Annotated in this window: 50 protein-coding genes, 1 other RNA gene, 2 pseudogenes and 1 riboswitch (1 of these 54 running past the window's edge); of the genes and pseudogenes, 23 read left to right on the forward strand and 30 right to left on the reverse strand. The window is 61.6% G+C overall.

From position 1 onward, the window contains the following. Together YWU_RS17945 and ssrA are read right to left on the reverse strand one after the other, a co-directional pair. Positions 1 to 170: pseudogene (locus tag YWU_RS17945) on the reverse strand (IS6 family transposase); the annotation flags it as partial. 227 nt (positions 171 to 397) lie between these two features. Next, positions 398 to 775: a transfer-messenger RNA gene (gene ssrA, locus YWU_RS17950) on the reverse strand. A gap of 441 nt (positions 776 to 1,216) precedes the next feature. Between ssrA and YWU_RS16310 the strand changes: the two genes are divergently transcribed. Further along, positions 1,217 to 1,900: a GDSL-type esterase/lipase family protein gene (locus tag YWU_RS16310; RefSeq protein ID WP_084142100.1), complete on the forward strand. Its 684-nt coding sequence runs from the start codon at positions 1,217 to 1,219 to the stop codon at positions 1,898 to 1,900. A 37-nt stretch (positions 1,901 to 1,937) separates the two neighbouring features. On the opposite strand, the gene smpB is transcribed toward YWU_RS16310, so the two are convergent. Continuing rightward, entirely contained in the window at positions 1,938 to 2,441 is a 504-nt protein-coding gene (gene smpB, locus YWU_RS0110225) for an SsrA-binding protein SmpB (RefSeq protein WP_027020398.1), read from the reverse strand. 21 nt (positions 2,442 to 2,462) lie between these two features. Continuing rightward, positions 2,463 to 2,909 (reverse strand): YbaN family protein, encoded by a 447-nt coding sequence (locus YWU_RS16315; protein ID WP_240484119.1) that lies wholly within the window; start codon positions 2,907 to 2,909, stop codon positions 2,463 to 2,465. 31 nt (positions 2,910 to 2,940) lie between these two features. On the opposite strand from YWU_RS16315, the gene YWU_RS16320 reads away from it, so the two are divergent. Together YWU_RS16320 and YWU_RS16325 are read left to right on the forward strand one after the other, a co-directional pair. After that, entirely contained in the window at positions 2,941 to 3,744 is an 804-nt protein-coding gene (locus YWU_RS16320) for an alpha/beta hydrolase family protein (protein WP_156892798.1), read from the forward strand. Between the two features lie 125 nt (positions 3,745 to 3,869). After that, positions 3,870 to 5,339 carry a carboxylesterase family protein gene (locus YWU_RS16325; RefSeq protein ID WP_051260262.1) on the forward strand — a complete coding sequence of 490 codons (1,470 nt, stop codon included), beginning with the start codon at positions 3,870 to 3,872 and terminating at the stop codon, positions 5,337 to 5,339. On the opposite strand, the gene YWU_RS16330 is transcribed toward YWU_RS16325, so the two are convergent. Together YWU_RS16330 and YWU_RS0110250 are read right to left on the reverse strand one after the other, a co-directional pair. Next, complete coding sequence (locus YWU_RS16330) at positions 5,311 to 6,297, reverse strand: DMT family transporter (RefSeq protein WP_051260263.1); 987 nt, start codon at positions 6,295 to 6,297, stop codon at positions 5,311 to 5,313. The two genes, YWU_RS16325 and YWU_RS16330, sit on opposite strands and share 29 nt — an antisense overlap. Next, complete coding sequence (locus YWU_RS0110250) at positions 6,294 to 6,887, reverse strand: TetR/AcrR family transcriptional regulator (protein WP_027020399.1); 594 nt, start codon at positions 6,885 to 6,887, stop codon at positions 6,294 to 6,296. Before YWU_RS0110250 ends, YWU_RS16330 begins: the two co-directional genes overlap by 4 nt. Positions 6,888 to 7,050: 163 nt before the next feature. Here YWU_RS0110250 and YWU_RS0110255 point away from each other — a divergent pair, with 163 nt between their 5' ends. From YWU_RS0110255 to YWU_RS0110285, 7 genes are all read left to right on the forward strand, one after another. After that, complete coding sequence (locus YWU_RS0110255) at positions 7,051 to 9,489, forward strand: glycogen/starch/alpha-glucan phosphorylase (RefSeq protein WP_034647693.1); 2,439 nt, start codon at positions 7,051 to 7,053, stop codon at positions 9,487 to 9,489. A 161-nt stretch (positions 9,490 to 9,650) separates the two neighbouring features. Next, the gene (gene glgB / locus YWU_RS0110260) at positions 9,651 to 11,903 is read left to right on the forward strand and encodes a 1,4-alpha-glucan branching protein GlgB (RefSeq protein WP_051260264.1); all 2,253 of its coding nucleotides are present in this window, start codon (positions 9,651 to 9,653) and stop codon (positions 11,901 to 11,903) included. Continuing rightward, entirely contained in the window at positions 11,903 to 13,204 is a 1,302-nt protein-coding gene (glgC, locus tag YWU_RS0110265; RefSeq protein WP_027020402.1) for a glucose-1-phosphate adenylyltransferase, read from the forward strand. The genes glgB and glgC overlap by 1 nt, the downstream gene beginning before the upstream one ends. 21 nt (positions 13,205 to 13,225) lie before the next feature. Further along, the gene (gene glgA, locus YWU_RS0110270) at positions 13,226 to 14,689 is read left to right on the forward strand and encodes a glycogen synthase GlgA (protein ID WP_027020403.1); all 1,464 of its coding nucleotides are present in this window, start codon (positions 13,226 to 13,228) and stop codon (positions 14,687 to 14,689) included. A gap of 43 nt (positions 14,690 to 14,732) precedes the next feature. After that, positions 14,733 to 16,868 (forward strand): glycogen debranching protein GlgX, encoded by a 2,136-nt coding sequence (glgX, locus tag YWU_RS0110275; RefSeq protein WP_084142108.1) that lies wholly within the window; start codon positions 14,733 to 14,735, stop codon positions 16,866 to 16,868. A 41-nt stretch (positions 16,869 to 16,909) separates the two neighbouring features. Then, entirely contained in the window at positions 16,910 to 18,649 is a 1,740-nt protein-coding gene (locus tag YWU_RS0110280) for a glycoside hydrolase family 13 protein (protein WP_027020405.1), read from the forward strand. Between the two features lie 172 nt (positions 18,650 to 18,821). Continuing rightward, the gene (locus YWU_RS0110285; protein WP_027020406.1) at positions 18,822 to 19,235 is read left to right on the forward strand and encodes a hypothetical protein; all 414 of its coding nucleotides are present in this window, start codon (positions 18,822 to 18,824) and stop codon (positions 19,233 to 19,235) included. A 9-nt stretch (positions 19,236 to 19,244) separates the two neighbouring features. On the opposite strand, the gene YWU_RS16335 is transcribed toward YWU_RS0110285, so the two are convergent. Genes YWU_RS16335 through YWU_RS0110300 form a run of 3 tightly spaced genes read right to left on the reverse strand, consistent with a single transcriptional unit; the run spans position 19,245 to position 22,694 of the window. Further along, on the reverse strand, positions 19,245 to 20,396 hold the full coding sequence (locus tag YWU_RS16335; protein ID WP_027020407.1) for an ATP-binding protein: 1,152 nt from the start codon (positions 20,394 to 20,396) through the stop codon (positions 19,245 to 19,247). After that, a complete protein-coding gene (locus YWU_RS16340) occupies positions 20,393 to 21,937 on the reverse strand; it encodes a 5-oxoprolinase subunit B/C family protein (RefSeq protein ID WP_051260265.1) in 1,545 nt (514 codons plus the stop codon). Before YWU_RS16340 ends, YWU_RS16335 begins: the two co-directional genes overlap by 4 nt. Beyond that, complete coding sequence (locus tag YWU_RS0110300) at positions 21,930 to 22,694, reverse strand: LamB/YcsF family protein (protein ID WP_027020408.1); 765 nt, start codon at positions 22,692 to 22,694, stop codon at positions 21,930 to 21,932. The genes YWU_RS16340 and YWU_RS0110300 overlap by 8 nt, the downstream gene beginning before the upstream one ends. 81 nt (positions 22,695 to 22,775) lie before the next feature. Between YWU_RS0110300 and YWU_RS0110305 the strand changes: the two genes are divergently transcribed. Beyond that, positions 22,776 to 22,955: a hypothetical protein gene (locus YWU_RS0110305; protein ID WP_027020409.1), complete on the forward strand. Its 180-nt coding sequence runs from the start codon at positions 22,776 to 22,778 to the stop codon at positions 22,953 to 22,955. Positions 22,956 to 23,103: 148 nt separating this feature from the next. Beyond that, the gene (locus YWU_RS0110310; RefSeq protein ID WP_156892800.1) at positions 23,104 to 24,417 is read left to right on the forward strand and encodes a hypothetical protein; all 1,314 of its coding nucleotides are present in this window, start codon (positions 23,104 to 23,106) and stop codon (positions 24,415 to 24,417) included. 7 nt (positions 24,418 to 24,424) lie between these two features. On the opposite strand, the gene YWU_RS0110315 is transcribed toward YWU_RS0110310, so the two are convergent. Next, entirely contained in the window at positions 24,425 to 24,883 is a 459-nt protein-coding gene (locus YWU_RS0110315; protein WP_027020411.1) for a DoxX family protein, read from the reverse strand. A gap of 156 nt (positions 24,884 to 25,039) precedes the next feature. Here YWU_RS0110315 and YWU_RS16345 point away from each other — a divergent pair, with 156 nt between their 5' ends. Continuing rightward, positions 25,040 to 25,597 (forward strand): MarR family winged helix-turn-helix transcriptional regulator, encoded by a 558-nt coding sequence (locus YWU_RS16345; protein WP_051260266.1) that lies wholly within the window; start codon positions 25,040 to 25,042, stop codon positions 25,595 to 25,597. Here the strand turns inward: YWU_RS16345 and YWU_RS0110325 are convergent. Genes YWU_RS0110325 through YWU_RS17640 form a run of 5 tightly spaced genes read right to left on the reverse strand, consistent with a single transcriptional unit; the run spans position 25,575 to position 30,305 of the window. After that, positions 25,575 to 26,099, reverse strand: coding sequence for a DinB family protein (locus YWU_RS0110325; protein ID WP_051260267.1), 525 nt, complete (start codon positions 26,097 to 26,099; stop codon positions 25,575 to 25,577). The two genes, YWU_RS16345 and YWU_RS0110325, sit on opposite strands and share 23 nt — an antisense overlap. 35 nt (positions 26,100 to 26,134) lie before the next feature. Further along, positions 26,135 to 27,031, reverse strand: coding sequence for an aldo/keto reductase (locus YWU_RS0110330; protein WP_027020413.1), 897 nt, complete (start codon positions 27,029 to 27,031; stop codon positions 26,135 to 26,137). 20 nt (positions 27,032 to 27,051) lie between these two features. Continuing rightward, a complete protein-coding gene (locus YWU_RS0110335) occupies positions 27,052 to 28,920 on the reverse strand; it encodes an ABC-F family ATP-binding cassette domain-containing protein (RefSeq protein ID WP_027020414.1) in 1,869 nt (622 codons plus the stop codon). A 38-nt stretch (positions 28,921 to 28,958) separates the two neighbouring features. Further along, positions 28,959 to 29,930 carry a hypothetical protein gene (locus YWU_RS17635; protein WP_051260268.1) on the reverse strand — a complete coding sequence of 324 codons (972 nt, stop codon included), beginning with the start codon at positions 29,928 to 29,930 and terminating at the stop codon, positions 28,959 to 28,961. A 54-nt stretch (positions 29,931 to 29,984) separates the two neighbouring features. Then, positions 29,985 to 30,305, reverse strand: a complete 321-nt coding sequence (locus YWU_RS17640) for a GNAT family N-acetyltransferase (protein ID WP_051260269.1) — start codon at positions 30,303 to 30,305, stop codon at positions 29,985 to 29,987. 369 nt (positions 30,306 to 30,674) lie between these two features. Between YWU_RS17640 and YWU_RS0110350 the strand changes: the two genes are divergently transcribed. The 3 genes from YWU_RS0110350 to YWU_RS16360 all read left to right on the forward strand — a co-directional run bounded on the left by YWU_RS0110350 (position 30,675) and on the right by YWU_RS16360 (position 33,441). After that, positions 30,675 to 31,607: a cation diffusion facilitator family transporter gene (locus YWU_RS0110350; RefSeq protein ID WP_027020415.1), complete on the forward strand. Its 933-nt coding sequence runs from the start codon at positions 30,675 to 30,677 to the stop codon at positions 31,605 to 31,607. Positions 31,608 to 31,673: 66 nt separating this feature from the next. Next, positions 31,674 to 32,180, forward strand: a complete 507-nt coding sequence (locus YWU_RS0110355; protein WP_051260270.1) for an NUDIX hydrolase — start codon at positions 31,674 to 31,676, stop codon at positions 32,178 to 32,180. A 151-nt stretch (positions 32,181 to 32,331) separates the two neighbouring features. Then, on the forward strand, positions 32,332 to 33,441 hold the full coding sequence (locus tag YWU_RS16360; RefSeq protein WP_084142104.1) for an ABC transporter substrate-binding protein: 1,110 nt from the start codon (positions 32,332 to 32,334) through the stop codon (positions 33,439 to 33,441). Positions 33,442 to 33,536: 95 nt separating this feature from the next. Here the strand turns inward: YWU_RS16360 and YWU_RS18635 are convergent. Next, positions 33,537 to 33,740 (reverse strand): annotated as a pseudogene (locus tag YWU_RS18635) (helix-turn-helix domain-containing protein); the annotation flags it as partial. Between the two features lie 408 nt (positions 33,741 to 34,148). On the opposite strand from YWU_RS18635, the gene YWU_RS0110375 reads away from it, so the two are divergent. Beyond that, the gene (locus YWU_RS0110375; protein WP_027020418.1) at positions 34,149 to 34,997 is read left to right on the forward strand and encodes a PDDEXK family nuclease; all 849 of its coding nucleotides are present in this window, start codon (positions 34,149 to 34,151) and stop codon (positions 34,995 to 34,997) included. A gap of 199 nt (positions 34,998 to 35,196) precedes the next feature. Here YWU_RS0110375 and rsmA read toward each other — a convergent pair whose 3' ends face one another. The 5 genes from rsmA to metG form a co-directional block, all read right to left on the reverse strand. Then, complete coding sequence (gene rsmA, locus YWU_RS0110380; RefSeq protein WP_051260271.1) at positions 35,197 to 36,156, reverse strand: 16S rRNA (adenine(1518)-N(6)/adenine(1519)-N(6))-dimethyltransferase RsmA; 960 nt, start codon at positions 36,154 to 36,156, stop codon at positions 35,197 to 35,199. Further along, complete coding sequence (locus YWU_RS0110385) at positions 36,120 to 37,250, reverse strand: resuscitation-promoting factor (protein ID WP_027020420.1); 1,131 nt, start codon at positions 37,248 to 37,250, stop codon at positions 36,120 to 36,122. The genes rsmA and YWU_RS0110385 overlap by 37 nt, the downstream gene beginning before the upstream one ends. Before the next feature lie 205 nt (positions 37,251 to 37,455). Continuing rightward, on the reverse strand, positions 37,456 to 38,226 hold the full coding sequence (locus YWU_RS0110390; RefSeq protein WP_027020421.1) for an SDR family oxidoreductase: 771 nt from the start codon (positions 38,224 to 38,226) through the stop codon (positions 37,456 to 37,458). Positions 38,227 to 38,384: 158 nt separating this feature from the next. Further along, a complete protein-coding gene (locus YWU_RS0110395; RefSeq protein WP_027020422.1) occupies positions 38,385 to 39,221 on the reverse strand; it encodes a TatD family hydrolase in 837 nt (278 codons plus the stop codon). A 21-nt stretch (positions 39,222 to 39,242) separates the two neighbouring features. Beyond that, positions 39,243 to 41,084 (reverse strand): methionine--tRNA ligase, encoded by a 1,842-nt coding sequence (metG, locus tag YWU_RS0110400; RefSeq protein ID WP_027020423.1) that lies wholly within the window; start codon positions 41,082 to 41,084, stop codon positions 39,243 to 39,245. A 37-nt stretch (positions 41,085 to 41,121) separates the two neighbouring features. Here metG and YWU_RS0110405 point away from each other — a divergent pair, with 37 nt between their 5' ends. Then, positions 41,122 to 42,261 carry a chorismate-binding protein gene (locus YWU_RS0110405; protein WP_027020424.1) on the forward strand — a complete coding sequence of 380 codons (1,140 nt, stop codon included), beginning with the start codon at positions 41,122 to 41,124 and terminating at the stop codon, positions 42,259 to 42,261. 74 nt (positions 42,262 to 42,335) lie between these two features. Here the strand turns inward: YWU_RS0110405 and YWU_RS16370 are convergent, their stop codons facing one another. After that, the gene (locus tag YWU_RS16370) at positions 42,336 to 44,135 is read right to left on the reverse strand and encodes a BCCT family transporter (RefSeq protein WP_051260272.1); all 1,800 of its coding nucleotides are present in this window, start codon (positions 44,133 to 44,135) and stop codon (positions 42,336 to 42,338) included. 217 nt (positions 44,136 to 44,352) lie between these two features. Beyond that, a complete protein-coding gene (gene rsmI, locus YWU_RS0110415; protein WP_027020425.1) occupies positions 44,353 to 45,213 on the reverse strand; it encodes a 16S rRNA (cytidine(1402)-2'-O)-methyltransferase in 861 nt (286 codons plus the stop codon). A gap of 59 nt (positions 45,214 to 45,272) precedes the next feature. On the opposite strand from rsmI, the gene YWU_RS16375 reads away from it, so the two are divergent. Beyond that, positions 45,273 to 46,868 (forward strand): dolichyl-phosphate-mannose--protein mannosyltransferase, encoded by a 1,596-nt coding sequence (locus YWU_RS16375; protein ID WP_240484120.1) that lies wholly within the window; start codon positions 45,273 to 45,275, stop codon positions 46,866 to 46,868. Here YWU_RS16375 and YWU_RS0110425 read toward each other — a convergent pair. Then, entirely contained in the window at positions 46,865 to 47,596 is a 732-nt protein-coding gene (locus tag YWU_RS0110425) for a zf-HC2 domain-containing protein (protein WP_027020426.1), read from the reverse strand. The two genes, YWU_RS16375 and YWU_RS0110425, sit on opposite strands and share 4 nt — an antisense overlap. A gap of 9 nt (positions 47,597 to 47,605) precedes the next feature. Further along, positions 47,606 to 48,010: a DoxX family protein gene (locus tag YWU_RS0110430; protein WP_027020427.1), complete on the reverse strand. Its 405-nt coding sequence runs from the start codon at positions 48,008 to 48,010 to the stop codon at positions 47,606 to 47,608. 50 nt (positions 48,011 to 48,060) lie between these two features. On the opposite strand from YWU_RS0110430, the gene YWU_RS0110435 reads away from it, so the two are divergent. Next, on the forward strand, positions 48,061 to 48,873 hold the full coding sequence (locus YWU_RS0110435) for an ABC transporter ATP-binding protein (RefSeq protein WP_027020428.1): 813 nt from the start codon (positions 48,061 to 48,063) through the stop codon (positions 48,871 to 48,873). A 31-nt stretch (positions 48,874 to 48,904) separates the two neighbouring features. On the opposite strand, the gene YWU_RS16380 is transcribed toward YWU_RS0110435, so the two are convergent. Together YWU_RS16380 and YWU_RS0110445 are read right to left on the reverse strand one after the other, a co-directional pair. Then, positions 48,905 to 50,071, reverse strand: coding sequence for an MFS transporter (locus YWU_RS16380; RefSeq protein ID WP_240484121.1), 1,167 nt, complete (start codon positions 50,069 to 50,071; stop codon positions 48,905 to 48,907). 15 nt (positions 50,072 to 50,086) lie between these two features. Beyond that, positions 50,087 to 50,437 carry an ArsR/SmtB family transcription factor gene (locus YWU_RS0110445; RefSeq protein ID WP_027020429.1) on the reverse strand — a complete coding sequence of 117 codons (351 nt, stop codon included), beginning with the start codon at positions 50,435 to 50,437 and terminating at the stop codon, positions 50,087 to 50,089. 266 nt (positions 50,438 to 50,703) lie between these two features. Next, positions 50,704 to 50,797: riboswitch (TPP riboswitch) on the forward strand. Between the two features lie 113 nt (positions 50,798 to 50,910). On the opposite strand from YWU_RS0110445, the gene YWU_RS0110450 reads away from it, so the two are divergent. The 3 genes from YWU_RS0110450 (at position 50,911) to YWU_RS0110460 (ending at position 54,051) form a co-directional block, all read left to right on the forward strand. Next, positions 50,911 to 51,690: a 3-oxoacyl-ACP reductase gene (locus YWU_RS0110450; RefSeq protein ID WP_027020430.1), complete on the forward strand. Its 780-nt coding sequence runs from the start codon at positions 50,911 to 50,913 to the stop codon at positions 51,688 to 51,690. Beyond that, positions 51,690 to 52,988 carry an LLM class flavin-dependent oxidoreductase gene (locus YWU_RS0110455; protein WP_027020431.1) on the forward strand — a complete coding sequence of 433 codons (1,299 nt, stop codon included), beginning with the start codon at positions 51,690 to 51,692 and terminating at the stop codon, positions 52,986 to 52,988. The genes YWU_RS0110450 and YWU_RS0110455 overlap by 1 nt, the downstream gene beginning before the upstream one ends. 73 nt (positions 52,989 to 53,061) lie before the next feature. Continuing rightward, a complete protein-coding gene (locus tag YWU_RS0110460; RefSeq protein ID WP_027020432.1) occupies positions 53,062 to 54,051 on the forward strand; it encodes a hypothetical protein in 990 nt (329 codons plus the stop codon). On the opposite strand, the gene YWU_RS0110465 is transcribed toward YWU_RS0110460, so the two are convergent. The 3 genes in view from YWU_RS0110465 to YWU_RS0110475 are tightly spaced (at most 29 nt apart) and all read right to left on the reverse strand, a layout consistent with a single transcriptional unit that may run on beyond the window. Continuing rightward, positions 54,048 to 55,421 carry a hypothetical protein gene (locus YWU_RS0110465; RefSeq protein ID WP_027020433.1) on the reverse strand — a complete coding sequence of 458 codons (1,374 nt, stop codon included), beginning with the start codon at positions 55,419 to 55,421 and terminating at the stop codon, positions 54,048 to 54,050. The two genes, YWU_RS0110460 and YWU_RS0110465, sit on opposite strands and share 4 nt — an antisense overlap. A 1-nt stretch (position 55,422) precedes the next feature. Beyond that, complete coding sequence (locus tag YWU_RS0110470; RefSeq protein ID WP_027020434.1) at positions 55,423 to 56,667, reverse strand: hypothetical protein; 1,245 nt, start codon at positions 56,665 to 56,667, stop codon at positions 55,423 to 55,425. A 29-nt stretch (positions 56,668 to 56,696) separates the two neighbouring features. Continuing rightward, positions 56,697 to 57,671, reverse strand: the 3' portion of a protein-coding gene (locus YWU_RS0110475) for a hypothetical protein (RefSeq protein WP_156892802.1). Its footprint extends 462 nt past the window's final position; the window shows 975 of its 1,437 coding nt (coding positions 463-1,437); its start codon lies off the right edge, out of view — the gene reads right to left on this strand; it ends in the stop codon at positions 56,697 to 56,699.

Here is a 57,671-nt window from a genome sequence, read left to right on the forward strand (position 1 = left end):
CAGGGGCGTATTTCTGGACCCAGCGGTAGATCGTGGTGTGATCGACCGGCACGCCCCGCTGAAGTCATCATTTCCTCCAGATCGCGGTAGCTCACACCGTAGCGGCAGTACCACCGCACTGCCCACAGAATGATGTCACGGGGGAAATGACGACCGGAGAAGATACCCATTGCTGTGATTATTTCACGTCGCTCTTCCTACTGCCCCAACTTTGCAACAGCACCTGTCCACCTCGTTGGGAATCTTCCGAAAGATTGAACCCGCCGCGTGCCAACCTACGTGCCAACGGCGTGCCAATCAATGCTAACCTATGCGTACTGTTGCACTTCCGGAATGACCGCAAAACAGCAGGTAGACAAAGGAAAACCCCCGACCACCAGGGCCGGGGGAAATCCGATTGTGGAGCCGCCGGGAATTGAACCCGGGTCCTCAGTCACCTCGCTAGGGCTTCTCCGTGCGCAGTTTGCGCGGAGTCTCTGCTCGGCCCTCCGGTTCGGACAAACACGACCGGATGACGGGCCCAGCCGCAAGTAAGAGTCCCAGTCCGACCTTGCGGCCAATCGGACTGGCGAGCCTCACTAGTCGATGCCAGGGTCCGGGCCAGAGGCCTGCCCGGTCTGACAGACACGCGGTCGCTACTTAGGCAGCGAGGGCGTAGTCGCGCTGAGTGTTCTCGGCGCTTATGGGTTTGCTACGACGCTTACGGTGGTCTCTAGCCTGCACCGGCACGCTTCCCCTAGCTCAATGCACTGAGTCGAAACCAAAAATCGGCCCCGTCAGCTTCCGGCGGGCGGGAACGTGTCATTCAACCAACCGGAATAGTTGACCTTAACCCCGCATCCGCGACTTAGTCAACCCCCAGTCGACCTCGTCAACAGATGAAGTTTTTACTTGAAAACTCAAATATTAACTGCAGGGATAACTAGTCTTGACGCCGCCCGCTGTCTCTCCCCTGCTCAACCTTCCTTCTCGACCCGGGTGAATTACCGCATGAAAGTCAGGTACCGGAACGAAGCCCGTCGGCTCATCGGTCGCCTCTGCCACAGCTTCACTCTCCCTCGTCGTCGCTGCGTGCATCGTCCCTGCGTCAGCGCACGCGGTTCCTAATCCTTCGGGGTCGGCCGACGCTGGTGACGCTCGAGGAAACTACGTCGCTTTTGGTGACTCATTCGCCGCGAATCCCGGGTTCAATGATGAGCCGAATTGAGCAGCCACTATCGCCGCCAGCGGATGCGATACCTCGACCGTGAACATCGGACACAGGGTGGCAGAGAAGACGAACCTGGATCTCCACGAGTACGTCTGCAACGGCTCTGTCGTCTACATGCCCGAGGACGACGCAAGGAAGCGGTTGCTGGACCAGGTTGATTCGGCCGTCGCGAACACGCACTTGGACGAGAACACCGAACTGGTCACGGTTCTCATCGGCGCGAACGACGCGGTTCGTATGTCGTGGACTCCTACGGAGCAGCAGAACTCCGAGTACGCGAAGAAGGTAGGCGTTGCTGTCGACGGAATCCGCGCCCATGCCCCGAACGCGGAGATTCTGCTGGTGGGATATCCGGAGATAACGAGCCCCGATGGGACTAACTACTTCTGCCCTATCAATGCATTTGGTATTGCACCACAGGTTCCGGCAGCTGTCGTGAACCAGGGCGAGTACGCACTTGATGCGCGCCAACAGCGCGCCGCAGCAGCCAATGGGGCAACGTTCGTAGACCTGAAGGGCGTAGGCGGAATCGAGTCCGGGATGCGCGGACCGGATGGCGAACGGCTGATGTCGGCATATCTGGACACCGATATCGACCGGTACAACCAGCCGTCACACCCCACCTTCGACGGTTCCGAGGTGTATGCCGCTGAGATCGCCCGTGTCTACGCGGAGACTTCCAACAACTAACCGCGGGTTGCCAAGCAACTCGGAATAACGGCTCAGGTCAGGAGGTAATGCCCTTGACCCGTCGGCCGAGCTCACGGGTAACTTCCCGCTCCTCGGTGCGACGCTTGATGTCCTGGCGCTTGTCGTAGTCCTGCTTACCGCTGGCCAAGGCAAGTTCCACTTTGAGCCGACCATCCTTGAAGTACAGGGACATCGGCACCAGAGTCTTATTGCCGTCGTGGACCTTGCCCATGATGGAGTCGATCTCACGGCGGTGCAACAAGAGCTTTCGGCTGCGCCGGGGCGCGTGGTTCGTCCAACTGCCATGGGAGTACTCGGGCACGTGCAAGCCACGGAGCCAGATTTCGCCGTCATCGACGGTGGCGAAGGCGTCGACAAGCGAGGCCTTACCGTCACGCATCGACTTCACCTCGGTACCGACCAGCACGATGCCGCACTCCCAGGTCTCCAAGATGTTGTAGTCGTGGCGCGCGCGGCGGTTCGTGGCGACTACGGGATTGCCGGAGTTCGCCTTACCTTTTTTCGTATTCTTCTTCGCCATAACCTGGGCAATACTACCCGACTAAGCAGCCTCCCCGGAATGCCACGTGGCATCTCCTCTGGCACGCCGGCGCTTAAGAGTCAGCAGGTGAATCGATACGCACATCCCCAAGGCCGCGAACACGCCCCACACGACGGGCTTGTCGATGAAATAGGCGGAGAACCCTAAGCCGAGCCACAAGATGCTGAGCGTCTGCACCAACTGCCGTTTCGTCATTGTTCCTGCGTAGTAATTGACGATGTACGGCCCGAACCACCGGTGGGCCAGCAGCCAGGTATGCATGCGTTCGGATGACCTCGCGAAACAGAGGACGGCTAGGAGAAGAAACGGGGTCGTCGGGAGCAGCGGGAGAACAGCACCGACCGCCCCGAGCCCAACACTGATCGATCCAACTGCCACCAGCACCCACCGCAGCGGCCCAGTCACCGGACGCAACTGAGCTGGGGAGGGAGCATTACCGGTGGTCACGACCCCAACCCTACTCCGATACCCTCGAGGGGTGAGCGCCGATATCCCCTCCCGACGGACCCGAAAACACCGCACCGAACACGTCACCTTCCCCAACGCGGAAGGACTCATGTTGGCCGCGTCCATCGACCGGCCCTTTGAGGCGCCGAAGGCCTGGGCGATTGTCGCGCACTGCTTCACCTGCGGCCGGAAGTCGCCGGGAGCATCGAGGATCGCCAAGCGCCTCGCAGATCACGGCATTGCGAGCCTGCGTCTCGATTTCACCGGACTCGGGGATTCTGAAGGAACTTTTCGCCTTACGACGCTGTCCTCAAACACCACCGACCTCCTCTCCGCCTACCGATACTTGAAAGAGCGGGAAGAAGCTCCAACATTGCTCGTCGGACATTCCCTGGGAGCCAGCGCATCGATTCTGGCCGCTCCGCAGATGCCGACAGTGAAGGCTATCGCGGTGGTCGGCGCACCATTCCGGCCCGACGCGGCGATAAAGAACCATGCCAGCGACGTGTGCGATCCAGATGAGACGGGAACAAGAGAGATTGTCATCGCCGGTCGGCAGGTGTCATTAGGTCCGGAGTTCTTGGAATCGGTGGAGAATTTCGATGCAGCCGCAAAACTCGCCGAACTTGGTCGGCCGCTGCTAATCCTGCATGCGCCGAAGGACTCAGTCGTACCGTTTGCCGAGGCAATCGAGATGTTCCAGGTGGCTACGGATGATTGCTCAGGGGCGGCGTCGCTGGTCTGTCTGGACGGAGCTGACCACCGACTCACGGTGAGCGGGTCTGCTCAGCAAGTGGCTGACATCGCCGCCGCGTGGGTTACGCCATATCTCTAGTTTGCCCAACAGCAGGCTCAGACGCGGGCTACTCCTGCCTCAGATGTATCCATCAGGCGTGATTTCTTTGGACTTTTGCAGGAAAGGCCTGCATACGCCCCAACATCATGTGACAAAATTGTTATATGACCGATACGACCAGTGCTACGGCCACCGCCACTTCCGCCATCGACGACGCAGCTTTGGCCGATGCCTTTGGGACCGCAGACGCTCCTGTCTGGACGTGCCCTGCCGGGTCCTACCGAGGAATTCGCGAGGGAGCAGTCGATAGAGCCCGCAGCATTCGCTACGCCACTGCCGAGCGCTATCAGTTGCCGGTACTAGCAGGGGACCTTCCGGGCGGAGATGTCGTTGATGCCAGCGAGCGCACCCCGGCGTGCCCGCAGGTCGGCGCGTCGCATATCTCCCAGGTGATGACCCCGCACCGCTCGAACCTCCCCCAGGAGGAGGACTGCCACCGCTTGTCGATCACGATCCCGGCGAATACTCCGGCAGACGCGAAGCTGCCGGTCGTGGTGTGGATCCACGGAGGTGCTTTCATCACCGGTGGCGGAGACGTCAACACCAATGACCCGGTCCGTGCGGTCGAGGAGCAGAACGTCATCATGGTGACGCCAACGTTCCGCCTGGGCATGTTCGGCTTCCTTGGCTCGATGGATGAGGAGTCCAACGGCGGAAAGCCGTCAATCCCGTGGAACCTCGGCCTCTACGACATCATCGTCGCTCTGCACTGGGTCAAGCGGAATATTGAAGGTTTCGGTGGGGACTCAGACAACATCACCCTTGGTGGTCAGTCCGCTGGCGCTGACGCCGTTCTCGGTGTTCTCACCGCTGAGGGCGCTGATCTGGCACAAGAGGTCGGCGGCGCCCGTGGGTTGTTCCACCGAGCAATCGTGCAGAGTGCGCCGATTGGATACAAGATCCGTCGTCACCAGTATTTCCCGGCGATGGTCGAGTCTGTCGGTCCGCCGCCTGCGGATGCACCTCTGGGTGAGATGGTCTCCGCCACCCATACCGCGACCCAGGCTGCGATGAAGATCAATCCCCGCATGGGCGGTCCCTTCGGGCTGAATTACAACCAAGCTCCACTGCCGGGTGAAGGCGGGATCGACGAGGCGCTGAAGTCGGCCGCGAGCCGCATCGACCTGCTGATGGGCCGCCTCACCCGCGAGACTGCGATGTACATGCAGGACATCAAATCTTGGACCACCCTGCGGGAAGTGCCGGCGATCGGCCGCAATGCCTCGGAATCCTTCGTGAAGAAGCACACTGCCGATTGGTACAGCTCGGTGAAGGATGCCACGGACCTGTGGGCGTCTGGCGGCGGCCGCGGCTACCGCTATCTGATGGAGTGGGGTGCCCCGGAGAACCCGTACTTCTCGGCGCACACCTCTGACGTGCCGCTGCTGCTTGGCACGAAGGAGACCTGGAAAGGGTCGACCCTGTTGGACGGGTTGGAGTGGAACGAGATCGACGCGACCGGCCGTCGTTTCCGCACCGTGTGGGGCGATTTCGTGCGAACCGGAAAAATCACTGACCCGGGCCGGGTGGAGTACTTCATGTCGATCACGGAGTTCGGGCAGGAGCAGGCGTAGCCTCCTCCTCACTATTTGCTTCCCGACGTCCCCCTTCACCTTCCCTCTCCCCCACATTCGTCGGTGCTGCTCCCAGAATGACCAGCACCACTGCGAGCAGTGCGAGGCCGGCCCAACCAAGTGGATCTAGGCGTTCGCCAACGATGACGACTGCCAGAAGTGTTGCGATGGCCGGTTCGGTGAGGGTGACAGTAGTGGCGGTGCTGGCACTCACCCGAGTGAGGCCGAAGCCAAAAAGAAGGTATCCAATGAACATTGGGACTAGTGCCATATAAGCGGCGACACCGAAGGACTCTGCGGATTCAACCAGCGGTTTTCCGGTGATGAGTAGCACTGGCATCAGGAGTAGGCCACCGGCACCGAAGACTCCTCCCATCGACGCGCTGCGGCCAGCTCCGAGGAAGATCAACCGATGCACTGCCCAGGTGTAGCCGGCATAGGACACTCCGGCGAGCAGTCCTACTCCGATGCCAAGCACTGTGTCCCTGCTCGAGGCGGTGTCAGAACCCATCCTCGAAGCACACAACATAACGCTGCCCACCACGCCAGTTCCCGCCGCCAGCACCCACCAGCAGCTCAGGCGTGAGCGGTCTAGGAACCGCTCCAGCACACCAGAGGCCAACGGCGCAGATGCCAATGACACCACCGATCCGATCGCTACTCCGGCTAGGTGCATGGAGCTGTAAAAGGCCAGCGGATACACAAAGACTCCAATGGCTCCGGTGAGCACCGTCCCCTTGTACTTCACGAGCACTGGCCACGATCTTTTCAGTGCCGGCACGGCAATGAGGGCTTGCAGGATTCCGCCGATTCCCAGCGCGGCCGCACCGATCGCGAGGGGCCCAACATCCGGTGCGAATGTCGCCGCGGTACCAGTGGTGCCCCACAACAGTGACGTCACTGTGATTGCGAGGATCCCCACTAGCTGACCACCCGCTGTGGGCTTAGGTCCGGTCATGAGGTGGATGAAGGGTGGAGGGGGACGTCGGGAAGCACAGTCTGTGCAATATCCATCGCCCGGTCGATCAGGTCTGGGGTGCCCTCCAACCCAGCGCGAGTGACAGCCCCTTCCAACAGGAGAGATAGATGCTCTGCCAGATCACGTGCGGCGTCGCCCATCCCGGCGACCACTAGGTGCTCGGCGATGATCGATTCAACTTCTTCTTTGTGCTCTCGCACCGCCTCTCGGCCAGGCGATCCGGCAGGCAGTTCAGCGGCCGCGTTCAGCAGTCCACAGCCACGGAAGCCTTGGTCAAAGGCGGACGAGGCGTGGTCACGGTAGGCCTCGAAGACCGCGCGGATCTTCTCCCCTGGTGTGTTCGCATGCTCCAGTCGAGCCGCATAGAGGCCGAGCCATTCATCATGGCGGGCTCGAATGTAAGCCTCGATGACCTCATCCTTCGACGCGAAGTTGTTGTAGAGACTCATGCGGGCGACGCCCGCCTCCGCGGTGATCGTGTCCACGCCGGTAGCGGCCATCCCGTTGGCATAAAAGAGGCGCGCTGCGGCCTCGAGAATCTTGTCTTTCGCTGGTGTACGCGACGTCATGCCAGCACCATATATTAGGTAGATCGATCTACCTATGGTTGACGTGACATGGACCCGCTAAGCAGGCATTTCGCGCGACAAAAGCGAATTGCCTCTATGCTTGGACAAGTCAGAAACGGTGTTAGTTACGCCACATCAGCCCATCGTTGATCGCAGGAGAGCCATGACAGAAAAAATCGACGTCCAAGGTCCAGACGTGGACAACTTCGAGCTGCCGGAGCCCACACACGATCACTTCCGCTGGTCACTGCTGAACCACCTGAAGTTCTCAGTCGGCAAGGACCCGGGCCACGCTTCCCGCTACGACTGGCGCATCGCGCTGTCCCACGCCATCCGCGACCGTGTGATGTCCCCGTGGTTCGCGTCGACTCGTCGTACCTGGGATGAGGACCGCAAACGCGTCTACTACCTGTCGATGGAGTTCCTCATCGGCCGTTTGCTGGAGGACGCCACCATTAACCTCGGGCTGCGCGGAGTCGCAGAAGAGGTCCTTGGGGACTTCGGCATCGATTTCCAGGACATCGTGCAGGATGAGCCGGACGCCGCCCTCGGAAACGGTGGCCTTGGCCGCCTGGCTGCCTGCTACCTAGACTCCATGTCCACCGTCGGCTGCCCCGGCTACGGCTACGGACTGCGTTACGAGCATGGCCTGTTCAAGCAGAGCTTCGAACACGGCCGCCAGGTCGAGGCCCCCGAGGACTGGCTGACCAATGAAGATCCGTGGAGCTTCACCCGCCCGGAGTCTGCCTACGAGGTCAACCTCGGCGGCCACATTGAAAACCGTGACGGCCAGGACCTGTGGATCCCCCGCAACACCGTCGTCGCTGCCGCGCACGACACCCCGGTCGCCGGCTACCAGGGCAAGTGGGTCAACACCCTGCGGCTCTGGGCCGCGCTTCCCGACGCCAAGCTCTTCAACCTCGACCGCTTCAACGCAGGTGACTACACTGCTGCCGCTGAGCCTGAGGCCTGGGCTCGCACCCTGAGCCGCGTGCTGTACCCGAATGACACCACCGAGCGTGGCAAGCAACTCCGCCTGTCCCAGGAGTACTTCCTCTCCTCCGCGTCGGTTCAGGACATCATGCGCCGCTTCACCGATGCGCACGATGACCTGCGTCGTCTCCCGGAGTTCGTCTCCATCCAGATGAACGACACCCACCCGGCCATCGCCGGCCCGGAGCTCATTCGCCTGCTGACCGACGATCACGGGTTCGGATTCTCCGAAGCAGCCGACCTGTCCACCCAGGTCCTCGGCTACACCAACCACACCCTCCTGCCGGAAGCGCTGGAGAAGTGGTCCGTCGGCCTCATGCGCAAGGTTTTGCCGCGTCACCTGCAGATCATCGAGCGTCTCGACGACCGCATCATCGAACTGCACGGTCCCCGCGCCGAAGGTCTGCGTCTCATCGAGCATGACCAGGTGAAGATGGGCGACCTCGCGTTTGTCATGTCTCACCGCGTCAATGGTGTCTCTGCGCTGCATACCGACCTGGTGCGCAAGAACCTCTTCCCGAAGCTCGAGGCACTGACCCCGGGCCGCATCGTCAATGTCACCAACGGCGTCACCCCGCGCCGTTGGCTGAAGCTAGCTAACCCGCCGCTGTCGAACCTCATCACCGACAACGTCGGCGAAGGCTGGGAGACCGACCTGGACCGCCTGCGCGGGCTGGAAGATAAGTCCAGCGACCCGGAGTTCCTCCACGCATATGGAGTGACCAAGCACGAGGCCAAGGTGCGCCTGGCCGAGTGGCTCAAGGACGAGTGCGGCATCGAGATTCCCACCAATGCCCTCTTCGATGTACAGGTCAAGCGCATCCACGAGTACAAGCGCCAGCTCCTAAACATCCTGTGGACCATCGCTCACTGGCAGCGGATCAAGAAGAACCCGGACGCCGGTTGGGTTCCGCGTGTGAAATTCTTCGGCGGCAAGGCGGCCCCGAGCTATGACACTGCCAAGCAGATCATTCGCCTGATCAATGACGTGGCCGAGGTCGTCAACAACGACCCGGACACCAAGCACCTCCTCCAGGTGATCTACCCGCCGAATTACAACGTCACCATGGCGGAGAAGCTCATCCCGGCCGCGGACCTCTCAGAGCAGATCTCCACTGCAGGCATGGAAGCCTCCGGAACCGGCAATATGAAGTTCGCCCTCAATGGCGCACTGACCATCGGCACCCTCGACGGCGCCAATGTGGAGATTCGCGAACACGTCGGCGAAGACAACTTCTTCCTGTTCGGTCTGACCACCGACGAGGTGGAGAAGCGCCGCGGCGAGGAAGACCACGCCCGCGTCGATATTGGCCGCAGCCAGGCTCTCCAGGATGTGCTCCAGGCAATCGCCGAAGGCACCTTCAGTCCGGACGAACAGCACCGCTACGGCGACTTGCTGCACCAGATCTGGAACAGCGACTGGTTCCTAGTCGCCTCCGACTTCGATGACTACGACCGCGCGCAGCAAGAAGTCGACGCCACCTACAAGGACACCACCAGGTGGCAGGAGATGGCAGTGCTCAACATCGCACGCATGGGGTACTTCAGTTCCGACCGCTCGGTGCGCGAGTACATGGCTGAGGTTTGGGACATTCCCTCTGCCCTCTAAAGCACTCCGAAAAGCGCTTTCGGGGGTGTAACCGGGTGAAACGGGCGGGGCACAGGCTGACGGGGTTAGCCTCCACCCCCGCCCGTCAATCTTCCCGCCCGACAATGTGGCGCATTTCATGTTTGGATGGGGTAACTATTCCCATTGACTGAGGAGTCGAGATGGCCGACGAGCTTTCCGCACGATCCATCCTCGAAGCTGCGGACGTTTCCCGGCTGGTGGAGGGGAACCACCCAGATCCGTTCTCGGCTCTCGGACCCACCTCCGACGGAAAACATGTGGTGGTCAGAATCCCCGGGGCAGAACAGGTCTGGGCGATCAACGACACAACCGAGATCACACTGGACCAGCATCCGGACAGCGATTCGATCTTCGTTGGTGACTTCCTCCCGTACTACCGGCTGAAGATTCAGTGGCCCTCTGGAACGTCGGAAGAACGTGAAGATCCTTACCGGTTCAGCCCCGTCATGGGAGCGATGGATGAGTACTTCATCGGCGAAGGCCGGCACCGTCGTCTGTGGAAGGTACTGGGGGCGCACCTGGTTACCCACGAGAAGACTGATGGCGTCCATTTTGCTGTCTGGGCCCCCAACGCAAGCCGAGTTTCAGTGGTCGGCGACTTCAACGACTGGGACTCCACCGCACACCCAATGCGTGCCCGCGGCGCCACCGGTGTCTGGGAGATCTTCGTGCCGGGGCTTTCTGAAGGAACCGTCTACAAGTACTCACTACTTGGCCCGGACGGCCAGGGACTTCCGATGAAGGCCGACCCAGTTGGCTTCGGCGCCGAACACCCACCGGCCACCGGTTCGGTGGTCCGCAAACTCGGACAGCACACCTGGACCGATAGCGCCTGGGTCACCAACCGCTACAAGATCAACTCAATCAATGCTCCCATCAGTGTGTATGAGGTGCATTTGGGGAGCTGGAAACGTCGGGAAGCAAAAGAGGAGCCGAGGACGAAAGTCCTCGACGCGGACGGACACACGCAGGTCGTCGCCGACAACGGCACCCTGCCCCTGACCTACCTGGAGCTGGCGACCGAACTGGTCGACTATGCCCACGACCTCGGATTCACCCACATCGAGGTGCTGCCAATCAGCGAGTTCCCGTTCGACGGATCCTGGGGATACCAGCCGATCGGACTATTCGCGCCGACGACCCGATACGGCACAGCGGAACAGTTCGCCGCGTTCGTAGATGCCGCGCATGCCAAGGGCCTCGGTGTCATCGCTGACTGGGTCCCCGGCCACTTCCCCACCGATGCCCACGGCCTCGGCCGATTCGACGGCACCGCCCTGTACGAACACCAGGACCCCCGCGAGGGATACCACCCGGACTGGAACACGCTCATCTTCAACTACGGGCGCCCGGAAGTACTGAATTACCTGGTCTCCAACGCGCTGTACTGGCTCGACGAGTACCACTTGGACGGCCTGCGCGTCGACGCAGTCGCCTCCATGCTGCACCGCGACTACTCCCGCGAAGACGGTGAATGGATCCGCAACAAGGACGGTGGCCGAGAAAACTACGAGGCCATCGAGTTCGTGAAGCAAGCGAACTACGCCGCATACGAGGAAAACAACGGCATCACCATGATCGCCGAGGAATCCACCACCTTCCCCGGTGTGACCCGTCCGGTCCACAATGACGGTCTGGGCTTCGGATACAAGTGGAATCTCGGCTGGATGAACGATTCGCTGCGGTATTTCGGCAAGGACCCCGCCCACCGCAAGTACCACCAGGACCTGCTGACTTTCGGTATCACCTACTCATTCACCGAGAACTTCCTGCTGCCGATCAGCCATGACGAAGTCGTGCACGGCAAAGGCTCGATGTATGGCCGAATGCCGGGCAACCACGCCGACAAACTCGGCAATCTCAAAGCCTTCTACGCCTACATGTGGGGTTACCCAGGCAAGAAACTCCTGTTCATGGGCCAAGAAATCGGACAACCGGCGGAGTGGGACAACTACTCCAGCCTCAACTGGTCCGTACTGGAAGATCCCGGGCACAAGGGCGTCCAGTCCGTGGTGCGCGACCTCAACCGGATCTACCGCTCCGAACCGGCACTGCACAAGTACGACAACGACCCGCGTGGATTCCAGTGGCTGCTTATCGACGCCTTCGATGAGCAAGTCTTCGCCTGGACCCGGCGAGGCGACCCAGAAGACCCCCACGTCGTGGTCGTGCTGAACCTGACACCCATCGAAAGAACCGGCTTCCGGGTCGGCTTCCCTGTCGCCGGGCGTTGGCTGGAGAAACTCAACACCGACTCAGAGGCCTACGGCGGCGCTAACCGAGGCAATACCGGCGCCATCGAGACCGAAGATGTACCCGCCGGCGGAGAGAAACAGTCCGCCATGCTCACTCTTCCCCCCTTGACCGCGATCTACTTCGTAGAGGAAAAATAATGTCTCCGACTCGACACTCCGACCGTCTTCCCGCCGGCGCACCGCCGCGTCTGACCAGCCAGGCCATGGCCTTCGTCCTCGCCGGAGGCCGCGGCTCCCGCCTCAAGGAACTCACCGACCGTCGCGCTAAGCCGGCTGTGCACTTCGGTGGAAAAGCCCGCATCATCGACTTCCCACTGTCCAACGCCTACAACTCAGGCATCCGGAAGATGGCGGTGGCGACCCAGTACAAGGCGCACTCCCTGATCCGTCACCTGCAGCGTGGCTGGAGCTTCTTCCGTGCAGAGCGTAACGAGTACCTGGATATCCTCCCCGCCAGCCAGCGGGTTTCCGAGGACCACTGGTACAAGGGCACCGCTGACGCAGTCCGCCAGAACATAGACATCGTCGACGACTACGACGTGAAGTACATCATCGTCCTGGCGGCTGACCACATCTACAAGATGGACTACGAGGTCATGCTGCGTGAGCACGTGTCGACCGGCGCAGACGTCACTGTCGGCTGTCTGACTGTTCCGCGTGAGCAGGCCAGCGCTTTCGGTGTCATGCACGCGGATGAGACCGGCAAGATCGTCGACTTCCTGGAGAAGCCCGCTGACCCGCCGGGGATGCCGGACAACCCGGACATGGCGCTGGCATCGATGGGTATTTACATCTTCGACTGGGCGTACCTGCGCGAGCTGCTCCTGGAGGACTCCGTCGACAAGGAGTCCAGCCACGACTTCGGCCACGATCTGATTCCGGCGATCGTGGAGGCCGGCGGTGCGTACGCCCACAAGTTCAGCGAGTCCTGCATCATGTCCGGCCTGGAGACCGAGCCCTACTGGCGCGACGTAGGAACGATCGACGCGTACTGGCAGGCCAACATCGACCTGACTGAATTCGTTCCGGAACTTGATCTCTACGACAATTCCTGGCCGATCTGGACCTACTCCGAGCTCACTCCGCCGGCGAAGTTCGTGCACGACGACGAAGGCCGCCGCGGCATGGCCGTGCAATCGCTCGTCGCCGGTAATTCCGTAATCAGTGGTGCCGAGGTCTACAACTCGCTGCTGTCCACCGGTGCGCGTCTACACTCGTTCTCCCAGCTAGACCATGTTGTGGCGCTGCCGTACGTCACCGTTAACCGTGGCGCGCGTCTGAAGAACTGTGTGCTCGACTCCGGTCTGGTCATCCCGTCCGGCCTCGTCGTGGGCGAGGACCCAGAGGAGGATGCCAAGTGGTTCCGTGTCTCTGACGGCGGCACCGTCCTCATTACCCAGCCGATGCTCGACCACCGCGCCGAGAACCTCGACAAGTAACTCCCCGAAAGGACCCCGACCATGGCCCGTCAGCGCCGTGTTTTGTCAGTCGCGTCGGAGTGCGCACCCCTACTGAAGACCGGCGGTCTTGCAGACGTGGTCGGTGCCCTGCCGGCTGCCCTCGAGCCGTATGGCTGGAGCACCCGGATTCTCATGCCCGCGTACCCGGGCATCTTGGACGCCGTCGGCAATACCCGCCGCATCTGGCGGGATGATGACCTTTTCGGTGGTCCGGCCTGCGTCCGGTATGCGAAGTACAAGGGCCTTGTTCTTTTGCTTCTCGACGCCCCCCACCTTTTCGATCGGCCAGGCGGCCCGTACAACGTGGACGGACATGATCACCATGACAACCATGTCCGGTTCGCCGCGCTGTCCTGGGTCGGTGCGAGAATCGCGATCGAAGGAACCAGCGACCGGTGGCGCCCAGAGATCGTCCACGCGCATGACTGGCAGGCTGGGCTCGTTCCTTCCTACCTTAAGTACGCCAAGTCCGAGATCCCGACGGTTCTGACGATCCACAACATCGCCTTCCAAGGTGTGTTCGGACCAGACCAGCTCGACCGGTTGAGGCTGCCCACCTGGGATTTCCACCCGGACGGGCTGGAGTACCACGGACTGGTCAGCACGCTGAAGGCTGGACTAATGCACGCGTCACGCATCACCACAGTCAGTCCGACATACGCCGAGGAGCTATGCGACGGCGCCTTCGGATTTGGCATGGAAGGCGTGGTTCAAGCCCGGACTGACCGCGGCGAAATGTCCGGCATCCTCAACGGCATCGACACCGAGACGTGGGATCCAGCAACGGATCCGCACGTCACCCCCTACTCCGCAGCGGCTCCCGAAGACAAAGAGGCCAACCGCCAGGCTCTGCTGGACGAGTTCGGACTCAACGAGCCCGAGGGTCCCCTTGCTGTCGTCGTCACCAGGCTGTCGCATCAAAAGGGCATCGACATGCTCGTCGACGCTCTGCCCGGTTTCCTGGACAACGGCGGCGCCGTAGCGATTCTCGGCTCCGGCGACCCAGAGTTGGAGTACCGACTCGGAGACCTGGCGTGGCGCTATCCCGGCAAGGTCGGCCTATACATCGGCTACGACGAGGCCAAAAGCCACCGCATGTACGCCGGAGGCGACATCGTGGTCGTGCCCTCGCGTTTCGAACCCTGTGGTCTGACGCAGCTCTACGGTCTGCGCTACGGCGCGATCCCGGTCGTCGCCTGCACCGGTGGCCTGCGGGACACCGTCACGGACGCCAACCCAGAGAACCTGGAGAACGGCACCGCAACCGGCTTCACTTTTGGCGACTGGCGCCAGGGTGGTCACATCGACGCTGGCGCGCTGAGTTTCGCACTCGGACGGGCCTTGGACTTTTACCAGGACCGCGAGGCATGGGTCAGGCTTCGCGCTCAGGGGATGCACACCCCGGTCGACTGGGGCGTATCTGCCAGCCGGTACGGCACCCTGTTCACCGAGCTAGCGCTGTAATCGCGCTATCTGTCTGAAACGTCAATCTGGCACTGTGGACACCGTGAACAACAACAACGCTGGAAGCAAGGTGCACCACCCAGTCACGTCAGGTCGATCCTGGCCCCTGGGTGTCACCGTCGATCCCGCCGGTGTGAATGTCGCGGTGTGGGCACCAGAGGCAGACGCAGTAAAACTGTGTCTGTTCGATGACTCCGATACCGAGACCCGCATCACCCTCCCCTTCCGCGACGGTGACGTTTGGCATGGACATGTCGCAGATGTTGCGCCCGGGACCCGCTACGGACTGCGTGCCAACGGACCGTTCGACCCCCGTGCAGGTCTTCGCTTTAATGAGGCGAAACTGCTGATTGACCCCTATGCCCGTCTAATCGACGGCCCGCTGGTGTGGGATCCGCTCATGGTTGACTGTGTCGTCGAACCCGACGGCGACTTCACGTTGGACTACCGGGACAGTGCTCCGGTGGTGCCCAAGGCGATTGTGGCTGCGCCGACTGTCGACGGTCCCGACCCTGCCTCGAACCGCCCGCTGCATGACCTCTCAGACATGGTCATCTACGAAGGCCACCTCAAGGGCCTCACGGCGACTCACCCCGATGTTCCCGAGGAGCTCCGCGGCACCTACGCCGGCATGGCGCACCCGGCAATCATCAAGCACCTTAAGGACCTTGGCATCTCTGCCATCGAGTTTCTTCCGTTGCAGGCATTCATCGACGACGAATACTTGGTGGACCGCGGCCTGACGAACTACTGGGGTTACCAGCCGATCTGCTGGCTCGCCCCAGAGCCGCGCTACGCCAAGGAAGACGCCGACGCTGAACTGCGCCATCTGGTGCACACGCTGCACGAGGCCGGGATCGAAGTATTCCTCGACGTGGTCTACAACCACACCGGTGAAGGCGACGGACTCGGCCCGCATGTCAGCTACCGAGGCCTCCACAACCGCGGCTACTACCGACTGACCGGCAATGGCCACCACTACGTCAATGACACCGGGACCGGAAACACCGTCGCGGCTGAAGAGCCGATGGTGATGCGCCTGATGCTGGATAGCCTCCGGCACTGGGTCGAGCACTACGGCTTCGATGGATTCCGCTTCGACCTCGCGGCAACCGTCGGGCGCACCGAGCACGGATTCAAACCCACGGGCGCCTTCTTCCAGGCTGCCCGCCAGGATCCGGTGCTCGCGACGACCAAGCTCATCGCCGAGCCCTGGGACATCGGCCCCGGCGGATACCAGCTCGGTCACTTCCCTTTCCCGTGGTCGGAGTGGAATGACTGGTACCGCGACCGCGTCCGCCGAGTGTGGCGTGGTGAGCCGATGGGTCAGCTCGGTCTGGCATCGGCGGTCCTGGGTTCCTCCGGTGTCTTCGATAATTCCGGCCGTGGCTCCAATGCCTCCATCAACTTCGTCACTGCCCACGACGGATACACCTTGGCCGACGCCGTCTCCTACGTCCAGAAGCACAACTGGGCGAACCTCGAAGAAAACCGCGACGGCCATGGGGACAACTACTCTGACAACTTCGGTGTCGAAGGACCGTCCGAAGATCCGTGGGTGGTCGATTCTCGTCGCCGTAGGGTCCGCGGCATGCTCGCGACCTTGCTGGTGTCCCAGGGTGTTCCGATGATTCTCGCCGGAGACGAAATCGGCAATACCCAGGGCGGAAACAACAACGCTTACGCCCAGGACAACGAGATCGGCTGGTTGGACTGGACCTCGGCGGATCCGTCACTGACGGAGTACGTCCGAGATCTCATCGCCGTCCGCCACCGGTTGCCGGTGCTGCGTCAACGCACATTCCTCCATAGCCGGAAGCGGGCAGACGGGCTGCCGGAGGTCGTGTGGACTCGGGCAGATGGAGAAACCCCCGGCAATGACGACTGGCACAGCTCCGATTTCCGTACCGTCGCGGTGCAGATCCGCGGTGCCAGCGACGACCCCAATGGTGCGGGCGTGGATGACCATGTCCTGATCATCATCAGCCTGGGTGGCGACACAGACGTCACCCTTCCCGACCCCAGTGACGGCCGCCGCTGGCAGCTGGAGATCGACTCAGCGCGCCACGGGAATGACGATAAAACCCCGCTTCCCGACGTTTCCGGCCCGGACTCTCCGACCACCTACCCTGCACTGTCTCAGTCGATTGTGGTTCTTTCCGCGATCGACAGTGACTGACCTTCCATTCCAGATCACGCCACCGACGAAAGGGCTCTTCCGTGACCTCTGCCTCCTCCGCAAGCTCCGCGTCCAAGTTGACGAAGGCTGCTCCGTTCCATCCTTCCTCTGAACAAGATGAATGGTGGCGAAGTGGAGTGATCTACCAGGTATATCCGCGCTCCTTCGCAGACGCGAATGGTGACGGAATTGGAGATATGAAGGGCATCGCCTCACGGTTGGAGTACCTGCGGGGCATCGGTGTGGACGCCGTGTGGATCTCGCCGTTTTATCCTTCACCCCAGAAGGACGCAGGTTATGACGTGTCCGATTACTGCGACGTCGAGCCCATGTTCGGCAACCTCCGCGACGCCGACGACCTAATCGAGCGAGCCCACGAACTGGGCCTGAAGGTGATCTTCGATCTGGTTCCGAACCACACAAGCGATCAGCATCCGTGGTTCCAGCGGGCTTTGGCCGCCGAGCCGGGTTCCTATGAGCGCGACTGGTACATCTTCCGGGACATTGACCCGGAGAACCCTGATACTCCGCCGAACAATTGGGAGTCTGTCTTCGGCAACTCCGCGTGGTCGAAGACTCCCAACGAGGACCAGTGGTACCTGCACCTCTTCGATTCCAGCCAGCCGGACCTGAACTGGAACAAGCAGGCAGTGCGCGAGGCGTTCCTCGACATCCTGAGATTCTGGTTGGACCGCGGGGTCGACGGATTCCGGGTGGATGTCGCACACGGTCTAGTCAAAGCAGACGGACTTCCGGATGCAAAGATGACCACGCGCGAAATGGCCGGCGACGGCATGGCAACGCAGACTTCTCCCTATTGGGACCAGGACGGCGTCCACGAGATTTACCCGGAGTGGCGGAAGCTCCTCGATACTTACCCGGGTGACCGCGCGATGGTCGCCGAGGCCTGGGTCGAGCCGTACTCCCGCATCGCCCGCTACGTCCGCCCCAATGAATTCCACCAAGCCTTCAACTTCTCATTCCTTGACGCTCCGTGGGACGCATCCTTCCTTGCTAAGTGTATCCGGGAGACCTACGAGGCCAATGACATCGTCGGGGCCCCGGCCACCTGGGTCCTGTCGAATCATGACGTGATCCGCCCGGCCACCCGCCTGGCGCTGGACCCGAAGCACCTGGTGTCCCAGTTGGCGGAGGCCGTCCCGGAGCCGGACCCAGTCGTCGGCGCCCACCGTGCCCGCGCCGCGTCGACTCTGATGCTCGGACTGCCCGGCAGCGGATACCTATACCAGGGCGAAGAGCTGGGACTTCCGGAGGTCCTCGACCTTGACGATGCCTCCCGCGAAGACCCCATCTTCATCCGCACCGCCGGTGAGCGTCTCGGCCGCGACGGCTGCCGCGTGCCGATCCCTTGGGTCAAGGACGCCCCCTCCTACGGCTTCGGCAAAAACGACAACTCGTGGCTGCCACAACCGGAGTGCTTCGGAGACATAGCTGTGGACCAGCAAGAGGGCGACCCGAACTCCGCTCTGGAGCTGTACCGGACCTTGCTTCGGGTCCGCCGTGAGCGCGGTCTCGGATCCGGGTCGCTCGACTTCATCGAGCCCGCCGAGTTGACCGCTAGCGCCGACGATTCCATTGCTGACGACTCAGGCCTCCTCATCTTCGATGTCAGCTCCGAGGCTGGAACGACTCGCGTGGTTCTGAACACCGGCACCACCCCGTGGCGGATCCCCGACAACGCCCGGGTCCTCGTCAGCAGCTGGCCGGGAGTCACCGATTCGGTGCTGACCGACTGCGCAGTCTGGCTAGCGCTCGACTAACCGCCCTAGCCGGCTGCAGGTCCGGCAGAGGGTTCCTCGCCGAGTGGCATTATGTGGACCAAAATCGGCTGATTCTGCAACATCCCGGGTAACTGGCTGCCACAGAGCGAGGTGCTGATCTCGGATATCGCTATCCTTGAGTGAACTATCGCCCTTCCCTGCGGAGGTTCTCATGGTCAGCATCGATGACGTCCGGCGCATCGCACTGGATTTCCCCGAAGTCTTCGAAAAAGTGTCGGGTTATGACGGCGCCCCCACCTGGCGAACCAAACGCGGCCTCGTCGTCTGGGAACGACTTCCCAGCAAGACGGACTTGAAGCAATTGGAAGAACGTGGAACTCCGTGGCCCGACGAGCCAGTTGGATCCATCCACGTCAACGACATGGAGAACAAGGATTCGCTCCTCCAGAGTTATCCGGACCTCCTGTTCGACGTTCCCCATATGGAGGGCTACCCTGTGGTGCTCTTCACCCTGGCGGATATGGACGAGGAATTTCTCCGTGAATTGATCGCTGAGGCATGGCTGACCAGGGTCTCCAAGCGAACCGCGAAGGCCTGGCTCCAGGAACAGGGCCTAGAGGAATAGCATGCCCGTTCAGGCAGAGTCCCCGCTGTCCTCATCGTGGTCGACTCGTTCGATTCCGAGCAGATCCAGTGTCGCGGGAGAAGCGCCGACCTCCGCTGGCTGACCGTCGATTTCTACGGTGAATCGGATAAGATCGGCGAACTCCTGGCCCCACAATTCTTCTGGATGTGTGGCCGGCGGTGCAGGTTCCAGATCCTGTGCGGACTTCTTGTTCAGCCAGTTTTCTTCAAGCCAGTGGGAGTGAACGCCCAGACGCTCGAGGTCAGTGAAGTCAGGGTCGCGGAGGAGTGACAGGTGGAAGGGAATGAGCGTCGGGACGCCGATGGCCTCGAACTCATTCAGTGCACGAGCAGCGATAGCCAATGCATGATTCCGGTCGGTACCGCAAGCGGTGATTGTCGCCAGGAGTGAGTCATCGTCACCGATCAGTGTCGGCCTCGTCGTGGTGCGGTGTACCGCCGCATCCACACGGACTCCATAACCGCCGGGTACCCGGAGCCCCTGCAAAACCCCGGGTTCGCGAAGAAATCCGAGAGCCGGATCCTCTGCGTGGATGGCGAATTCAATGGCGTGACCGCGGCATTCGATGGCAGCGGAAGCCGCAAGTGTTCCTCCATCTGCCAGTCGGAGTTGCTCCCGGTAGAGGTCGAGGCCGGTAACCTGTTCAATCGCCGAGCACCCAATAGTCGGGACTTCAGCGAGTCCGAGGTCGACAACTGAGTACCCCACGGCTGGTTCCAGGACGGCGACGCCTTGGAAATGTGCCTTCGCAGCAGCGTCATGGGCTGCCTCCATCAGTTCCTGCACGACCTGTTCAGAAAGAAATGGTGCCGGAGATTCCACGACGATGGGTTCACCACGGCGCTGTACGGAGGAACCCGTAGTGCCAAGGATCTCTACCGACCCATGGCGATCACGCCGAATCCACACACCAATGCGACGGTCGCGATTGCGGTCATCCGCCACCGGAGGCAGAGAAGGCAGCGGGAAAGTCTCGAGGCTCGGATGGAAGTCGGAGGAAAAGGCGTCGTCGGCCATGGTGATGTGAAGGGCATCGATGTCCTGGTCGAAGACCGCAGTAGATCGATGTCCTGCATCACGAATTGCCTGGATGGCCCGAACAGCGGAGAGACCGGTGAAGGGAACGAGGATGTCTCTCATCGGGAGTCTCCTTCGCGAAGGGGCTCTGAATCAATGGGGACGAACCGAACGAGTGCGCCAGGTGGCAACTGGGCCGCAAGGTCAAGGTCCTCCTCCACCACCACGCCGATCACTGGATAGCCACCGGTCAGCGGACGATCAGCGAGAAAGAGAACCGGCTGGCCGTTGGCAGGTACCTGAATCGCACCGGTGACCAGGCCTTCGCTGGGAAGCTCGCAGTCGGTATAGCCGGGAAGCCGCTCACACGGAGTACCAGACAAGCGGATCCCCACTCGACTGCTCGCAGGAGTGACTTCCCACTCGCGGTCGAACTGTCCAGGTTCAAACCAGTCATCACGAGGCCCCGGAATCACTCGAAATTCGGTGACCTCACCGGCTGCGGGCAACTGTAGTGGAGCGGCTGGATTACCGGTGATTCCGCGTGCCCCGGGAAGCACGTGGATCTCCGTCGGAGTCTCTGGGCCAAGTCCGGACAGGGTGTCAGTTGAGCGGCTGCCGAGAGTCTCCGGCACGTCGATGCCGCCGCGGATTGCAAGCACTGTCCGCAGGCCCCGCTCTGGGCTCGGGAGGTGAATGTCGTCCCCAGCGTCGACCCGAAAAGCCCTGCCATGAGGAATCTTTCGCTTCCCCACGACCACTCCATTCCTCTCCGCCCCACACACTGCCACGACTGCTGTGGTGGTGACACTGGCATCAAAATCACCGAGGGAAATCTCCAGTGCAGCCGCGCCTGCATCATTGCCAACCAGCAGGTTTGCCTCACGCAGTGCAGTGCGGTCAGCGGCACCAGAAGGACTGACACCCTGGTGTGCGTGCCCGGGACGGCCGAGGTCCTCAATCAGAGTCTGGATGCCAGGGTTGGTGATGGTGAGTACATGAGTTCTCTGGTGCACGGATTCGGTGGTGTTCTCCTGCTCACGTGAACCAAGCGTGACGGCATCGCGGGTCGCTTCGAAGCGGACGGAGTATCCGGGGATGAGTGTTGCTGGTTCGGGCCTCGACAGATCCCACATCTGGTGCGAGGTACGCCCGATCAACTGCCAGCCACCGGGGCTTTCCCGCGGGTAGACGCCCGAGAACTCACCGGCCAAACCGACAGAGCCTGCCGGAATGCGTTGGCGGGGCGAGGATCTACGCGGAACGTCAAGTGCTCCGTCCCCACCGGTAAGATACGCAAAACCCGGCGCGAATCCAGTGAAGGCGACGGTGTATTCGGTGGAGGTATGTCGATCGATGAGGGCGTCGGGACTCAAACCGGTGAGATCGGAAACGTCTTGAATGTCGGCTCCGTCGTACACCACAGGAATGGTTACCGATGTGCCGGAGTGGACTGGAGTGAAGGTGGGAGGGGTGTGGATGGGGGCGTCGAGAAGCGAGAGAAGTGCGGACTCGTCCGCGCCAATCACCAAGACCGTCTCGGCAGCTGGGACGATCTCATCGGCTCGCAGATCCCGGAGCTGCTCGAAGGTGCGCAGCGCGTTGTCGAGCGTGCCGCAGTCAATAATGACCGCGTTGTCCCCGGCGCGTCTGACCCTACGCATGGTCGATGAACGAGCTGAGCGTGACGTCCGCGGCCACCAAGTGCTCGCGGAGTGCAAGGGCCATCTCGACGGCACCGCTGCTATCGCCATGGACGCAAATGGACGAGGCGGTGATTGGGACGTCATTGCCAAAGCGGTCCTCCACCACACCCTCGCGGACCAGTCGGAGTATCCGGGTGGCCACCTCAGCGGGGTCGTGAAGGACGGCGCCGGGTTGGGATCGGGCGACGAGGCTGCCATCGGATTCGTAGGCGCGGTCCGCAAATGCTTCCGGGATCGCGATCAGACCGCTGGCCTCAGCCTGGTCGATCAATTGCGAACCTGCGAGACACACCAGGGGAAGTTCCGGGTTGATCTGCAAAATTCCAGTGATGACGGCGGCAGCCTGACGAGAGTCGCGGGTGATGGTGTTGTAGAGCGCGCCATGGGGCTTGACGTAACTGACCTGGGTGCCCGCGGCTGCAGCCAGCGCCTGGAGAGCGCCGATTTGGTAGATCGTGTCGGCGACAAGTTCCTCATCACTCAAGTGCATCGGGCGCCGGCCGAAGCCGACAAGATCCGGGTAGGCCACATGGGCACCGACCGTGACTCCCCGCGCGGCTGCAGATGTCAGCGTTTCGAGCAAAGCCCGGGGATCGCCAGCATGGAATCCACACGCCACGTTGGCACTGGTGACAACGGACAACATCGTCTCGTCATCACCCATCCGCCACTGTCCGTAATGCTCGCCGAGGTCACTATTCAAGTCGATCTGCATGCCGTTGCCCTTCCGTTTCTGCCTGCGTAGCCAGGGTACGGCAGAGCTCCAGTCACGCCGGAAACTCCGTACCCTGGAACTATGAGCATTACGACATTGGCCATGATCTTCTTCGCGGTCGTGTTCGTAACTTCCCTGATCGCCTGGATCTGGTTGCGAATGCGCCACACCAAGGAAAGCCGCAATATGGGCGACGACAGCCTGCGGGAGCAGGATCAGAATCGTCGGCGGGACAATCACCGGGACCAGCCGGGCAGATAGCCCGTCACGCCTTCGCCCCGAATTGGTTCACCGGCCTCAGCAGGCACCACCCCCCCAGTCAGATGGGGGTATCCCGGTCGCAGCCAACGGTGAGCAGCCTCGTCCATTGGTTGAATGGTTGGCACACTCCTACGTGAATCGAGGCACCATGACCTCATACGAGCGCGTCCGGTTCATCGGCTACGCCATCCCCACCACACCTGCGGACATGGTCGCGGTGGGAGACCCAAACACCACAGGCTCGGTCGCCGGCACATACAGGGCCTCAGATGACTTCGAGAGGGATATTCACTCCCGCGCGGCTTTCCTCAAGACTGCGGTCGACACGGCCAAGTCCAGATTTCCGGATGTCGGTGATCCATCAGTGCTCAATGTTTTCGTCGCCCCAGAGTTCTACTGGCACGGCCCGATGGGCCCCTACATCCACGCGCCGGGAGATCCAGATCCTGCGGGCACGATCCTCGAACTCCTGCGTGAGTTCTTCCCCTCCGCTGAGTACCCACATTTTCTGTTCGTCTTCGGCTCAGTCATCTCCGCTGAGGCGAGGAATATCGACGTGGTGATGAATCAGTCCTCCACCACGATTCGCAATGACATCGTCAAGAATCTCGGGGAGAACTGGCTGGCCTCCGATGGCCCGATCAGCCTGGTCATCGAGGACATGCTGGTGAACTTCGTGAAAAACACCCACTCGTACCCTGCTGTGGAGGTTCGCAATCGGGCGATGATCATCAGCAATGGCGCGGAGTCGGTCATCGATGGATTCGACAGTGCCACCGCGCTCAGCACTGAGAAGTACTTCGACTCCAATGAGGATTTTCTGCTGTGGGATGTGACTGGAAAGCCAGTCATCACCGAGCAAATGACGGCGTACCCAGTGCTCGACATGTCTGGCGGCGATCTGAAGAAGGAGCCCACTGATCCGTATGCGATCTTCCGACTGCCGGCAGCGGGCGCACCGCTGAATGTCGGGGTCGAGATCTGTCTTGATCATTCCGACCGACGGTTGCGGACCACGTCGTTGAGGAGTCCGTGGCCGAGGGAAGAGGAGGGCGTCGGGATGCATCTTGTTCCCTCGTGCGGCATGCAATTGCATGCCCCGTCCGTTGCGGCGCAAGCAGGCGGTTGGGCGTTTAACTGCGATGGACAGTACGCGCTGAACGGTTCGTTGGACGGGGTCGATTCGATCTTCAGCGATTATCTGGACGCTCAATCTTCTGTCTATGGCGCGCACACTCAGTTGGCTCGGGTGGCGTCCCCTGCGGTGGGCACGATCGTAAAGGCGCCGGGTTCGCGGGATGCAGCTTTCGAACCGCTTCTCGACGTCCCCATCGCCACCCTTCCCCTCCCCCACGAGGTCCCCAGTCTTGATGGTGGCGAGGCAGTGTCCACGGACGAATTCTTCGCCGGCGGTTCCGGTGAGGTGCACATTTACGGAAAGGACACCCCGCTGCCGTTGTGACCTCGGTTTAGACGGTGGCCGGGGCCTTCGCGGAGGTTCGGCTGGCGATCAGGTGGTCGACACTGAAGCGGCCAGCACCCATCAGTGCGATCACGGCCAGGCCGGCAGCCAGTGCCCAGACCAGCTCGTAGCCACCGTCGCTGGCGAAGATGCCGGCGTCCAGGTGGACCATGAACAGGGCGCCGATCATGGTGATGATGTTCAGCAGTGCGATAACCGGTGCGAGCAGACCGATGATCAGCAGGAAGCCACCGACCAGTTCAGCGGTTGCAGCGAACGGTGCGGAAATGCCCGGCAGCGGGATTCCCATGCCCGCGAAGTTCTCGGTGGTGCCGGAGATCGTCCATTCGGTGAACTTCTGCCATCCGTGGGCCATCAGGATCACGCCGAGGGAAACCCGGGCGATCAGCAAGGCGATGTCGGACAGAACCGGCGATGCGGAGGACGGGTTGAGCAGGGTGCGCATGGTGGCGATGACCTTTCGAGATTGTGGCGTTTAATGCGGTTGCATCAACAACTTATGGTTGACGCTACAACTAATTAGTTGAAGAGACAACTGAACTACAATGAAAAAGTAGTGACGCCGACATGACCCGCGCCCACAATCTGGAGGAGGACCCCCATGACTGACCCCACATCCGCGCTGTGGCTGTCATCGCAGAAGCTCGCTGCGTGGATCCGCTTCGCGTCCCTGCTGGAGATCCTGCCCGGCGCGCTGGATGCTCAGTTGCGCAAAGATTCCGAACTCACCCACTTCGACTACCGGGTGCTGGTGTTCCTCTCCGAGTCAGACGGCCATCGCCTGCGCATGACGTCACTGGCACAGTTCACCAACTCCACCCTTCCCCGGCTCTCCCACGTCGTACGTCGGCTGGAAGACCAAGGCTTAGTCGTGCGCACCCCCTGCGAAGACGACGGCCGAGCCACCAACGCCACGTTGACTGAGGCTGGACACCAGAAGGTCGCGGCCGCCGCGCCGGGCCATGTCGCTGCGGTGCGAAGCCTCGTCATGGATTCATTGGATGACCGGGACGTCGCCGACCTAACCCGCATTACCGAGAAAATTCTCCGCAGCGCGGACAGTGACGGCGCGTTGCGTCCGGTGTACGAGCGTCACGACGACCAGTCCACACCCACCCCACCCGTGGAACCTCCAACTACTCCCCCGCGCGGCGAATGATCAGAAGCTGACCCAACTCCGAGACGTTCTTGGCCAGCTCCACGGCCACCCATCCCGCCAGGTCAGCGACAGTCTTTCCTGCGTCCTCGGGCCAAGGGAATCCAATCACGCGGTCAAGGTCCTCGACGTCGGCCAGCGCTTCTTTCCACTGCTGGTGCAGGTGTCGCAGCCACTCCACGGTCGACGCAGGCTCGCTCGGCCAACCGGTGTCTTCCGGTCCTGGGGCGGCCTCGCCCGTCAACTGCGCCGTCGCAGCCTGCAGCCACCAGCCAATATGCCAGGTGATCCACGCCGGAGTGGTCGCCGGAACCGGATCAGGCTCGGCCTCGGCAAGATCTGGAGCCCATCCATTCTCGGTGCGGTCCATCGTCCATCGGTTCGACGATGGCGCCCAGAAAAAGTCGTCCTCCCCTAATGACGCGGCGTGATACTCGAAGAGCGCCCAGGGAATCTCCAACTGGGACAGCAGCAATGGCACGCGAGGGTCGGACTCAGGTTTCATGCCTCTCATCATGGCAGGGCCGCGCGCCCCAGGGTTCAGGCCTCGAGGATCTCGAGGCTGAATTCCACCAAGGTGATGTCCTCTGGGACGGGGCCGCCACGGTTGCCGGTATCCAAGGCGTCGATGGCTGCGAGTTCATCGGTGCTAAGGGAGAAGTCGAAAACATCGAAGTTCTCTGCGATCCGGGACGGGGTCACGGACTTCGGAATCGCAGAGCGCCTCTGATCCAGGTGCCAGCGCAGCATCACCTGCGCGGGACTCTTGCCGTGCGCCCGGGCAATCTCTCTAATGACAGCGTCATCCAGGACACTCACCCGATCATCGCCGAAGACTGCGTAGAAGGTAATGCCGCCGATTGGTGACCACGCCTGCGTAACAATCCCGTGCTCAGCGTTGAGTTCCTGCAACTGGCACTGCTGGAAGTACGGGTGGTTCTCAATCTGGTTGACCGCTGGGACTACCTCTGTTGCCGACAGAAGCTCCTCCACCTGGGAGGGCATGAAGTTTGAGATGCCGATGGAGTGGACGTGACCGTCGTGAAGCAAAGATTCCAGGCCCCGGTACGCATCGATGGTGCGGTCGAAGTCATCTGACATAGGCTGATGCAGCAGCAACAGGTCGATCGTGTCCACGCCGAGTTTGCTGGCAGCCTTGTCGAAGGCGTAGCGGGTCGAGTCAAAGCCGTAGTCGTTGAGCCAGACCTTGGTCTCGATGAAGATATCGGAACGGTCCACGCCAGAGGCCCGGATGCCGTCGCCAACCTCCCGTTCATTGCCGTAGGCCGCGGCGGTGTCGATGTGGCGGTAGCCGGTCTCTAGCGCGGTACGAACTGCAGCGGCGGTGTCCTCCGGCGAGGACTGATAGACGCCGAAACCGAGCGCCGGCATCTGGACGCCATTGTTCAGAGTGAGGGTGGGAACGGTGTTCGTCATGTCCCCCTCCCTACCACCGCTCAGCCTTCGAGCGCCTCGCCCAGTTCGAGCCACTCCATCTCCATGGCGCCCTTCTCCTCGCGCACGGCGTCCAACTTCCGGGACAGGTCGGCGAGTTTTCCGGTATCCAGCTTCGCCACATCGGCGCTGGTGTCGGCCATGTCGGCGCTGAGCTTGGTCTCCTTCTCGGAGAGTTTGCCCATCTTGCGTTCGAGCGCGCGCATTTCCTTCTGGATGCGGCGATGCTCGGCGGGGTCGATGGAGGGGGCGTCAAGAGACTCGCTTCCCGACGTTCCCTTCTCCACTCCCCCATCCCCCACTGAGGACGGGGTCGAGACATGTCCCTTGCCGGAGTCGCCGGCGCCGGCGAGCTTCTTGCGGCGACTCAGGTATTCCTCAATACCGCCGGGCAGGTTCGTCAGGTTGCCGTCACCGAATAGGGCCCAGGTGGAGTCACAGATGCGCTCGACGAGGTAACGGTCGTGGGAGATGACCACCATCGTGCCGGCCCAGCCGTCGAGAAGGTCTTCGAGTTCCTGGAGAGTGTCGATGTCGAGGTCGTTTGTGGGTTCGTCGAGAAGCAAAACGTTGGGTTCAGCCATCATGACGCGAGTGAGCTGCAGTCGGCGGCGTTCACCACCGGAAAGATCACCGACCGGAGTGCGCTGGCGCTTCGGGGTGAAGCCGAGACGCTCAGCGAGTTGGGCGGCGCTGACCTGCTTGCCGCCGATGTCAATGTACGTGGCGACGTCCTCAACAGCATCGAGAACTCGCATGTCCACGGGCAAGTCATCCAGTTCCTGACGTAACCACCCCAGTCGTACAGTGGTTCCCTCAATGCGCTTGCCTGCGGCAAGTTCGTGGGCGCCGGCGAGGGTGCGCAGGAGCGTCGTTTTGCCAGAGCCGTTAACGCCGACCAGACCAATGCGCTCACCTGGTGCGAGCCGCCAGGTCAGATCGCTCACGAGGGTTCGACCACCGGTTGGGTTGTCATCACCGGACGGTGCGGTGATCGTCGCGTCTTCGAGTTCAATGACGACTTTGCCCTGGCGCCGCTTCGCGAACGCCATGAGCTCCACTTTGTTTCGCGGCGCCGGCACATCGGAGATCAGGGCTTCGGCGGCCTCGATTCGGTAGCGCGGCTTGGAGGTACGCGCCGGTGCACCACGGCGCAGCCAGGCCAGTTCCTTGCGGGCAAGGTTCTGGCGGCGCGACTCAGCGGCATCAGCCTGGCGGGCGCGTTCAGCTCTGGCGAAAGTCCAGTCGTTGTAGCCGCCGTCGTACATGTCGATTACGCCGTCGTGGACTTCCCAGGTTCGGTTCGCGACAGTGTCGAGGAACCAACGATCGTGTGTGACCACCACGAGGGCGGACTTGCGGGACAGCACGTGCTCGGCCATCCACTGCACACCTTCGACGTCCAAGTGGTTGGTCGGCTCATCGAGAATGAGCAGGTCCAAGTCGCGAACCAGAGCGGCTGCGAGGTTCACGCGGCGGCGCTCACCACCGGAGAGATCCCCAACAACAGACTGCAGGCCGAGGTCGTGAATGCCCAGGCCGCCCAGAACCTCGCGGATGCGAGCCTCTCCTGCCCACTCGTGCTCGGACACACCCAGCGGAGCGATGACCGAATCAAACACAGTCGCCTGCGGGTCGAGCCCCACATCCTGTGCGACATACGCCATCCGCAGGCCGTTCACTCGCGATACGCGGCCGGAGTCTTCAGGCTCCAGGCCAGCGAGGATCTTCAGCAACGTCGACTTGCCGCCACCGTTGAGACCGACGACGCCAATGCGCTCGCCCTCCTGGATTCCCAGACTTACCTCGTCCAGAAGAGTCTTCAAGCCAAACGACTTGCTGACATTCTCCAGGTTGATCAGATTCGCCACGCGCGATGTCCCTTTCCGTTACTTCTAGCCCTGGGCTACTAGCCGTGGGCGGCTTCGTCCACTGACGCACCGCTGACCGATTCTTGCTCCGCCAACGTCCAGGTGGCTGCTCCAGTCGTCGCCACGGAGGCAGCGATGTCGAGCGCCTGATCTCGGTCACGGCAGAGGAATGCCACGGCAGTTCCAGCCCCGCACACGATACCGGTCAATGCACCAGCATCCATTCCGAACTTCATTGTCCTGCGCAGCCGTGGCAGAAGGGAAATCACCGCCGGAGTGAGATCATTTCCAGCAAGTGCCCCGAGCCGCTCGACATCCCCTGCTGCGGTCGCCAACAGCATCTCTTCCAGGTGCTCCGCTCGGGGAATCTCCCGTTCAGAGAGGATCTGCCGGAGCTTGTCCTCCACATCGCTTGCATCTAACGGATCACCGACCAGACATATCGCCCAGTGCGCTGCCCGGCGCGACAGCACCGGCGACTGGGCCGCTAAGTCCCCGTCCTCGATGTCAATGACCCGAGTTCCGCCGAGCATCGCCAACTCCGCCTCAGCTGAGTAGTCGCGCAATATCTCTGTAAGCGTGTCTGCGCCTAAAGATCTCCCAACATGCTTATCAACGCCCACTGCAACCCCCGCCAACACCCCACCCCGGACCCCAAGCCCGGAATCCAGTGGTGCGGGAAGCTCGACAGAGACCCGAAACGGCCGCCGAGAATTAGCCCGAGCGGTGCGGACAGCTTCCTTGCCCTCGCCCTCGGAATCCTCCGCGACATCAATCTTTTCGTCGAGAATTTCGGCGATGAGGCGGGCGATGGGGCCGTCGGGAGCTGAGTCTTTTTCGGGGGTCCAGAACCCATGAAGAGCTATCTCAGGTCCCGCGGACCCCAGGTCCGTGACGGTGATGCGGACCCGGCTAGATAACGAGGTCACAAGTGCCTTGATGGTGCCGTCCTGCCACGCCAGATGCGTCGCCAGAATCAGCGGTGCGGATGCGTGGGTCGAGGTGGCCATAGTGCCCAATTCTACCGGCGAGCATTGCACTGCCGTCTGGCCCTGTTTGCTGCCTCAGACTCGCTGCATCGACCAGACAGTCGGGGCGGGGCTCTCAGCGGTCACCGCATGGACGGCGAACCCGAGCCTCTCGTAAAGCGCGACATTGCGAGGATCAGAGGTCTCCAGGTGCACCGGCACCGTGGCGCCATACTTCGCGTCGAGATGTTCCAGCGCAGCCTCGATGATCCCGGCACCGAGGCCCTGGCCCTGCGCCGACGGATGGACTCCGACGGTTGCCAATTCCCATGAGCCAGCCACCGGTGCCGGCGGCAACTCCAGGTCGTAGCCGGCTGCATCAGAGGCTCCCGACGCCTCCACAATCTCACCCCACACCGCACCATCACCCTTTCCATCGCCTCCGGCCCGGTTAGCGCGAGGACGGCAGTCACCTCGTCATTGACGATGACGACTCCGTGCGGCAGCGCAATCTCCCGCAAGTAGATCCCCTGAACCCGCTGGATCCGTTCATGGCGACCATCGGCGGCGACCGTCCAATTGGTCCACGCATAATCAGCAAAAGCGCAGGCCAAGGTATCGGCGGCGCGATCGATATCGGCGTCCTGGGGAACTCGGAAGGTCTTGGTCGGGAGAGTACTACTTCGAATTCTGATTTACTGGGGGCGCTCACCGGCCCAAGCAACTTCCGGGCCAGAGCTCTATCGCCAGAGAATGATCTGGTCGATTATCGATCGAAAAGGAAGAATGCAGTCCGAACAAGGCGTACTCCGCCTTTCCCTGTGCGGGATCGTCCTCTTCGCAGCCATCGCCATCACTTTTGGCCTCGTCACCGGATCTTCAGCGATCCTGTTCGACGGAGTGTTCTCCATCATGGACGCGGTGATGTCCGTAGCATCGATCTGGGTCGCGGGGCTCATCGCACGTTCGGCGGCACAGTCATTCTCCGCAGAAACCAGGAAGCGGTTCCGGTGGGGATTCTGGCACCTGGAGCCGATGCTCATCGCAGTGAATGCGGTCATGATGATGGGTGTCGCTGTCTACGCCATCATCCAGAGTGTCCAGTCGATTCTTGACGGCGGACGAGAGATCGAGTTCGGCCCCGCGATGGTCTACGCGGTCATCATTTTGACGTTGACCATCGTCCTCGCCACCATCGAACATCGCGCCAACCGGAAGATTGGATCCATCCTGGTTGAGACCGACGTTAAGGGTTGGATCATGAGCGGCGGCATTACCGCCGCCCTGCTCGTCGCATTCCTCATCGGCTACTTCCTGCAGGGAACCAGCCTCGAATGGTTCACTCCGTACGTGGACCCGGTAGTCCTGCTGATAGTCGCCGTCATCCTCGTCCCAGTTCCCCTGGGAATCCTGCGCGCTGCGATGGCCGACATTCTCTTCTTCACCCCGATCGAGATGCAGGAAAAGGCCGAGCGCTGCGTTCACCGTCTCGTCGAAGAGAACGGCTTTGAGTCCTCGGAGGTCTACACCTCGAAGATGGTCCGCAGCTACGAGGTTCAGATCTTCATCCGAGTTCCCCACGATGACCGACCGCGGAAGATCCAGGAATGGGACGAACTGCGCGAGCCAGTCATCGCAGAGCTCAGCGACAACGATCCGAACCGATTCGTAACGGTGACATTCACCTCGCCCAGGCATGAGCCTCAGAAGTCGTCCTAAGTTTCAGTCGACCGTCGGTGCGCAACGGCGTTCCCTGCGATTCTCTCAGCGCCGTATAATCGCGTCATGCCTGCCGACGACCCCCGCCCCGACCCGGACCTGCCTGCCGTGGCGGAACGTCGCGAGCCTACAGGCTGGTCCTCCCGCGCCGACTTTCCGGACGCTTCAGGCTGGATCTGCAACTGCCTGATCCGCTACCGAGAGCGCGTACTTCTACTTCAGCGAGCCCCCGGTTCCGCAATGGGTGGCCGATGGGACCTGCCCGGAGGGAAAGTCGACCCTGGCGAAGAACCGGTTGTCGCAGCCCTGCGTGAGCTCACCGAGGAAACGGGCCTGACCGGCAAGAACCCCCGCGAGATCGATCACTGGTCGAACACCGACTTCAAAGATCCGACGCGGCGATTTCACACGATCACCTTCGCGGTGGAAATCGCACAGGAGCCAGGCCCGACTCCCCCTGCAGTGGTGATCGACGAGGGGCACGTCGACTACATCTGGGCGTCACCTGCAGATATTTCCCGACTTCCGTTGTCCCATCACGTCAGTCGTGTCTTGGAGTCCCGCTCCCGATAACCGTTCCAGATACGAATCCGGAGACACGTACGCCCAAATACCCTAAAGTGAATGCAGCCTACCCTAACTAGTAAATAGTTAACTGAATTGCCTGGCGCGCTGCAGATTCCAGCCACTCTGCCCCTCGCACGGCACGAGAGGAATCCACTACATGCTGCACAACGCCCGCCGTTCCCCCAACCGCGCAAGCGGTCTCACGTTCCGCCGAGCCCTGACCTCCACAATCATCGCTGGAGGACTGGTTCTCACCGGTTGCTCGTCAGATGGATCGAGCAACAACGCCGCTGCCAATAATGCTGACACCACCGGGGTTGCCCAGGTGTCGGAGGTGACGATCGAGAACATGTACGGCGAGGCCACCTACAGCACGAACCCTGAGACGGTCGTCGCGATTGGAACCGCCGTCGACAATCTCCTGGCACTGGGCATCATCCCGGACGTCATCATCGAGCGTTCCGACGACGCCGTCGCCGATTGGAAGAACCCACAGCTCGAGGGCGTCGAGCGCATCGCGGTTTCCGAGGATTTCCCGCTGGAAGAAGTCGCTTCGCACAACCCTGATCTCATCATCGGCGACACCTACCGCATCAAGGAAGAGGACTACGACAAGCTCAGCAAGTTCGCCGATGTCTTGCCGGGCATGGACCGGAACGCTAGTTGGGAACCGCAACTCAAGGCACTCGGCGAGATCTACGGACTCGACGAAAAGGCTCAGGAGGTCATCGACGCTGACGAAGCTGCTTTCGCTGCAGTCCGCGAAGAACTGCCCGGCCTCGAAGGCAAGACCGCACTGACCGTTCAGGACCGTGCCGGTCAGTTCGGAGTCATCGCAGATCCGGACAACATTGCCAACGCCTTCTACTCGCGCCTTGGAATGACACTGCCTGCCTCGTTCACCGATGGTTCAGTGCAGATCGACGCCGGTCGCGCCCAGATCTCCTACGAGCGAGTGGCCGACCTGTCGGCGAACTTCATGGGCATGTACGCCACCGAAGGCATGGACAAGATTCACGCTATCGGCGGATACGACCAGCTTCCGCAGATCGAGTCCGGAGCAGTGGTCGAGGACAACGAGCCCGTCATGGCTGCACTGAACATCCCGTCTTCGCTGTCCAACGCGTGGCTCCTTGAGCAGCTCCGCCCGCAGCTGGAGATCGTCAACATGGGAGTCCCGGGTTCTCTACCGGGAAGCACCATCTTCACTGCTTTGACCGGAGCAGACCCACTGGTCAGAGGGACAAACACACGCCCATGGCGATGAATCGGCCGCGGATGGATTCTCGGATCACCGGTCGGTGGGGCTCCCACGAGGTCATCGAGGGCCACACCATAGATACGTGCCAGCACGATCAGCAGGTCCAACGTCGGCCGACGACCACCGGACTCCAAGCGGGAGAGGGTGCTGGTGGAGATGGCTGCGTCGGAGGCGACGTCGTTAAGCGTCAGTCCCTTGTCCTGCCTAGCCTGGCGAAGCCGGGGACCAACGGCGTCGATCATCGCATCGATGTCGGACGTGGGGCTGTTCTCTGCCGGGGAGCCGGAGGCAGCGGGAGGAGTCATAGTCAGCAACCTTAATTCGGAGGGATGACGGTCTGTGCCTCAGCTCGGTAAACGCAAGTGAGAGTTTCCCCAGTTCGCGGGATAAGCAATTCTCCAAGTGGGGCACCTGCCCAGGCGAGCGAAGAAGAATTCGGGAACCGCGAGCCGACTCGTCACGTCCAACTAGATGTGAAGGGGAAAAACCACGAACACCAGTCCACGAACATCCATCCGGTGACAGAACATCCACGCCACCATGGCATTGACGGACTGCATTCCTCCGGCGTTATTCGCGTAGCCACGGACAACATCCAAGAGCGGGCCTCCTGGAATTACCGAGTTCGAACAGGAAAGGCAGTACGGCTGCTACCAGGTTGTTACCTTACGGCCGACGCATGGAACCAGAAGAAGCGGTGGGAACAATATCGGATGCTGTGCATTGCTGCCGCGCTGAAATACCCGACCAGATTCCTTGCTCTGGGAGCGGCCGCTGCGCTCCTCAATATTCCGCTTCCGCGCACACCAGAGGGGATACTTCTGGCCTCGCCTACGAGCCGTCGTTCTGGGACCGTCGCCACTATCGACCCCAGGCACCGAGTGCTGCACAAGGTCCGAACGGTTCCTGTCGGCGAGGTAGTTCTCTCCAATGGAATCGCGACTACCTCTCTAGCCTGGACGGCCACGTCGATAGCCGCGAATGTGAGGTCCAATTCCGAAGCTGGCACCGCCCTTATGGTCCTCGAGGGTGCGCTGAGGAGCGGCATTTCCATCGAAGACCTGAAAAGGTGTGCGGTTACCTCGGACGGCAAACCCCAAGGTCCTGCACTGGCGAAATGGATCGACCTTGCTGATGAGCGCTCGGACAGTCCGGCTGAATCCCTCATGCGGGCGATATTTTTCTGCCTCGGTATCGATTACGAACAGCAGGTGCTCATCCTGGATGAGAGAAGCCACGACATGGGTCGAGTGGATTTTCTCCTGACAAAGTACGGAATCATCATCGAGGTCGATGGTGCGGTGAAATACGACGGCACCTTCGGAGATCCCTATCGGGCGCTCAAACGGGAGCGAATCCGGCACAATAGGATCACGAATCTCGGGTACCAAGTACTCCGAATTTCCTGGCAACAGATGCACAACGGTGAGGCCTATCGGATGATCCAGGCTGCAGTCGATTCCGCAAAAGCGTCTCCTCGAAGGACACGGGGCAAGCAACTGGTCTCTCGACTGCGCACCATCGAGGCTCCAGATGGTTCGTTCGACCGACACTGGCTGTGAACTGGTGGGGTCCGCTGCTCCCTACAAGGTAGGTGACCCCATTCGATAAGGATCGGTGCCCCCGGTCGATAAGTGCCATCCGATGTTTTCCCAGGTCAGGATTTAGCGATGTCACCGACCTGGGTGACCGCTGCCTGCGCGAGTGTGGGCACCTTGCGGTCGACCAGCCCAGGTGACCGGAATCAGTCGCCAGGGGCCGTTAGATGCCGGCGAGACGGACGAAATCCTCGATCTGCAGCTTCTCACCACGCAGCGTCGGGTCAATACCGGCGGCTTCGAGAGCTTCGCCAGCGGCGGCACCGGATCCGTAGACACCAGCCAAGGCTGCGCGGAGGGTCTTGCGACGCTGGGCGAAGGCGGCGTCGATAAGCGGCCAGACCTTATCGCGGGAAGCGGCATCAGTCGGCCAGGGAGCCTCACCGGCCGGTGAATCAGGACCGAACACATCGATGCGAACCAGGCCGGAGTCGACCTTCGGAGCCGGCCAGAAGACATTCTTGCCAATAGAGCCGGCCTTGGTGACGTTGCCGTAGAAGCACGCCTTCACACTCGGGACACCGTAGATCTTGCCGCCGGGCTTGGCTGCCAGACGGTCGGCGACCTCGGCCTGGACCATGACGAGAACGCGACGGATCGTCGGGAACTCGGCGAGCATGTGCAGCAACACCGGCACCGACACGTTGTACGGAAGGTTCGCGACCAGGGCAGTCGGCGGATCGGACAGGATCGTGTCAGCTTCATCGGCTGACGCGCCGTACACCGGAGCTGCCTCCAGATCCGTTGCCGTGACTCGCATTGCATCGACATTGGCCAGGCGCAGCGCACGGCCAGGAGCGAACTCCCCCATCGTCTGGGGCAGACGAGCTGCCAGACGAGGGTCGATCTCCACTGCGGTGACGCGGTGACAATGATCAAGCAGAGCAAGGGTCAGGGACCCGAGACCGGGGCCGACCTCCACAGCGTGGTCGGTGGGCTCCAACTCGGCGGCCGAGACGATCCGACGGACCGTGTTCGGGTCATGCACGAAGTTCTGTCCGAGCTTCTTGGTGGGGCTAACGTCGAGCTCCTCGGCCAGGGCACGAATCTCGTGCGGTCCGAGATAGCGGACCTCTACGGTATTGCTCACCTGAGACCCATGGAGGCGGTGCAGGCGGGCCATGCGCCCCAACCCTGAGATGCCTGGACACGCTCGGCGACGACGATCTGCTCTTCACGAGATGCCTGACCAGCGGTCGGGGCGTACTCACCACCACCGTGTGCCTGCCAGGTCTGCGGGTGGAACTGCAGTCCACCGGAGAAACCATTGCCGGTGTCAATGTGCCAGTCGCCATTGGACTCACACTGTGCCAGCGTGTCCCAGACGGAACCGGAGGCAACGGACGGAGCGGTCGAGCGCGGCTTGGTGCCCTTACGGACAACAGCGGCGACGGCCTCGTTGAGCTCGACTGCGTCGACCTCATCGCGGGAGAGCTCATCGCCCTCGCGGGAGACAACCTTGAAGGTGGTCAGGCTCCGGCCCGGGGTGCCCTCTTCGATGACCTCGACCTCGTCGTCGTACATCTCCGGGTCTTCGATGACATCTTCCGGCGCCTCGAACTCGACAACCTCACGGAGGTTCTTTTCGATGGTCCGCTGGACCTCGACGAACATGCCATCCTCAAGCGGGGTCTCCGGAGCAGGCTCGACAAAGTCGCCTTCCTGCAGGTGGATGTCACGCATGGCGAGTGCTTCGCCGACGGTGGCGGCGGGGAGGGAGAGGTTGGCCACGTGGCCGTCGTCAAGCAGCTCGAATCCCTTAGGCGTGGTCAGCTCCAGCGACATGCCATCGGACGGGATACGGGTGTTGCCCGTCTGCTGGTTCAGAGCAGCAAGCTCCGGGTTCTCTTCGAAGAACTCACCGAGCGTGGCTGCATTGGTAAGCACGTCATTCTGCTCGCCGTCCACGACGAGAGAGACCGGCTTCTCGGTGCGCACCACGATCTCATCGCCAGCGGCGACGCGGTCCTGAGCAATGACGTCGTCCGACTCAGTGACGTCCACACCTGCGGAGGTGATGATCCGCTCGGCATTATTGGAGAGAGTGGAGACCTGACGGATCTCTCCGTCGACGTCCAGAGTCACCGACTTGTGAGCCGTGGCTGCGGTTCCGCCACCGACCGCGACAGCGACCACCGCACCGGCGACGCCGATGCGGACGGGGGTCGAGAGGGTCTTCTTCTCACCATTGACAGTGCTCTTGATTCGACGAGCCATTCGGCTAGTTCCCTTCAATAGAAATCGATCCTCATCACAATACGATAACGAGAGGGACTAAGTCCATTAGCACACCTGCTGATCAGGCCCACGCAGGGGTGCTCAGGCAACGGTTCGGACACAAAAATTCCCGGGTGGCACACTGGGCGCGATCCGGGATCACAGAATCGGAACGTCAACCGATCCCGCTACGTACGGAACTGAATTATCCGGCGATGAGCATGTTCACGAAACGAGAAGCAAAGGCCGGGCTCAGCTTCGCCAAGTAACGCAGGATCAGATCCAGTGCTGAGACCGAGTAGAAGTGGCGCTGACGCTCAATGATGTTTCTCGGGTGCACGGACTTCCACACTGCGTCAGCAACCTGGTGCGGCTCAATGTTCACGCCGAGGCGCTTGGTTGACTTGGCCTCAACGGCAGAAAGCTTGGTCTTGGCCCACAGCGGCATCAGTGCGACAACACGGATCTTGTCCTTGCGCCACTCCAGATCCAACGCCTGAGTCAGGCCAGTGACGAAAAACTTCGAGGCAGAGTACGGGGTGATGTGCGGCTGTCCGTAAATCGCCGAAGCAGAGCCCATGTTCACCAGGTGGGAGCCCTTGGTGCGCTTGAGGTACGGGTGCGCCGCCTTGGCGCCGAGAGTAGTCGCGGTGCAGTTGACCTCAATCTGCTTGGCGATCAGGCCTGGGCTCTGATCGACAATGTCACCATCACCGATAATGCCGGCGTTGTTATCCATCACGTCCAAAGTGCCACCGGTGTGAGAGGTAAAGTCAGCGAGGGCCTGCTCCCACTGGTCGTACTGAGTCACGTCGAGAAGACCGGTGATGATCCCCGGAGCGTCCTGCTCCAGAGTCGCCAGACCGGCAGCATCAACGTCATATGCGCCGACGATCCAACCGTTTGCGTGGAACTTGAGGGCGACCTCCCGACCGAGACCCTGCGCTGCACCAGTGATAAATATGCTCTTCGGCATAGATTGCCGTCCTCTCTCAATACGTGTCCGCGAGGTATATCCATCGCCTCGTGGCAGCCCTGAACTTAGGCTGCCCGTTGTAACTCAGATCACCATATAACAGTTGCATTCAAATATGATTGTTTTTTAGCAGAATTTTTAACCGGGCTCCCCTACCCTCAACTAGCAGTGGCGATTCGGTAGATCCTTCGCGCATTAGCCGTCAGCAGGTCAGCCATTTCCTGCGGCTGTACCCCCCTAGCATCTGCCATCACGCGGGTCTGCCACCCGATAAACGTGGACTCATTGCGTGCACCACGGAACGGCTCGGCGGTCATGTAGGGCGCGTCGGTCTCCACCAGAAGTTGGCCGGCAGGAGCCTCGGAGACAGCCAGACGCAGGTCAACGTTTCTTTTAAAGGTCACGTTTCCGGTGAAGGACAACACGTAACCGCGCTCCAGCGCCTCACGTGCCACGTCGATCGGCGAGCTAAAACAATGCAAGATTACTTCGCCATCAAAATCAGCAAGCACGCGCAGGAGGTCCGCATCAGCATCACGGTTATGGATCATCAACGGCTTCTGAACAGCCCCTGCCAATTCCATATGCCACCGAAGCGACTCTTCCTGAACCTCTGGAGAGGCACATCCCTCCATGGTGTCGAGCCAGTACCAGTCCAGGCCGGTCTCCCCCACGGCCACGACACGGTCCATCGCAGCCATTTCGGTCAGGCGGGCCTTGGCAGCGTCGTCGAGTTCACCTGCTCGGGTCGGGTGAATAGCAGCAGCGGCCCACACCCTCGGGTCCTGGTAGGCAGCGGCCACTGCCAGTTCGGTCTCCTCCAGGCCATCGCCGACGGTGCAGACCCCCACCACACCGGCTTCGCCGGCACGGTCCATCAGTTCACGGACCGATGCCTCATCGCGTGCCCCACATGAGGCCAGATGCGTGTGCGCATCAAACATCGGAGACACATACGGAGCCGGTTCGGCCACAGGACGCTTCTTCTTACCCATGGCCGCAATGGTAACGAGCGGCTACTCCGGATTCACCGGTGCCCAGGACGGACCGGTCTCGGCCAGCTCCGGGTCGAGCTTCGCGAACAGCGGCTTCGGCTTCGACAGTGCAGTGCCGGGGACCATCTCTAGGCGGCCCCAGGTCGCGAGCTGCTCGTCGTAGTCACCGGTGATGACTGGGTAGGAACGCCCCTCAGCCGGCACGCCTACGCCCACCGGCTCAGTGCGACCCTCTGGCAGTTCGTCGGTGACCTCTTCGACTCGCGGCTGCGCAGCCCACACGCCGGTGCGGCCCAGCGTCTCGTGGATCTTCTGTGCAGAGAACGGCAGGTACGGCGTGAGCATCACATTGCAGTCAGAGACGACCTGCAACGCGGTCCACAGCACCGTCGCCAGGCGCTCGCGCTGGGACTCATCCTTGGCCAGCTTCCACGGCTCCTGCGCGGCAATATAGGCATTCGCCTCACCGACCACATGCATGATCGCGGTGATGCCAGCGCGGAAACGAGAGTGCTGCAGGGCCTCCCCCACCTCGGCGAAGGTCTGCTCGGCCAGGTTGAGGAGTTCGAGGTCAGCGTCGTTAAGCGAGGCGGGTTCGGGCACTTCGCCGAAGTTCTTGTGCGCCATCGACACGGTGCGGTTGACCAGGTTGCCCCAACCGTTGGCCAGCTCGTTGTTGATGCGGCGGACGAACTCGTCCCACGTGAAGTCGGTGTCCTGGTTCTCCGGGCCGGCCACAGCAATGAAGTAGCGCAGCGCGTCCGGGCCGAACTCCTTGAGGAAGTCCTTCACGTAAATAACGATGCCCTTGGAAGAGCTGAACTTCGAGCCGGACATGGTGAGGAACTCCGAGGAGACAACCTCGGTCGGCAACTCCAGTTCGCCGAACTCACCCTGCGAGCCACCGCGGGATCCACTGCCTCGGTAGCCCAGGAGCTCCGCCGGCCAGATCTGCGAGTGGAAGGTGATGTTGTCCTTGCCCATGAAGTAGTAGGACGTGGACTCCGGGTTGCCCCACCAGTTGCGCCAAGCTGCCGGGTCGCCGGAGCGGTACGCCCACTCGATGGAGGCTGAAAGGTAGCCGACCACAGCGTCGAACCAGACGTAGAGCTTCTTGGCGTTGTTGTCCGCCCAGCCGTCCAGCGGGATCGGCACGCCCCAGTCGATATCGCGGGTCATCGCGCGTGGGCGGATGTTCTCCAGGAGGTTCATGGAGAACTTCAGCACGTTCGGACGCCAGTCGTCACGGCCCTGCAGCCACTCCGTGAGGGCCTCAGCCAGTGCCGGCAGGTCCAGCAGGAAGTGCTCAGTCTCGATGAACTTCGGGGTCTCACCATTGATCTTCGAGACCGGATTGATCAGGTCCGCCGGATCGAGCTGATTGCCGCAGTTATCGCACTGGTCACCACGAGCACCGTCGGCTCCACAGATCGGGCAGGTGCCCTCCACGTAGCGGTCCGGCAGTGTACGGCCGGTCGACGGGGAGATCGCGCCCATCTGGGTCTGCTTGATCATGTAGCCGTTTTCGTACAGGCCACGGAACAGCTCCTGCACCACCGCGTAGTGGTTACGGGTGGTGGTGCGGGTAAACAGGTCGTAGGACAGACCAAGTCCAGCCAGGTCTTCCACGATCTGGCGGTTGTAGCGGTCCGCCAGCTCCTGCACGCTCACGCCTTCTGCCTCGGCTTGAACCAGCAGCGGGGTGCCGTGCTCGTCCGTGCCCGAGATCATCAGCACGTCATTCCCGATCATTCGCTGGTAGCGGGAGAAAACGTCCGACGGGACGCCGAATCCGGCAACGTGGCCGATGTGTCGGGGTCCGTTCGCGTACGGCCAGGCGACGGCGGTGAGGATAGGAGACATGCCACCCAGGTTAAACCATGGCCTACCCTGAATCTCCGTGAGTATCCATCCCGTACACGAGGCTTGTCGTGTCCTCGAGGCTCTTGTCGCCGCCGGGCACCGTCCCGCTGCCTTAATCGGTGACTGGTTCGGCGCTCATGCGGTCATCGTCCCGAACTTCACCGCCGTACCCTGCGCAGAGATGTTCCCCGCCGAGGGCTGGTTCCTTGGCTGGCAGCCGTACTCCGGCGATGCGTTCGGTGCGCCCGCGCAGGATGTCCTCGTCCTTACGGACTCGGGATGGTCGACTCCGCCTCCTCTTCCGCTTCCCGACGCCCTCCTCACCCTCCCCCGTCCCCACATCCGATGGGATGACGGGGGCATGGACACCCATCTGCGCATCATCGATGAGTGCCGGGAGGCCATTCGCGCCGGCGAGGTGTACCAGGCTTGTTTGTCGACTCGGTTCCATGGCAGCACGTCCGGCGCCAACGATTCTGCCGGCCTGATGAGCGATGCTGCGGCCTGGTTCAGTGAGCGCGTGGTGCGGCACAGCCCGACCCGAGCAGCCTTCATTCCGGGACGGGAGGAGAACGGCTCAGAAATCATCGTTGCTTCGCTCAGCCCGGAAGAGTTTCTCATCCGAGACGGTGACAATGTCCGGGAGTCGCCCATCAAGGGCACCCTGCCGGATACTGAGGATCCTGCGGATCTGATCGCCAGTGACAAGGACGTCGCGGAGAACATCATGATTGTTGACCTCGTCCGTCATGACTTGGGTCAGATCGCAGAAGTCGGCGGCGTCCGAGTGCCCGACTTGTTGTCGGTGCACCGCGCCCCTGGGGTGTGGCATTTGCAGTCGACAGTTGAAGCCACCATTGATCCGGGCCTATCCCACGAGGCCGTGATCGAGGCCTGCTTCCCACCAGCCTCTGTCACTGGCACGCCCAAGATCCGAGCCCAAGAACTGATCGCCGACTGGGAGCCGGAAAACCGTGGCGTCCACTGCGGAGCGATCGGTGCCTCGTTCGGATCGCGGTTGGAACTGAATGTCGCGATTCGTACCGCGGAGTTTCGATTGGCTCCCAGCGGCACGACAGTGGTCGAGGCAGGCGTCGGCGGCGGCATCACCATCGGGTCAGACCCCGTTGCCGAGTGGGACGAGGTCCTTGCCAAGGCCGCTCCGCTTCGCTCCTAAGACCACAAAAGCCCATTCCCTGAAGGGGAATGGGCTGGTGTGGAGACGGAGACGTCGTGAAGCAGGGGTTGGACCTACTTCTTGACCTTCGGGCCCTCCATCACGGGGTACTGCTTCTTCTGAATCTTGTGCTCGCTACGGTGCTGCTTCTGCTCCTGGCGGCGGGCGTTGGCCGCGGCGATGCGACGCTCACGCGCCAGCTTCAGTGCGTACGAACGCTGAGCCTTGTCATCCAGGTAGGCCGGGTCATCAGACAGGCCCTTCACCAGAGCGAACATCAGGCCGATGATGATCAGGACGAACGGGCTGGCAGCCAGAATGGTGATTGTCTGCAGGTTGTTCAGCGCATCCTCGCCACCGGTGACCAGCATGACGATCGCGATCAGCGCGGTCAGGACACCCCAGAAAGCGGTGACCGGCTTGGAGGCTTCCAGGCGACCGTTCTGGGTCATGGTGCCCATGACGGTGGATGCGGAGTCCGCGGAGGTGACGAAGAACGTGCCCAACAGGATCATTGCGATGATCGACGGGACCACGCCACCGGGCAGGGTCTCGAACAGCGCGAAGAGCTGGCTCTCAGCGTCGCCATTGCCCCAGATGGAGTCACCGGTCTGCTCACGCTCGATGGCGGTGCCACCGAAGATGGAGAACCAGACCAGGGAGACCAGGGTCGGAACCAGGACGACGGTGAACACGAACTCACGGATCGTACGACCGCGGGAGATGCGGGCGATGAACATACCGACGAACGGTGACCACGAAACCCACCAGGCCCAGTAGAAGATCGTCCAGCCGGAGAGCCACTCACCAGCGGTGCCGTTGGCGGAGGAGGCAGTACGGGAGGCCATCTCGAAGAAGGTCTGCAGGTAATTGCCGGCGCCCAGCGGAATGGTGTTGAGGATAACGACGGTCGGGCCGACGATCAGCACGAACAACGCGAGGATGATCGCGGCGACCATGTTGAAATTCGAAATGTACTGAACGCCTTTCGAAACACCAGACAGCGCCGACACCAAAAAGCACAGACCCAGGACAACGATGATGCCAACCAGCACCCACACACCCGGATTCGACAGGATCCCGGTGTGTTCCAAACCAGCAGCAATCTGCAGCACGCCAATGCCCAGCGATGCGGCGGTACCGAAGACGGTGGCGAAGACGGCGAGGGCGTCAATGAACTTGCCCTGCCAGCCTTCAGCACGACGGATTCCGATCAGCGGAATAAAGGCAGAGGAAATCAGCTGCTTGCGACCCAGACGGAAAGTTCCGTACGCGATGGCCAAACCGACAATGGCGTAGATGGCCCACGGGTGCAGTCCCCAGTGGAACATCGTGGTGGCCATGGAGGTGCCGACCTCGTTGGTGCTATGGCCCGGCACGCCCTCGCGGTAGTAGTTCAGCGGCTCAGCGACACCGTAGAACATCAGACCGATGCCCATACCGGCGGCGAACATCATGGAGATCCAGGAGATCGTGGAGAACTCTGGTTTTTCCTTGTCCTTACCAAGGCGGATGTGACCGAATTTGGAGACACCGACCCAGACGATGAAGAACACGAATGAGGACGCTGCGAGCACGAACAGCCAACCGAAGTCCTCGACAACGAAGCTGAGGGCTCCGTTGGAGAAGTTCGCGAAGGAGTCCGGGGAGATGAGGCCCCAGCCGATGATCGCGAGGATCGCCACAGCAGCCGGGATGGCGACCGCCCAGCTAACGCCACCCTTGGCAGCAGTTACTACCGACTCCGGCTCGCCGCCAGCGTCAAGCGCCACGTCGACTGCGTCACGTGTGGCAGCCTCAGTGTCGGCGACCGTGACGGGTTGGTCAGGGTTCTCTCCGGAACTTATTCCGGCTTTCTCAGGGTGATCGGACATACCCTCCAGGCTGCATCAGCCGTAACCCCCGTTTCAAAGTGAAAGCGCCGTGCGGCTTTGCAGCATCGCTGCAGCGCACAGACTTTTCCCAGTTGGAACAGTGTTAACTGACGGTTATAACGATCCTGCAACAATTGCCGTTCTGTGGGCTAAATCGCCCGGATACGGACCTGAATGGACGCGCACAGACGCAAAATCATCCGCGCTCACACCATGGTTACTCAGCTTCTCTGCGGTTCCTGAGGACCGCCTCATACACTTCCCGGTATTTAGCGATTCCACGCTCTTCCGCGACCTGGCGGCAGGCATCCTTGAGTCGAACTCCGCTACCAACAAGCGCCTCGACCTCATCGACCATAGAATCCGGGTCTTCCGACATCGGCGGGGCAACATCGAGCACCACGGTGATTTCCCCACGCACTCCGTCGGCGGCCCACTGCGCCAACTCTCCCAAGGTGCCGCGGCGAACCTCTTCGTACGTCTTAGTGAGCTCCCGGGTGACGGCGGCGCGGCGGTCCTCCCCCAGCACCTCTGCGGCGTCTTGCAGGGTGGCGGCGATTCGGTGCGGCGACTCGAAGAAACACACCGCCCGGTCCTCGTTTTTGATCGACTCCAGCCATGCCCGGCGTTGCCCGGATTTGCGAGGTGCGAATCCATCGAAGGCGAATTTGCCCACAGACAGTCCCGACAACGCCAGCGCAGTAGTGACAGCAGAAGGACCAGGAAGGCATGTCACTGGCAGTCCTTCGTCATGTGCTGTCGCCACCACCGTCAGACCGGGGTCGCTAACGACGGGCATGCCCGCATCTGAGATAACGAGGACACGGCGACCGGAGCGGGCGGCGTCGAGAAGCTCACGAACTCGATCGGATTCGTTGTGGTCGAAGTTCGACACCACGCGTGCAGAGATCTCCACATCGAGGGCCGAGGCCAAGCTCCGCGCCCGGCGCGTGTCCTCTGCCGCGATGACGTCTGCACTGGCGAAGGCGCCTCGCAGTCGGTCGGTGGCGTCCCCGATGTTGCCCAGTGGAGTGGCGGCGAGGGTGATGCCCGGGGCGAGGGGGAACTTATTCGACATACCGCGATACTAAGCGTCACTCCCCGACCGATGGATGCCGACCGCCTAACATCGGTTCCGTGACTGTCCGCGTTGAAACCGACACCCCCCGCGATGTGGCGCGCGCGCACGAGCGAGCAGCGCGCCGAGCCGCATGGGCAAACCGGGGGCCGAGGGTCCCCTTCCGGTGGACGCGTACGGACACGTGGTTGTTCAGTGTCCTCGGTCTTTTAGCCGCTGTGTCCCGGTTCGTGGGTCTTGGCGATGTAACGGACAACGGCCGCCCGGTCTTCGATGAGAAGCATTACGTGCCGCAGGCCTGGCAGATCCTTCGATCCACCGAGTGGTCATTGTCCGGCTGGATCGGCGGGGGCATTGAAAACAACCCCGGATATGGGCTGGTGGTGCATCCACCGGTGGCCAAGCAAGTCATCGCTATCGGCGAGTGGCTCTTTGGCTATGGGCCGGTCGGTTGGCGATTCATGTCGGCGGTGTTCGGTGTGGTGGTCGTCCTCGCGCTGATGGACATCACTCGCCGACTCACCGGCAATCACCTGGCTGTTCTGGCTGCTGGGACGATTGCGGTCTTTGACGGTGTGCTGTTCGTGTCCTCCCGGGTGGGAATGCTCGACATGATTCAAACCGGTTTCATCGTCGCGGCGTTCTGGGCGTTGATGATCGATCGAGATTCGGTCGCCCGCCGCCTGGGCGCCTGGTCTATCTCCCCGGAGCGAACCACAGAATCCGAGAAGTATGGTCCTCGCCTGCCCTGGCGGTGGTGGCGGTTTACTGCAGGAATTCTGTTGGGCCTTGCCCTGGGTGTGAAGTGGTCTGGCCTGTATTACATGGCGGCGTTCGGCCTCTGGATGGTCTTTGCTGATGTGGCTGATCGCCGTCGCTGCGGGGTCCGCAAGCCGGTGCTGGCGTCCCTCGGCAGGGACACTCTGCCTGGACTGTGGAATCTGGTGGCCGTTCCCGTCGGCGTCTATCTGCTGTCCTGGCGTTCCTGGTTCGCGCAGGAGACTTCCGTCTACCGACACCACCGCGAGGATCAGCGGAACCTCGAGGGTATCCCCTTTGCAGACCGGCTTCCCGACGTCCTGCAGAACTACCTCCACTACCAATCCGGCGTGCTTCGCTTCCACGGTGAACTGACCACCTCCGGTGGCCACGAGCACCCTTGGGAATCCAAGCCCTGGGACTGGCTATGGATGGGCCGGCCGATGTTGTACCAAACCACCACCGTCACCGGAGAGTCCGGCGAGGAGGAGATGCGCGGCTGGATGATGCTATTCGGCACGCCATTTGTGTGGTGGCTGATCGTGCCGGTGATCCTGTGGGGCCTGTACCGCTGGGTGCTGCGGAAGGACTGGCGCTACTCAGTGCCGGTCGTGGGATTCATCGCATCCTGGGTGCCGTGGGTCATCGCGTACGACCGGCAGATGTATTTCTTCTATGCCACGGCTCTCATTCCGTTCGTGATCATCGGACTTGCGACCATCCTTGGGGACCTAGGCAATTGGCGACGAAAGGGCAGACGAATCGGACTTGCCCTGGTGACTTTCTACCTAGCGCTGGTCATCGTGGCGTTCTTCTTCTGGGCGCCGATCATGACCTCGACGGTGATGTCGCCGGATGTGTGGAACCTCAGGTTCTGGATTCCCAGCTGGAGTTAGCCGACCATCGGCCGGCCGGAGGCAGCCCGCCACGCTTGGGCGATCGCTGACGGGGTGAATCCGCCCAGCCACACCACCACCAGCGCGATCGCTGAGACCATCAGCAGCAGGATCTGTGCGAAGCCGAGAAATCCGAAGTGTCCGAGGATGATATCCCGGGCTGCGAATCCGAAACTGAACATCGCCGCCGCGCCGTAGACCGGAGCCATTCCCATCGCCGCGTGGGGTCGCCACGCCGCCCAGAACATTCCCACTGCCATGGCGAATCGGAATGCGGCAGCATCCAACGCAAGCGAAACGACTGGGTCAGACTCCGTTACGGCTGCGCCTTCGGGCAGGTAAGCACCGACGTCTCCGAGCAGCGCGATCCCCCATCCGACATACAGCAGGCCGAGGATAATCAGCAGGGCTCGAGCGGCTCCGGCGACGAGCCGCCACGAGGTTTCCCGGCGTCGGCGCTCCGGTTCAACGGTGGAGAGAATCTTCTCTGACAGAGCCGTGAAATCGGGCTCGGGAGTCGGTTCAGGGTCGGAGGGAACGCTCGGAAGTGGGTCCTTGTCCCCTGCCGGACCGATCAACAGCGACCGGTTCAGACGTACCGCTTGGTCGAACCAGGCGCGGCAGTCTGCGCATTCGCTGAGGTGCGCGTCGACCACATCGTCGTCGACGCCTGACGCCTCGCCGTCCAGCCGCGCCGACAGCGCCGCCCGGACAACCTCACAATCCACCTGAACTCCTTAGCGCGTGAATACGCGGTCAAGGCTCGCCCGACCTGAACCGAAGGTCACGACAATAGACAACGCGGCGATCATGACGAGCGCGTACTCGAAACCACCGTCGCTGACGAACAACCCATTATTGATGTGCACGAACCACAACGCCGCAAACATCTCGACGATAAGGACTCCGGCGACAAATGGCCCAAGCAGACCAAGAATCAGCAGTGCGCCGGCGATGATTTCCACTATCGCAACGAGCCACACCGTCATCTGCGCCTGCGGAATCCCCATCTCGGCGAACTGGGCCGCGGTCTCCGGCACCCCGGTCAGGAAAATCTTGTCCCACCCGTGAGCGACGAACACGGCACCGATCACCAGGCGCAGGAATAGCAGCGCTCCGTCACGTACTGCGGGTCGGTCCATGCCGAACACGTTACCGTCAGCGCCCCACCCGGGGAGTACCGTGCTGACCCATGACCGAAAACGCCGCCTCGCACTCTGGCGCACGCCCGGTGTTGGAACTGGACTCTGTCAGCTTCGTCCGTCAGGGCCGCACGATCCTCGACAACGTGAATCTCACCATCAATCCCGGTGAGCGCTGGGCCCTGCTCGGCGCCAATGGCGCGGGCAAGAGCACCATCTTGTCAATGTGTGGCGCGACAGCGTTCCCCACGACCGGAACCGTCAACGTGCTCGGCAAGCGACTGGGCCGGGTCGATCTGCGGGAGCTGCGCAGCCACATTGGGCATGTGGACCCGAGGCATCAGGTGCGTCGGCCACTGACGGTCACCGAGGTGGTTCTCACCGGAGCGACCAACACTGCCGATTTTGTTCCACGGTGGGTTCCCGCCGAGGAGACTGTCGAGCGACTGTACGAACTCATCGATCTCGTGGGACTTTCTGCGCTGAAGGACTCCGCATGGCCGCGGCTATCCCAAGGGGAACGGGGCCGCACGCTCATCGCCCGAGCGCTGCTCGCGCAGCCTGAACTATTGCTTCTCGACGAACCCACCACCGGGCTGGATGTCTCCGCCCGGGAGCTCCTCCTGCAAACTCTGGACGACCTCCACTGCGGCGCACCAGATCTAGCGACCGTTCTGGTCACTCACCACCTGGAGGAACTGCCTGCCTCCACGACGCACGCCATGCTCATCAAAAATGGCTCCGTGTTGACCTCCGGAGATGCCGACGCCACCATCACGACCGATCTGATCTCCGAATGCTTCGACTTTCCGTTAGAAATTCAGCGCCGAGGTGGCAGGTGGGGTGCGGTGGCGGTGAGGTAGGTGTGAGGTGGGCGTCGGGAAGCGGGTGCTTTTAACGCCACACCATCGCAGCCAGGCCCGCTCCGATCAGGCCGAGCGCCGCGAGCATGAGCGCCACCGGCGCTAAACCGAGTGAGGCCCCGGCGATTCCCGCCACTGGATACGTGAGCAGGAAACATGCGTGTGACAGCGAGAACTGCACGGCGAATACCGCCGGACGCGAGCGTTCATCAGTGGCGCGACGGATCAGCCGGGCCGAAGGCGTGAGAATGAACGACGCCGCAGCCCCCAGCAGGAACCACACCAACAACAGGGAAAACCACGGTGCGGTGGCAAGGGTCGGCGCGGCAAGGACAAGCAGAACGGGCAGAACAAACCCCGCGACAAGCATGACCCGACGATCTGGCAGTCGCCGCAGCATCCCGGGAAGAATCAGCGCGACAAGCATCGAGCCTGCTCCGAATGCGGCTAGAAGTGTCGCCGTCTGAGCAGCAGTTCCCTCGCGGCTGCCTTGGACGAGCAGCACAGAGTTCACAATCACCATCGAAGACACCGCTGCCACCGACAGGTTTAGCCCCATCAGCCCGCGAAGTTCACGGTCGCGCCAGAAGATCCCGATGCCCTGAGTGAGTCTGTGCAGGAAGCGCGCCGGTTCAGGGTCATAGGGAGGGAATACAGCTCGGTAGACCAAAAATGCGGACAGTCCGAATCCGAACACGGTGCCAATGAACAGACTGTGGTAGCTGACGATCGTCAGCAGCAGCGCCGCCAGCACCGGACTGAGCAGCGCTTCAAGGTCGTACGCCAATCGCGAGAGGGACAGCGCGCGCGTGTAGTCGTCCTCGCGTGGCAGCACCGACGGGATCACCGCTTGGAAGGCTGGGGTGAACGTCGCGGATGCGGCCTGCAGCACAACAATTAAGACGTAAATCTGCCAGGCCTCAGAGACGAACGGCAATGCCAGCGCGGTGAGCGCGCGTACTGCATCGGCGCTGATCAGCAGGGTCTTGCGCGGCACCCGCAGTGTCAGAGCAGAGGTCACCGGAGCCACCGCCACATACGCGATCATCTTGATGGTCATCGCTATACCAAGGACTACACCCGCATCACCGCCAGCGATATCGAACGCCAGCAGCCCGAGGGCCACCGTCAGCAGTCCGGTCCCTAACAGCGCGATGACCTGGGCGCTAAATAGCCGCGCATACGTGGGATTCCGCAAGACCGACAGCATCGTTCAGCCTTGCCTGGGCACGTGATGGTGCGGCGGGATCTGGCCATGGGCGACAGAGTGTTCAGCCTGCTTCACAGCCTCGATGACCAGCACCAATGCGTGCTCGTCCGCCAATTGGTACAGCACGCGGGTGCCCTCCTGCCGAGTGGTGACCATCCGCGCCATCCGCAGTCGCGCCAAGTGTTGGGAAACCCCCGAAGGACGCTTCCCAACGCTCTCAGCCAACTCCCCCACACCCAACTCTCCAGCTCGGCGCAATGCGAGGATAATTCGAATCCTTGTTGGATCCGAGAGGATTGACAGTACTTCTGCGGCGAGGTCGATGTACTCCGAGCTCGGATCGACGTCGGCCATGGCAGACCCGTATGCCTCGTCAACCCGCTTATCCGCATGCATACGCGGAGACTAACACCTGCGATTCCTCGGCGGCAGTGGTTTTCGACTTGATGGACCCTGCAATGGGAGGAAAACTCGCCTGCGCGACCTGGGAAAACGCTGCGCGCAATCCTCCGAAGGCGGGGTGCACCATTGCGGGGTCGACCCAGTCGGACCGAAGTACACTCACGGACCTGTCATCCTTAGCTCCAATCAAAATTCGCCGACATCCGTGTTACCCTCGCCACAGTGACACGGGGTGCCGCGCCTGCGGCTGAGAGAACACCCGTTGAACCTGATCCAGTTAGCACTGGCGAAGGGATGTCTCTGAGCGGAACCACCGCGGCACGAATGCACCGACCCAGGTGTATCCGTCGCCTCGTCGACCATCGGCCGACGGTGAAACCGCAGAATCAGCGCATGTCCCTTTCGCCGCGACGAAAGGCGACAACATGCAGCACACCACACACCCGGGACTGCCCGAACAGGTTGTCCTGGTTACCGGCGGCGCCCGTGGACTGGGCAAGCGGATCACCGAAGCGTTCATCCGGGAGGGCGCAAAGGTCGTGGTCAACTACCATTCCAGCCGAGAAGCCGCCGAGGAACTGCAACAGGCGCACCCCGGCCAGGTCATCGCTGTGCAGGCCGACGTCCGCGACCGCGACCAGGTCGATGCACTTCTCGCCCAGGCCAAGGAAGCCTTCGGCCAGCCAGTAGCGACGGTGGTGAACAACGCCCTGGTGAATTTCTCCTTCAACGGCGACGCCCGCGCCAAGGCCAACGAGATCACCTACGACGCATTCGACCAGCAATTCCGCGGCGCCATCGGCGGAGCCGTCAATGTCATCCAAGCTGCTCTGCCGCACTTCGCGGAATCCGGCTCCGGCCGTGTGGTCAATATCGGCACCAACCTCTTCCAGCACCCGGTCGTCCCTTACCACGACTACACCGCAGCGAAGGCTGCCCTGTTGTCGTTGACTCGCACGTTCGCTGATGATTTGGGCCCGCTCGGCATCACGGTGAACATGCTCAGCGGCGGCCTGCTGCGCACCACCGACGCCAGCGCCGACACCCCGGACGAGGTGTTCGACTTCATCGCTGCCGGCACGCCCCTGCGATCTGTCACTACTCCAGAAGAGTTCGCTGACACGGTACTGTTCTTCGCCTCTCCGTGGGCCCGCGCGGTCACCGGGCAGAACCTGGTTGTCGACGGTGGCTTGGTGAAGAACTAATGGCGCAGCCGCAAAAGCCGGACATCCACCTCAATCTCTTTGCCCACGGCTGCGGCCATCATTCCGCCGCGTGGCGCTCCCCGGACTCGTCCGTGGATCTGCTTCCCGACGTCTCCTTCTTCGAATCCCTCGCCCGCACGGCCGAACGCGGGCGCTTTGATGCGATCTTCTTTGCGGACGGGCAGTCGGTGGGGATCGGGGGTGTAGCGAAAGGGCCAACCTGGTTCCTAGAGCCGATCACGATGCTGACGGCGATCGCGCGGTCGACGTCGAACATCGGCCTGGTCACCACGGTCTCCTCCACTTTCTGGAATCCGTTTCACGCAGCGCGTCTAATGGCGAGCCTGGACCACATCTCCGGTGGCCGAGCTGGGGTCAACGTGGTGACGTCAATGACGGATGACGAGGCTCGCAACCACGGGATGGACAAGCTCCCAGAGCATGCAGAGCGGTACGCCCGGGCGGATGAGTTCATTGAGGTGATCACTCGACTGTGGGCATCCTGGCCTGCTGATTCACTTCTCCGCGACCGAGACGGCAACTACGCCGATGGCAGCATGCTCAATCGCCTCGACCATGACGGGGAGTTTTTCCAGGTCGCAGGCCCGCTGAACATTCCGTCGACGCCTCAAGGCAGGCCGGTTCTGTTCCAGGCAGGAGCATCCGAGCCTGGCCGGGATCTGGCAGCCCGCCATGCCGAAGGAATCTACGCCGTGGCGTGGGACCTGGAGTCGGCGAAGGACTATCGAGACGACATCCGTTCCCGTGCAGAGCGCCAGGGCAGGAACCCCGATGACCTGGTGGTAATGCCGGGCCTGGTCACATATGTCGGGACCACTGAGGAGGCTGCGAAGGCTCGTCAGGCAGAACTCAATGCTCTGCTGCCGGTCGAGGATTCGCTGAAGCAATTGGCGTTTTTCGTCGGGCAGGACACCTCGGATTGGGAATTGGACGCGCCCGTCCCCGAGCTTCCACCGATCGAGGAATTCACTGGGCCAAAGGGTCGCTACGGCACGGTGCTCCGCATCATCGAGACCAAGAACCCAACTGTCCGGGAGCTCCTCGGCTACCTTGCCGCTGGCGGTGGCCACGCCACCTTCATCGGCACCCCGGAACAGATTGCCGATGAGATTGAGCGGTGGATCGACGGCGGTGCCGCCGACGGCTTCAACCTCATGCCGCCGGCACTGCCCCACGATATTGAGGCATTTGTGGACCTCGTGGTGCCCGTCTTGCAGGCCAGAGGTCGATTCCGGACCGACTATGAAGGCTCGACGTTGAGAGAGAATTTGGGATGAGAATGGGGACGTCGGCAAGCGCTTTGGTGGTAAAAAGTAGTTAGGACATCGACTACCCACGGGGGCGTGCACCATGCACCGACACCGGCCATTGATCGCAATCATCGGAGCCACTGGGCTGCTCGCTGCCTGCGGCGCGGCTGACGAATCTGGAGCAGAGCCCGTCGAGCCCGTCGCCGAATCGGAGACGTCCGAGGAGACCACACCAGCAGCCTTCGTCGACGCACTGGGTGAGATCGGCAAAGACTGGGTCATTGCCGACTACGTACACTTCGTGGACCAATCCCGGATTAATGAACTGGAAAAGTCCGACGAGGGATGGAAGGAACTCGGCGCAAATCGATCTGCGCAGACGCTGTCTTATCTTGCACAACCCGAGGCTTTGCTCGGACTCGACTTCGCAAGCGCCGAGTTTGTTATCTCTGCTGGTGGGCTCTGGGACGGCGATTTCAATGGAGTGAGTCTGATTTCCGGCGGGCAGGACACTGCCTGGGTCGAGGAGATGGCAATGACGTCCGGATGGGTCGGGCAATCTCCACTATTTCGCTACGAAGGGAATCAGCCCAACGTTCCGCAAGGGATGCAAGTGCTGCTGGTCGATGATGATTCGGTAGCCACCGCAAACCCGGAGACGGACATGGATGTGGTCGGTGGTTTGGACCCAACGCTTGCCGAACAGGAACACATCGGCGACCTGGCCCAATGCCTCGGCGATCCGGTGTCCGCTGACATCTATTACCGGGTTCGCCCAGATGCCACTGATGAATACGCGGTGGGTGTTGTCGTCGGCGAGGACGGGGAACCACGCAGCGTGGTGTGTTCGTGGTTCCGGAATGCGTACATCGCGGAGCAAGTGGGCGACAAGGCTGTCGAGGACGTCAGGAACGCTGACATCCGTGGGACCACGGAGTTCTCGGGACGCAAGTACAACGAACTGTTCGACAGCCCGACCGTCAGCGTTGTGGGAACGATGCTGCGCACCGAACTTAGCCACAAAGACGACACCCCCATCGATGCCATTATTACCCTCGGCAATGGCTGGACTGCCCTGGGGATCAGTTAGTCCTCTAGGACCCGCCAAGCTTTCACAAACTGATCCCCTGCCTTCTTGTACTGCGCCTGCAATGGCGATTTCGGGTCCGGCTCCCACGTTCTAAACCGGTACGCGGCGACACTGCCAGGACTGATGCTGAATGTGGTTTTTGGCGGCACCACCGGGTACAGAATCTGGGCCGTGCGGTGCATCTCGGAGGAGGTCGGGATGTCTTCGTATGCCAATGTGCAGTACTCGTATCTAAGGCTGATCTTTGTGGCCGTCGACTCGGACACTAGCTCTGTGAAGGAGTCAGCCCAGGCAACAAGTTCGGCGGCAGGGGCGCCATAAGAATTACCGTCCGATAGAGAGATAATGACAATGTCGAAGGCTGCCGCCTCCGGAGACCTCGCCAAATCTTCGGCGACGAGGCGGTGATCTCCCGTGACGCTGACGTCCATGCGGCGGCCCTCCGGCGATACATAGATATTCGTGACCAGGTCTGACATCCCAGCGGAAGCATCTTCGACAAGATTGAGGGTCGAGGCCTTCGCACTACTGGTGGTCAGCTGCACTCCTCGCTGGTCTTTGACCCTCACCTCGGTTCCACCTCCGAGTAGTTCCGTAGCCAGGTCGTATACCTCACGGATGTCGGCTTCATTGGTCACCGTCAGCGTGACCGAGGGTCGAGAACTCGCCCGCGGTTTTCCGCGACCCCCGAGCTGCGCCGCATGGATCGACTTGACGGCATACTCTGCTGCGACGAGTTTCCACACGCGGAACAACGCCACCGGAACCGCCGTCGGCGACCCAAAAAATGTTGTTTCGCCGCTATCGCTCCTGAGCACAATGGTGGCCTCAACGGTGCCCGCAGCGACATCGGGAAGTGTGAGCGGGAGGAACTCGGCCCAGTGGACAAAGGTCTTTTCCATCGCCTCTGGGCTGCTCTCTGCATCCGGCATCACCACGATGCAGTGGAGGAGTCCGGTCTTCACGGAGAACTCCGCCCTGCTCAGCGAGGCATCCGCCCGGGCTTCGAGCACAAGCGGAATCTGATTCTCGACGGCTCCTCGATCCATCCCGACCGCCATCGACACCCCATCTGAGGTCAGTGTGAGGGGCCGGATCTCGGCGTGAGTCTCCAGAGAATCAAGGAAATCGGAGAGGGTGAGGGTGAGGGAGGTGAAGGTGGCGTCGGGAAGCGAATCTTTTGTCGTTATCGACCCCTCGACGAACCCTGGGATCCCCATCGCTAGATTGCGCCGCTTCACATCGACGGACCCCACCGCCGGATCAGTCTCAAACCGATCATAAATGCGCTTGACCTCAGCACCACGCGAGCCGACCCCGAAGCGAGTGGCCACTGCGAACTGTGCGATCGCCTTCAGCTTGTCGAACATGTCACCTATTCCACCTGTCAGCGAATGCGACTCCATGCTCCTCAGTTCCCGAATGCCACTTCCGGTCAGTGCGCAGCTCCGGGCTGGGACGGAAATTGATCTGTCTACCCGAATCCATCTCCACCACGAACCACTGCTTTGTGGGATAGAGGGGCTTCAAGATGTCAGCCAAAGCCACCATGTCCGCCAATGATGGAATTCCGGTGAAGGTGACCGTGACAGGCTGGGGCACCGTTCCGAGTTTCGCGTGGTCAGCATCAGTGCCGCCGAGGATAGTGCCGAGATGCTCGGCCCAACCAGGAAGATTGGCTGAGGGCGCGGATATTTGGTTGCCGTCGTCAGAACTGATGATGACCGCCCTAAAGAACGCAGCATCAGAGATTCGTGCGAGGTCCCGCGCGATGACGGGGATCATGGAGTGCTCCCCGGTACTGACCACCAGTCGGTTCTGGGACAGAGGCGAGACCCACATGCGCTGGACCTTTTCTCTGATCTCTGGCGCGAGCTGGTGGAGCACCGCACGAGCAGGATCCCCGTCGGCACCAGGTGAAACGGCGATCTCCTCGGCGCTGAGAGTGATGACATCAGCGGTGTAGGACCTGGCGACGGCCTTTGCAGCATCAATGTCCGGTTCCGCACCGATGGTCATCGCCAGTACTCCTGGCCTCAGGTCAGCCGCAGTCACCCCGAATCGGTCATCCACCGCGCGCCAGGCTTCACGGGCCGGATGCCACCAGTTTCCTGTTGGGCCACCAATTGCCGTCGTACGGGCATCATCGCGAACGAGCAGTTCCCGAGGATGTTCAGGGTCTTCCTCACCTGGGCCCGGCGCGATTCGCGCGTCCCACTTCTGCCTCGTCGGCGCCACAGCGGCGGTGTCAGTGACGAGGGTGACGAGGTCCCGCTCTATTGTCGCGGCAAAGATGTCCGGATCCGCCCGGAATTCCATTGCAAGGTCCAGATCATCAGAGTTGATCCGGCACCGGAAACCGTCCAGGTCGAGATTCATCTGCTGGAGCTTGGAACCATACGGCGGATGGTCCAAATAGTCCTTGACTCTGTTCCTTAAATGCTGGGCCTCTAATGGGGTCAATCCACGCCTGGCGATGACGGTGCCGCTCATCCACCCAGACAGGAATGGAATCATTGTGCCGCCGGTGAGGTCAGCATCGCGCACATCAGGGTCATCCTCGAACCATGTTTCGAAAGCTCGAACCTCAGCTGCCCCCTTGTCAAAGGTGAACATTCGTCGCGGCTGAGGCCGCTGGCCGCTACTCATGACCTGTTCCAGATGTCGACGAATGCCGTGAAACGCTGTGATTTTTCCATCGTTCCCTTAACTGGATAGGAGTCAGTGTCGATGTAGGGAGTTGCGTCGAACAGGACCGTCGACAAGCGCAGGTCCGGGTCGAGTCTTCGATCAAGTCCGAGGGTGAGCCTCATCATGGTGCTGGTGCTCGCGTGCGGCCGGAGCAGCCGCGCTAGATACTCCATCTCCTCAACTGTGGCTGGTGAGTCGTCGCTGAAATGGACACCGAGTTGGCGTTCATTTCTCGGGTTGGGATGGACTTGATCCACGTGGATCCGCTCTGCGGTCGTGTTCGCGCGGACTTCGTCGAAGAGCCCGATCCACTCCATGAGTGCGTCGGGAGTTGCACCGACCTCCAAAGAGGGAGATCCGATCCGAATCGCATCGAAGTCGTGCGCTTCCGGGATCTGTAGGAGAGCCTCCCCCACTGTGCGTACTGCCTCCGGGGCCACCACTCCAATGGTCAGCTCCACGTCATTGGTAGCCGCACCGGTGATCAAGTCGGTGATGTTGTCAGGCAGAGCGTTGATCACTATGCGGCCGAGTGAGCCATCCGCGCCGTCGGCAATACTCAAAAGTCCGCCGCTGACCGTGACCCTCACCGCGGGCCCCACGGTCTCTTGGGCCAGGGCCCTCGCACCGTCGATCTCTGAGTCTGCTGCGACACGCAGTTCCACGACTCCCTCAACGACAGAGGCAGCGGTCAGGCTGAACTCGTTAGCCACTGCGGTCCAGGCATCGAAGCCTGGCTCCCACCACCTGCCCGTAGTTCCCTCGACCACGTACGACTTATCGTCGGCGCTAACGGTGAAGCGGTAATCCGAGACAAATCCCGCAGCCTGAAGCAGCGGCGGATTGTCCGCCCACGTCCGAGTCAGAGGCATGACCGCCTCTGGTCCGATCGCCTCGATGGTCAGGGACGACCGGACTTCTCCTGTGGT

The organism is Corynebacterium sputi DSM 45148 (assembly GCF_000427865.1).
Lineage (GTDB): Bacteria > Actinomycetota > Actinomycetes > Mycobacteriales > Mycobacteriaceae > Corynebacterium > Corynebacterium sputi.

Excerpts from the sequence above, each read along its gene's own strand:
- smpB (WP_027020398.1), bottom strand. The coding sequence starts at position 2,441 with ATGGCGAAGAAGAATACGAAAAAAGGTAAGGCGAACTCCGGCAATCCC.
- YWU_RS16325 (WP_051260262.1), top strand. The coding sequence starts at position 3,870 with ATGACCGATACGACCAGTGCTACGGCCACCGCCACTTCCGCCATCGAC.
- YWU_RS16330 (WP_051260263.1), bottom strand. The coding sequence starts at position 6,297 with ATGACCGGACCTAAGCCCACAGCGGGTGGTCAGCTAGTGGGGATCCTC.
- YWU_RS0110250 (WP_027020399.1), bottom strand. The coding sequence starts at position 6,887 with ATGACGTCGCGTACACCAGCGAAAGACAAGATTCTCGAGGCCGCAGCG.
- YWU_RS0110255 (WP_034647693.1), top strand. The coding sequence starts at position 7,051 with ATGACAGAAAAAATCGACGTCCAAGGTCCAGACGTGGACAACTTCGAG.
- glgB (WP_051260264.1), top strand. The coding sequence starts at position 9,651 with ATGGCCGACGAGCTTTCCGCACGATCCATCCTCGAAGCTGCGGACGTT.
- glgC (WP_027020402.1), top strand. The coding sequence starts at position 11,903 with ATGTCTCCGACTCGACACTCCGACCGTCTTCCCGCCGGCGCACCGCCG.
- glgA (WP_027020403.1), top strand. The coding sequence starts at position 13,226 with ATGGCCCGTCAGCGCCGTGTTTTGTCAGTCGCGTCGGAGTGCGCACCC.
- YWU_RS0110285 (WP_027020406.1), top strand. The coding sequence starts at position 18,822 with ATGGTCAGCATCGATGACGTCCGGCGCATCGCACTGGATTTCCCCGAA.
- YWU_RS16335 (WP_027020407.1), bottom strand. The coding sequence starts at position 20,396 with ATGAGAGACATCCTCGTTCCCTTCACCGGTCTCTCCGCTGTTCGGGCC.
- YWU_RS16340 (WP_051260265.1), bottom strand. The coding sequence starts at position 21,937 with ATGCGTAGGGTCAGACGCGCCGGGGACAACGCGGTCATTATTGACTGC.
- YWU_RS0110300 (WP_027020408.1), bottom strand. The coding sequence starts at position 22,694 with ATGCAGATCGACTTGAATAGTGACCTCGGCGAGCATTACGGACAGTGG.
- YWU_RS0110305 (WP_027020409.1), top strand. The coding sequence starts at position 22,776 with ATGAGCATTACGACATTGGCCATGATCTTCTTCGCGGTCGTGTTCGTA.
- YWU_RS0110310 (WP_156892800.1), top strand. The coding sequence starts at position 23,104 with ATGACCTCATACGAGCGCGTCCGGTTCATCGGCTACGCCATCCCCACC.
- YWU_RS0110315 (WP_027020411.1), bottom strand. The coding sequence starts at position 24,883 with ATGCGCACCCTGCTCAACCCGTCCTCCGCATCGCCGGTTCTGTCCGAC.
- YWU_RS16345 (WP_051260266.1), top strand. The coding sequence starts at position 25,040 with ATGACTGACCCCACATCCGCGCTGTGGCTGTCATCGCAGAAGCTCGCT.
- YWU_RS0110325 (WP_051260267.1), bottom strand. The coding sequence starts at position 26,099 with ATGAAACCTGAGTCCGACCCTCGCGTGCCATTGCTGCTGTCCCAGTTG.
- YWU_RS0110330 (WP_027020413.1), bottom strand. The coding sequence starts at position 27,031 with ATGACGAACACCGTTCCCACCCTCACTCTGAACAATGGCGTCCAGATG.
- YWU_RS17635 (WP_051260268.1), bottom strand. The coding sequence starts at position 29,930 with ATGGCCACCTCGACCCACGCATCCGCACCGCTGATTCTGGCGACGCAT.
- YWU_RS0110350 (WP_027020415.1), top strand. The coding sequence starts at position 30,675 with ATGCAGTCCGAACAAGGCGTACTCCGCCTTTCCCTGTGCGGGATCGTC.
- YWU_RS0110355 (WP_051260270.1), top strand. The coding sequence starts at position 31,674 with ATGCCTGCCGACGACCCCCGCCCCGACCCGGACCTGCCTGCCGTGGCG.
- YWU_RS16360 (WP_084142104.1), top strand. The coding sequence starts at position 32,332 with ATGCTGCACAACGCCCGCCGTTCCCCCAACCGCGCAAGCGGTCTCACG.
- YWU_RS0110375 (WP_027020418.1), top strand. The coding sequence starts at position 34,149 with ATGCTGTGCATTGCTGCCGCGCTGAAATACCCGACCAGATTCCTTGCT.
- rsmA (WP_051260271.1), bottom strand. The coding sequence starts at position 36,156 with ATGGCCCGCCTGCACCGCCTCCATGGGTCTCAGGTGAGCAATACCGTA.
- YWU_RS0110385 (WP_027020420.1), bottom strand. The coding sequence starts at position 37,250 with ATGGCTCGTCGAATCAAGAGCACTGTCAATGGTGAGAAGAAGACCCTC.
- YWU_RS0110390 (WP_027020421.1), bottom strand. The coding sequence starts at position 38,226 with ATGCCGAAGAGCATATTTATCACTGGTGCAGCGCAGGGTCTCGGTCGG.
- YWU_RS0110395 (WP_027020422.1), bottom strand. The coding sequence starts at position 39,221 with ATGGGTAAGAAGAAGCGTCCTGTGGCCGAACCGGCTCCGTATGTGTCT.
- metG (WP_027020423.1), bottom strand. The coding sequence starts at position 41,084 with ATGTCTCCTATCCTCACCGCCGTCGCCTGGCCGTACGCGAACGGACCC.
- YWU_RS16370 (WP_051260272.1), bottom strand. The coding sequence starts at position 44,135 with ATGTCCGATCACCCTGAGAAAGCCGGAATAAGTTCCGGAGAGAACCCT.
- rsmI (WP_027020425.1), bottom strand. The coding sequence starts at position 45,213 with ATGTCGAATAAGTTCCCCCTCGCCCCGGGCATCACCCTCGCCGCCACT.
- YWU_RS0110430 (WP_027020427.1), bottom strand. The coding sequence starts at position 48,010 with ATGGACCGACCCGCAGTACGTGACGGAGCGCTGCTATTCCTGCGCCTG.
- YWU_RS0110435 (WP_027020428.1), top strand. The coding sequence starts at position 48,061 with ATGACCGAAAACGCCGCCTCGCACTCTGGCGCACGCCCGGTGTTGGAA.
- YWU_RS0110445 (WP_027020429.1), bottom strand. The coding sequence starts at position 50,437 with ATGGCCGACGTCGATCCGAGCTCGGAGTACATCGACCTCGCCGCAGAA.
- YWU_RS0110450 (WP_027020430.1), top strand. The coding sequence starts at position 50,911 with ATGCAGCACACCACACACCCGGGACTGCCCGAACAGGTTGTCCTGGTT.
- YWU_RS0110455 (WP_027020431.1), top strand. The coding sequence starts at position 51,690 with ATGGCGCAGCCGCAAAAGCCGGACATCCACCTCAATCTCTTTGCCCAC.
- YWU_RS0110460 (WP_027020432.1), top strand. The coding sequence starts at position 53,062 with ATGCACCGACACCGGCCATTGATCGCAATCATCGGAGCCACTGGGCTG.
- YWU_RS0110465 (WP_027020433.1), bottom strand. The coding sequence starts at position 55,421 with ATGTTCGACAAGCTGAAGGCGATCGCACAGTTCGCAGTGGCCACTCGC.
- YWU_RS0110470 (WP_027020434.1), bottom strand. The coding sequence starts at position 56,667 with ATGTTCACCTTTGACAAGGGGGCAGCTGAGGTTCGAGCTTTCGAAACA.